The sequence below is a fragment of the Bradyrhizobium sp. 153 genome (assembly GCF_023073835.1).
Classification (GTDB): domain Bacteria; phylum Pseudomonadota; class Alphaproteobacteria; order Rhizobiales; family Xanthobacteraceae; genus Bradyrhizobium.
Window position 1 is genome coordinate 1 of record NZ_JADPKH010000019.1, and the last position, 54,454, is coordinate 54,454.

A 54,454-nucleotide genomic window follows, 5' to 3' on the forward strand; every position below is an offset into this window, starting at 1 on the left:
TTGCGCTCAATCGTCCGGTCATAGCTGTTGTCGCGCATCGGATCGTCCTCCGCTGGAGCGATCCAATCAGCGAATTAGTGAACATGCACAGCAATGACGACGTGTGGCGAGCAACATCGTGATGCTCGCGCCGCGGGCAAGAGCGTGCAAGGCTCCGCCTATTCGTCCTTGCCGCGCGTGATCGCGATGGACGCGTCCGACTTGGTGCGGCTGCATTCCATGTTGAGCCGCCGGTAGCGCATGCTGATCTTGTCGCCGCGCAACAGGCCCATCCGCTTCAGGCAGCGTGTCGCGCCCGTGGTGGTGTCGTCCTTCGTCACGGTGAAGACGATCGCCGCCATCGACCCCACCAGCGCATAGAACTCTGGCTTGGGCTTGCGATCGCCCTTGGCATAGAGCTCGATCGAATATTTGTCGCCGCGGCAGCCAACGGACAGGTCCTTGGCCGCCGGGTGCGTCAAATAGACGATGTTGGCGGCCCGGAAATTCACCTTAAGTCGATCGATCTGGTTCGCCAGCTCCTTGGCGCTGTCGTCGCAGCGGTCGGCGCGCGCGGGGAAGGTGAGAGCCACAAGGCCGGTGATGGCGGCGGCGACCAGGATCGCGCCGCGGAGGTTCAAGTTCAATGTCATGATGAAAAGCCCCTTGCGGCGTGCATTCAAGCGTCGGCGGGCGCGAAGCGCAAGGGTGGGCGCCGGCCTTTCCACGTGCTGTGCCAATGCCTTCCCGAGCCCCTAGCCACCCTCTCCCATGCGCCCCGGTCCCTTTCTTTTCCGTCCAAAATGGGCTTAGAACGCCTCTATGCCGAGGGCCTATGAGGCCACAAACCCCGAGATCCGCTATGAACGCTCCCACTGCCTTTCCCGACGAGTCAAAACCCGTGCCGCCCTACAAGCACACCCCGCTGTTCCCGCTGGGCAAGGACGAGACGCCCTACAAGAAGATCTCGTCCGAGGGTATCAGGGTTGAGAAGGTTCTGGGCAAGGACATGCTGGTGGTTTCGCGCGAGGCGCTGCGGGCGCTGTCGGAGGCCGCTTTCGGCGACATCAACCATTACCTGCGGCCGGGCCATCTGAAGCAGCTTCGCGCGATCCTGGAGGACGGCGAGGCGAGCCCGAACGACAAGTTCGTTGCCCTCGACTTTTTGAAAAACGCCAACATTGCCGCGGGCGGCGTGCTGCCGATGTGCCAGGACACCGGCACCGCGATCATTATGGGCAAGAAGGGCTGCAACGTCATCACCGACGGTGACGACGAGGCGGCGCTGTCGGAGGGCGCGCGCGATGCTTACTTGCGCCGCAATCTGCGCTACTCGCAGGTCGCCCCGCTCTCGATGTTTGAAGAGAAGAACACCGCCAACAACATGCCGGCGCAGTGCGAGATCTACGCCGAGGGTGACGACGCCTACAAGTTCATGTTCATGGCAAAGGGCGGCGGCTCCGCCAACAAAAGTTTTCTGTTCCAGGCCACGCCGTCCGTCCTGACCAAGGACCGGCTCCTCGCGTTTCTGAAGGAAAAGATCCTGACGCTCGGCACCGCGGCGTGCCCGCCCTATCACCTCGCCATCGTGATCGGCGGCACCTCGGCCGAGCTCTGCATGAAGACGGTGAAGCTCGCCTCCGCCCGCTATCTCGACGCGCTGCCGACCCACGGCTCGCCCGACGGAAATGCCTTCCGGGACGTCGAGATGGAGAAGGAAATCCACAAGATGACGCAAAGCTTGGGGGTGGGCGCGCAGTTCGGCGGAAAATATTTCTGCCACGACGTGCGCGTGATCCGGATGCCGCGTCATGGCGCTTCGCTGCCGATCGGGCTTGGCGTGTCCTGCTCGGCCGACCGCCAGGTGCTCGGCAAGATCACGAAGGATGGCGTTTATCTCGAGGAGCTCGAGCACAACCCGGCGCAATACCTGCCGCAGGTGGAGCAGTCGCTCGGCGGCGAGGTCGTCAAGATCGATCTCAACCAGCCCATGAAGGACATTCTGGCGACGTTCTCCAAGTACCCGATCAAGACGCGGGTCTCGATGACCGGCACCATGATCGTCGCGCGCGATTCCGCGCATGCCAAGCTGCGCGAGCGGCTGGAGAGGGGCGAGCCGCTGCCGGACTATTTCAAGAACCATCCGGTCTATTACGCCGGACCAGCCAAGACGCCCGAAGGCTATGCCTCCGGCGCGTTCGGCCCGACCACCGCAGGCCGCATGGATTCCTTCGTCGACCAATTCCAAGCTGCGGGCGGTTCGATGGTGATGGTGGCGAAAGGCAACCGTGCTCCGGCCGTGCGCGAGGCCTGCAAGAAATATGGTGGCTTCTATCTCGGCTCGATCGGCGGGGCCGCGGCGAACCTTGCCGAGCACTGCATCAAGAAGGTCGAGGTGCTCGAATATCCCGAGCTCGGCATGGAAGCGATCTGGCGCATCGAAGTCGTCGACTTCCCGGCGTTCATCATCATCGACGACAAGGGGAATGATTTCTTCAAGGAATTGAATTTGGGCTAGCGGCTTCACCCTGCTTGCGCGCTCGTGAGCGTGCATGTGCCCTTACGGAAGTCCGTGATGCCCGGGATTGCACGGATCTTTCTTGCTGCCGCGAGCACGTGAATGGCCGAGGCAGTCCCGGCCATGACGATGCGGAAAGCTTAGGCGCGCCCTGTCGCTGTCAGCGGACGGCAGACCGGCCTTAAGCGCGCGTGCCCGTAAACGGGAAGCTACCCATCGGGCCGATGCCCATCTCGCCACTGATGCTGTCGCCCGAGACGGTGCCGGTGAATTCGAGCGTGAGCGGCATCGGATTGGTGATCGAGACCTTCCAGGAGACGTTGTCGCCGCTGACGTTGCCGTCGAAAATCTCGGCGGTACTACCTTCCGCACCCTGCGTGCCCGTGAGCGTGCCGCCCGCGGCCTTCAGGCTGAGCGTCGCCTGGCGCTCGCCCATCGGCGTCGTCATGGTCAGATTCCAGTTGCCGTCCACGGCCATTCCCGTCTCCCGAACAAATCCCGGCGGGCCGCGACGATCCGCGGCCAGTCCTGTGGCGAGCCTATAACCCAACTCGCAGCTCCTGCCTAACGCTCCGATGGGGCAATTAGGCGCGGGCAGCGGCGCGCCGGCGGCTGGTGACGATGAGGCGCAGAACGACGTATTGCACGGCAAATGCCAGGATCTTGGCGCCGCCCGCGACGACGGTGAGATAGAACGCCCACAGCTTCAGATCGCCGGTCGAGGCGACGGCGATCACGCCGACGCCGATCGCGAACATCAGCACCGCCCAGGCATAGCCCGCAGCCGTCACATATTCCGGAACGGTCTCGACGACGATCGGCGGCATGTAGCGCAGCATCCAGCCGCGCTTGAGCATGATGAGTCCGATCGCGAAATGCGCGATCGCAGGCTTTGCCAGCATGAAGCGGGGATCATTGGTCAAGAGTGTGATCGCGCCCAGTCCAACAACGAGCGCGAGGCTCGCATAAGTCATGTAGTTGAGCTGCTGCCCCTTGACGCGGGCATAGATCACCTGCGCGATCGCGCCGGCGATCGCCACCGATGTCGCCAGGATGACGTTATCGGTGATGAGGTAGACGGCGAGGAAGACGATGGCGGAAAAGAGGTCGGAGGCGAGGCGAGCGAATACGTCCTTCATCGTCGATCCTGTTCAGCGGGCGCTGGGCAATGCGCGGGCGGGCGTACCGTACTTGATCTGGCGATACTCGGGATACCACTTTGTGAAGTAGATTGCGCTGTTGCGGGCGGCGAAGGCGACCGCAACACTCGACCAGAGCGGCAGCCCGGGGACGTAGAGCAGCACGAGATTGGCGCCGGCCATCAACAGCGCGGCTGCGGTCCAGGCGCCGGTTATGACGTAATTGGCGTAAAGGAAGCCAGGGATTGCCGCGGTTTCGGCCGGGACCGATTCAAGCGCATATTGCAGTGTGAAGGGACGGCGGGCCAGCATCGAGCCGAGTGAAATGACGAAGATGCCGATATCGACCGACAGCTTGACCCCGAGCGTGCCGAGCCCGGGATCGACCAGCGCGAGATAGAGGCCGATTGCGGCGAACACGGTCGCCGAGCCTGCAGCCAGGATCTTCACCGAGCGGCCGCGCGCGACATCGATTGCAACGGTGGCGAGGCAGATCGCGGAGGCCGCGAACACGCTGATCGTCGCCGAGGTCACCAGCATCAGCAACGCGAAGACGGCGTAGGGCGCGAGGATCAGGAAAATCGCCATATGCCACCTCGTCAGGCCGAATCTTTACAACGTCAAGATACGTAGCCGAACGCGAAAATTGGGTCAAGCGAAATCTTTACAGTGTCAAAATGACGAAGGCGGCCTCTAGAAGATGAATTGCTGCAGTGGCTTGTTCGGACGCCTCCTCGGCCAATTCCGCCCAGGGGAGGCGCGACAGGATCGGCGCCGCTGCGGCGCTCAAAAGAGCCGCGGCGAGCAAGATGCCGCCGTTGAAGATGGTATGGCTGCTTCGCTTCAGCCGGATCATCTCGAATGCGAGCGCGGCGCAGGAGAGAGCGAGAACGGCGAGGCAGGCTGCTGTGATCGAGGGCACGTGCATGTGGAACCTCTTGGTGATGCATCCGCGCCGTCATGCCGGCCTCGCCGAGTGCGCGCCCGGAATGACGAGGAGGGCGTTACGCCGCCCCAACCCAATTGCCGTGAAAGCCGTCGGGCACGCGGTGGCCGAGCTGGACAAGCGCGACGGGACCGGCCTCGACATCGGTGGCGTTGAACACGGCGAGGTCGCTGCGGTTCTCTCGCGCGCGCCAGACCAATGCGAGCAGCCAGCCGTCGCCCTCGGCCGCATCCTTCGATCGTTCGACGAACACCGGCTCGGAGATGGTGTCGCCGGCCGGCAGCAGATAATGGCCGAGCCGTCTACCGCTGCCGTCGACATGGACGATGCCTGAGAGCGCGTCGAACATCGGCAGCCGCGGATTGGCGCAGGCATACCAGCCGTGGCGGCTCTTCAGTCCGGCGCGGCGATCGTCGATGCGGGGGAATTCGCCGGTGAGATCGTCGAGATAAGTCTGCTGGAAGCGGTCGGTTTTTCCCGAAAGATCGAACGTCCAACGGCAGTGGCGGGCGCGCGACTTCTCCGGATCTGTCGGCCGACCGTCGGGACGCGGAAACAACGGCGGCTCCTCGAACTGCATGACGTCGGCGATGATGCGCTGATCGTCCTCCCACGCATTCATGACGTGGAAGACGTAGCAGGCCTCAGCTCGAAACCAGACGATATCCTTTGCCGTACCGTTGCGCTTCATCACGCCGACATAGGCGCCCTTGTCCGGCTCCCAGGCATAGGGCGGTCGTCCGCTCATCGCGCGTTCCATGCTGCCGGTGATGGGGAGGATCGGAAACAGCACATGGTTCGCGGTAACGATGAAGTCGTGCACCATGCTGGCATAGGGCGCCTCGAAACGCTCGAAGCGCGTCGCCCGTCCTGACGCATCGATCGCTCCGTAGGAGAGGGCAGGGGTCAGCGGTCCCGCCGCATTGTACCCGAAGAATACGAGTTCGCCGGTCACAGGATCGATCTTCGGATGCGCCGTGAAGCTGCCGGCGATGCGGCCTTGGTAGTTGTGATAGCCGCGCGTTGCCAGCGTACCCGGCTCGATCTCGGTCGGCAGGTGTGCTTCTTCCAGCGCCAGCAGCTTGCCGGCATGGAAGATGATGTTGGTGTTGGCGACGCCGCCGTCAGAGAGATCCGCCGGGGCATCCGGCAGCTTGCGGCCGAAGCCGCCGAACAAAGCGCGGCCGGCGTCGTGCTCGGCCAGCCATTTCGGCGTGCGGACCCAGCGGTTGCGGTAGCTCGCGCGTGCGTTCTCGAGGTGGAAGGCGTGCAGCATGCCGTCGCCCACAAACCAGTGCGCACCGGGCGACGAGAACTGCGGATTGGGGCCGTTGCGATAGAGCGTGCCGTTCAACTCGCGCGGCAATTCGCCGATGAGCTTGAGGTACGCCGCGTCGGCTTCGAAGGGAATTGGCGCGATATTGTTGCGCTGCTCGGTGACGACGTCCTGCTGCACGCGTATCCTTCCCTATCTTTACATCGTAAAGATCAGATAGTGCCGATTGCCGTTGCGGTCAAGGGAAATCTTTACACTGTCAATATGGCGCCTTATAGCTTGAGCATGGGCAAAAGCGAAACCAGGGCGGCGCGCGGCCTACGCCCCCCGAAGAAGACATCGTCGACCTCGCACGTCTTGCCGCGTCTCGCGCGGCGCCCGGCAGTTGCGAAGGCTGAGACACCCTATCATCACGGCGCTCTGCGGGAGGCGTTGCTCGAGGCCGCCGAACGGGTGCTGGAGCGCGACGGGCTTGCCGGCCTGACATTGCGCGCGGTGGCACGCGAGGCGGGCGTCTCGCACGCCGCTCCCACCCATCATTTCGGAGACCTCACGGGCCTGCTCAGCGAGCTCGCGGCGGTCGGCTTCCGCCAATTCAACGCGGCGATGGCAGCTTCATCCGATGCCGCGTCCACGCCGCTTGAACACGCACTGGCGCGGCCGAAAGCCTATGTTGCCTATGCGCAGGCGCATCCCGGCATGTACGGCATCATGTTTCGCACCGAGCGGCTCGATTATTCCAGGCCCTCGCTGCGCGAGGCGGCCGAAGCCTCCTTTGCCGGGCTCGCCAATGCCGTCGGCATGATGCGCCAGGAGCAGATCAGCGGCGATGCGCTGACCTTGAACCAGGGCGCGGCGATCGCGCGGGCCTGGTCGCTGGTGCACGGCTTCACCATGCTGCTGCTCGATGGCCGGCTCGAAGATATCCTGGAGAGGTTGCCCGAGGGAACGACGGCCGAACGGCTGCTCGAGGCGATGCTGACGTCGCCCGTGACCACGAAATTGCCGCCTGGCGGCTGTTTGCCCCCGGCGAAGACCTAGCGCATGGTCGCGAGCTCGACGGCGCGGCCTCTTGTGCCGATGATCTTGACCTCGTCCTTGCCGCACCTGAAGCCGCGGGCGAAATCGTCGGCGGCCTTGCGCGCGAGCTCATTGGCGGTGGGATTCGCGATCGCATCGACATAGGCGACGTGACAGACCGGACCCGGCGGCAGCCGGGTCACGACCAGCATGGCTTTGGTGTTCGGCCGCCCCTGCTTGTCGGGATCGCTGCTGTCGGCGATGTGCCAGCGCTGAATGATCGCAAATGGCTTGGCGCCCGCAGCTCGCCATTCGACAGTCGTGTCCGATGAATTGAAGGGAGCGAACCAAACTTTGGCCGCCGGCTCCTCGGCCGCTTCCTTGCGATTGCGGCCGACCGAGACGACCTCGCGAAGATCATCCTCGGCGATCAGCACTACGAGGCCGGACTTGCCCGGACAGACCCGCATGGTGCTGCCGTCGAGCGCGCTGGGCTTACCGATCTGGCGGCAATCTTTCGGCGCGGTCGAGGTGTAGATGCCGCCCACGGACTCGGCGCAGGCCCAATTGACGGCGGCGCATATCAGCAACACGGATAGGCATGTGGTGACGATGCGGATCATGATGACGCTTCGATGCAGCTGGAACTTCGTAGCATCAGACGTCTTGACTGTGGGCAAGGTTCAAAAGCGCCTCCAGGCACCTGACAGCGGCGCGGAATCGTTCTAGAAGAGCGGCTCGCCTGGGCCGCTCCGGCCCCGTTCGCGTCCTCGTTCTCTTGATCATGCCAGCCATATCCTCGAACAAACCTTATCGCGTCGGCCGTTCCAAGACAGGGCTCGGCCTCTTTGCCACCAAGCCGATCAAGAAGGGCACCCGGATCATCCGCTATTTCGGGCCGATCCTGGACTCGCGGATTCCGGCGCACGACGAGATCGAGAACAAATATCTGTTCGAGCTCAACGGGCGCTGGACCATCGACGGATCGGTGCGCAAGAATCTCGCCCGTTACATCAATCATTCCTGCCGGCCCAACGCCGAGTCCGACGTCCGCCCGCGCGAGCGCAAGGTCTTCATCCGCGCCATCAAGAACATCGAGCCGGGCGACGAGATCAACTACGACTACGGCACCGACTATTTCAAAGCCTATCTGAAGCCGATCGGCTGCAAGTGCGATTCCTGCGAGAAGAAGCGCAAGAAGCTGCGCGCCGAGGCGCGGGCCCAACGCACCAAGGCGAAGGCGCGGGCCGAGCGCAAGGCCGCGAAGGCGGGCGCCAAGAGTGCGAAAAAGAAGGCTCCCAAAAAGAACCAGCTCAACGGTCACGCCGTCGCCAAGACGAACGGCCGCGCGCGGGCGTAGGAATCCAAGATTCCGGGGCGGTGCGCAGCGAACTAGGGTGCGCCCTTGCGCACCTGAGAATCTCGAGATTCCGGGTCTCTGGTGCTGCCGCACCAGCCCCGAATGGCAGTGATCGGTAGGTCACGCCGCCACCGCACTCGCGCTCCTCCGCAACCCCACATATTGCAACTCCGCGAACACGCCGGTCGCGATGGCTTGCGCCACAACCATCAGCTCGCCCATGAGGTTCGGCGACACCGCGCCTGAAAGCAGCAGCGCGATGCTGCCGACCGTCCAGGCCGCGTTGCCGATCACGACCAGCAGCACGAGCGCCTTGGAAACAGATGCACGCGCGGCGAGCCAGCCGACCAGTACGGTGTAGGCAATCAGGAAGAGGCCGGTCTCACCCAGCAGCGCTTCGGGAAGGTTGAACAGCGAGGCGAACGTGCTCGCGCCGAAAGTGAAACCCAGCGCGGCGACGCCGCTGAAGACGGCATCGGCGAGCAGTGCACGGCGCAGGAAAGTGGACGCTTCGATCATCGTGGTTCTCCTTGGTTGAGGTCGAGGGACATCACCGCAATCCGCGCCACCAGGCGCGGACGAGGCGGGCGAGGCGGAACGGGCACAGGCTCCTGCCGACGCCGTGCTCGAAGGCGATGACCTGCGCGACGACATAGTCGCCGGTCGAATGCACGAGCGGCTCCGGGACGTTGAGGCTGCCCGCCAGCATCCGGGTTGCGAAGGCCATGGCCCAGGGCAAGACGTGGTCAGCGATGGTCCGGTAGAGCAGCAGCGCGATCATGGTCATCTCCTGTTGCGACCGACGATGCGCGCGTCCGCGCCTCAATTCGATTACCTCGCGGGTAATGGAAGGGCCGAAATTCGCATGCTAGGTTTTCGATCATGAACGCACATGCATCCACGGCACGTACTGAGCGCAGCCAACCGGTCCATATCGGCGACCATTTGCGAGAATGGCGGCAGCGCCGCCGCATGAGCCAGCTCGATCTCGCCGGCGAGGCCGAGATCTCCGCGCGCCATTTGAGCTTCGTCGAGACCGGCCGCGCCGCGCCCTCGCGCGACATGGTGCTCAGGCTCGCCGAGCGCCTCGACGTGCCCTTGCGCGAACGCAACGTGCTGCTGGTCGCGGCCGGCTATGCGCCGGCGTTCCCGCAGCGCCCGCTGGAGGATCCCGCCTTGACATCAGCCCGCCAGGCGATCGACATCGTCCTCAAGGCACATGAGCCCAATCCGGCACTGGCGGTGGACCGGCATTGGAACCTGGTCTCGTCCAACCGCATGGTGGCGCCGCTGCTCGACGGCATCCCGCAGCATCTGCTCGGCCAGCCCTTGAACGTGTTGCGACTTGCCTTTCATCCCGAGGCGCTGGGGCCGCGTACCGTCAATCTTGCGGAATGGTGCGGGCATCTGCTCGAGCGGCTGCACCGGCAATGCGAGGCGACCGCCGATCCTGAACTGATCAAGTTGTATAACGATCTAAAAAGCTACCCCATCCCGGCGCGTGCGGCGCCGCTGCCGAGCGACAATGTCGCGATCCCGTTCAAGCTGCGCCACCAGGGTGAGATCCTGAGCTTCTTTTCCACCACCATGGTGTTCGGCACGCCCGTCGACATCACTCTGTCGGAGCTGGCGCTGGAGACCTTCTTCCCGGCGGACGAGCGCACTGCCGAGCGGCTGAAGCAGATGGCGGCCACACTTTCTTAGCCGCGTTTACAGGGTGCACGAGGGCCCGCATAATCGGCGGATGGATACACGCTCGTCCCGGTCCTTGCGGCCGGCCAATCCGGTCGGCAATCTCCTGCGCGCCTGGCGCATGCGCCGTGCGTTTAGCCAGGCGGAGCTGGCGTTCGAGGCCGGCATCTCTGTCAAGCATCTCAGTCATGTCGAGACCGGCAAGGCGGCGGCCAGTCGGGACATCCTCCTCCAGCTCGCCTCCGCGCTCGATTTGTCGCTGCGCGACCGCAATGCGCTGCTCGAGGCCGGCGGCTTCGCGCGGCAATATGGCGAGCGCGACCTCGCCGCGCCCGAGCTTGCCGATGCGCGGCGTGCCATCGATCTTCTGCTCAGCCGTCACGAGCCATTTCCCGCGATCGTCACCGACCGGCGCTGGAACGTGAAACAGGCCAACCGCGCGGCCTCGCGTCTGATGACGATGCTGCTTGGCTCTGAACGTATGCAGCGTCCGCTCAACCATATGCGCATGTTCCTCGCGCCCGACGAGCTCAAGCCGTTCGTCGAGAACTGGCCAATTGTCGCGGCAGCGCTGTTGTCGCGGGCGCGTCATGAAGCGATGGCCGCCCCGCTCGACGATGCCCTGCAATCGACCTGGCGCGAATTGATGCGCTTGCCGGAGCTGCCGGCGCCTCAACTCGAGGACGAGGCCGTGCCGGGGCCGTTGTGCGAGGTGCGCCTGCGCAAAGGTGAGGTCGGCATCGGCCTGATCGGTGCGGTCCTGACGCTCGGCACACCGCAGGACGTCACGCTCCAGGAGCTTCGTGTCGAGATGTTCATGCCGACGGATGCAGGGTCCGAGACGACGCTGATCGCGCTTGCGTCTCAGGACGCCTGAGCCTGCACGGCCTCACGCCGCTCGAAGCTCAGGGCCTGCATCACCTCGGCAAACGGACCGTTGCGATCGCTCAGCGTCGCCGTGGTCAGGCCCGCGCCGTTGGCGCCGACGCCCGTCGCCGCGCGGATCAGGATCCATTCGCCCTCCGGCGGCCGGACGAAATAGAGGCTGATCTCGGGATTGATGAAGGTCCATTGGCGCATATCGACCATCTGCGCGACGCCGCTGGAGAAGTCAGCGGCCTGCACCGCCTGGAGCAGCGGCGTGTTCGGCTCGCCTTCGACCAGCGCGGCGTCGAGCCGCATCCAGGCGGCGGCCGGACCCGGCTTCTCCAGTGCGCCCTCGATCAGCCGCACCGACACATTCTGGAAATAGCGGCTCCATTTCTGCGCGAAGGCCGGCGGCGGCGTGCCTGCCTCGGGCGCCTGGTCGAGCGCTGCGGGCGCCGCGAAGGGATCGACCGGCGATTCTCCGCTCTGCGCCGTCAGCAGCGCCGTGCAGCGGCCGATCTCGGTCTCGCCGTCCATCAGCCGCACTTGCGCGGTCTTGGCCTTGCGCCCGTCGCGCAGCAGTTCAGTGGTGGTCCTGAAGGCGCGCAGGCCTGCCGGTCGCCAGAGATCGAAGGTCAGGCGCCGCACCGCAAAGCCCGATTCGGTTGCGAGCCGCTCGACCTCACGGGCCATCAGCGCGGTGGTAGCGCTTCCCTGCAACATGTCCGGCGACCACGGACCGCCGGCATGCTCCGTAGCCCGAAATTGATGACCTTCCGGCCTGAAAATGGCTGTCATTGCAGTCTCCCGCTGGTTCGATCGTGCAGCGAGTATCGGGGCGGGTTGCGTTTCCTACAATAACCGCAGAGGTGAAGTCGTGAGCCATGCGGGATGGGCGCCTTGCGCGGCCTCTGGTTCGGCTTATCTTCCGACGGACCCGTAGACTGCCCGAAGGAGGCGCCGCCATGAGCACGCTGAAACCGCTCCAGATCGACGTCGTCTCCGACGTGGTGTGCCCCTGGTGCTATATCGGCAAACACCGCATCGAGAGCGCGTTGGCGCTCGTGCCTGATGTTCCGGTCAAGCTCAATTTCCGGCCCTTCTTCCTCAATCCCTGGGTGCCGCGCGAGGGCATCAGCCGCGAGGACTATCTCACCCAGAAGTTCGGCTCGGTCGAGGCCTATAAGGGCATTGCCGGGCGCGTCGTCGCGGCCGCAAGCGAGGAGGGGCTCGTCTACCGGCCTGAGCTCGTGGCGCGTCAGCCCAACACGACCGATTGCCATCGCCTGATCCTCTGGGCCGAGGCGATCGGCAAGGCGCCCGAGATGAAGCAGCGCCTGATGGAGCTCTATTTCCGCGACGGCGGCGACCTCACCGAGGTCAACGTGCTGGTGCAGGCAGCCGCCGATGTTGGCCTCGATACCGACGACGTGCGCAAGCGCCTTGCCACCGACGAGGATGTCGCGCGCGTTTCGGCGGACGCACAGGAGGCCGCCGAGAAAGGCATCTCCGGCGTGCCGACCTATGTGTTCGCACAGAAGTACGCCGTCTCCGGCGCGCAGGATCCGAACCTGCTCGCGCGCGCCATCCGCCAGGTCTCGGCGGAGGTCAACGCGCAGGCGGCGGAGTAGCTTTCTCTTATTTGCGGAGCCGATGGACCACGCCTCGCGCGGCCTGGTGCGCGACGTTGAGGCCGGCCAGCGCGGCATGAATGAGCGCGACGACCGGATCATTCCGCCGCAGCGGGACCAGCACGTCGCCGATTGCGAAGCGCCCGCGCCAGATCGGGTTGATCATGGGGTGGTTGGCGCTGGCCATCGAATCCGCGCTGGCAATGGCCGGATCAGCGCAGAGATGGCGAGTGAGGTCGAGCGTGAGCTGCACGCCCGGCGAATATCTTGCAAAGCGCTCGTCGATGCCGAGCTTGAAGAAGAAGGCGCGGTCCTGATGGCGCAGCACGACGCCGGCGGCGACCGGTGTCGTGCCGGCGCGCAGCGTGATGATCTCGCATTGCGCGGTTTCCGCCAGCGCCGCGACGGCGCGGCGGATGAAGGTCGCATCGCCCGCATGCTGGATCAGCGCGGTGCCGCGCTTGCCCTTCCAGCCGCTGGCCTCGAGCTGCAGGAACGTTTCCAGCGCGGGCCCGATCTCGTCGCGCCCTCGCGCGACCTCGAACACGACCGCGCCGTTTTCTTCGAGCCGATGGCGCTGGCGCCGCAGCTCCTTGAGCTTCCTGGCGCCGAGCGCTTCGCGCAGCAGCGCATCGCCGTCTTGCGTCGCATCGAGGCTGGCACGGATGTAGGAGCTGAGCAGGCGCGGTCTCAGGCCGTCGCGATTGAGAACCTGATTGAGGGCGATCATCGCAGCGCCATCGAGCGCAATGTCATTCAGCACCAGCGCATGGGCTCCCGCCTCGCGCGCCTGCTGCAACAGACGCATAGCGGCCTCGATCGGGGCGTCGCGGTCGATCAGCGGGCTACACAGCGTGCCATAGGGATGCGCGCTCACCAGCGCGGGCAAGGGAATCTTCCAGGCGCGCCACAGCGAGATCACCGGCATCAGTCCGATCAGCCGCGCCGAAGATCCGTCGAATGCGGGCAGTGCCGAGGCCGAGCTGCGGCCGCGCGCGGTTGCGCTGACGGCAAGCTCCCAGCCGGGCAAGTAGTAGCCGTTCGGCTCGACCGCCCGCTGCGCGAGCGCGCGCCATTGACCGGGGTCAATGGAGGTGAGCGGAACGAGCGCGCGCGCGGCCACAGCATCCCTTGCCGATGGCGGCTTGACCGCTGCCTGCTGCGCGATGTCGACCACGTCCCGTCGTTCCCCGTTCACGCAGGCCAAGGCCGCGTTACGGCCATGCTTAGCGCAACGATTGGAAAGATACCGTTGGGATGCTGCGTCAATTCGAGCGGTCGTGTTAACGTCTCGTTGACATTCCGGCGGCACTGCGCCGGTTGTAGCGGATGGGCGAGGGGTGCTCGACCGGAGGGATCAGGATGATCGCCACACCTTTCACGCCGCTGGCCTCGCTTCTGGGCGGGGCGCTGATCGGAATGTCCGCGGTGCTTCTAATGTGGGCGACGGGACGAATCGCCGGGGTCAGCGGCATCGCGGCGCGGCTGTTCCCGCCTTATGAGGATAGCGAATTCCCCGGCCGGCTCGCCTTCGTCGCGGGTCTCATCCTCGCGCCCGTGCTGGTTCGACTCACCACCGGAGGCCTGCCGGAGCAGACTATACTGGCGGGAACGCCGGTGCTGATCGTTGCGGGATTACTGACGGGATTTGGCGCAGTGTGGGGCAGCGGTTGCACGTCCGGCCATGGCGTCTGCGGCCTGTCGCGGCTGTCGGCGCGCTCGCTGGTCGCGACCATCGTCTTCATGGCGGCAGGCATGGCGACCGTCTTCGTGATGCGGCACGGGAGCTGACGGCGATGGCAATTTTCGTTCAGTTCGCGATCGGCCTGATCTTCGGCGTCGGCCTCATCGTCTCCGGAATGTCGAATCCAGCAAAGGTCTTGAATTTCCTCGATGCCGCCGGCATCCCGGCAGGGACGTGGGATCCGAGCCTTGCGTTCGTGATGGCCGGCGCTGTGGCCGTGACTTTCGTCGGGTTCAATCGCGTCCTGAGGCTGGGACGTCCATTTTTCGCCGAGCGATTTTCTCTTCCCACGCGAGCAGACGTCGATCGGAGAATAGTGGTTGGTCCGGCGATCTTCGGCATTGGCTGGGGATTGGCGGGGTTCTGCCCGGGACCGGCGCTGACGGCGCTCGGATTTGGCTCGAGCTCCGCCCTCATTTTCGTCGCGGCGATGTTTGCCGGCATGTTGCTTGCGCGGTTCACCGCGCATTTGCCATCGAGGGCGCGCGTCACGACGCCGGCCGATCCGCACGAAACCTGATATGAAGGGACCGGGCGAGTCGTCTCGTCCGGTCCCGGCCATCAAGCGTTCATGGATTACCAGCGGTCGTCGACACCGACGCCGACGCTGACGCCAGGTGCGCGAATGCCGACGCCGGCGCGCGGTCCGTCATCCCAATCGCGATGATAGGTCCGACGCTCGTAATAGCGCTCGCGCGGCATGTAGTTATAGGAATCCCGCACGATCACGCGCGAACCGCCGCGCGTCCGATAGCAGCGGCCAGCGTCGTCACAGACAAGTCGTACCTGCTGGACGAGATCCGGATTGGTGTACTCGCTGCTCGTATAGATATCGGAAGCCTTCGCACCCGATGCGGCTGCCAAAGCACCGACACCCGCCAACAGCGCAATAGTCAACATCCTCATCATGTCCTCCTCGAAACTGCCCTCGGCGGTAACAAGAAGGGGAGGCGGTGATCGTTCCCGTCCGCGATGCTGGTTTTTCCCGGAACCGCAGCTTCGTTACAGCAATTTGTTCCTAGATCGGCTCGTAAGTCTCGGTCCCGCAGATGTCGTCGGCGTCCGCCCGCCGGCGGTCGACGACCTTTCCGCCGTTGATGGTCACGATGTAGGTCTGGGCGCCAAGCGGCGTGCCGGTCGCGGAGGTGAGCTGCGCGCGGACGCAGGCCGTCCAGCCCGGCCCTCGCACCTCGCGATGAGGCGGGGCGACGTGCACCTCGCGCGGATAGGAGGTGGCGAGGAAGACGACGTCGATCTGCTCGCGCACCAGGCGCTTGACGTCCGGGGGCGGCTCGGGCGGCGGCTGCTCGGCCTCGTTCATGCGCATGAACTCCGGCACCGGCGCGCGGCTGTCGGCAAAGCCACAGGCACCGAGCGCGAGCGCGCCGGCGAGCAGCGCGGCATGAGCAATGATCCGCAACATCCCTTGAAGGTCCCCTGCGGGCCAACAGATAGGCACGAATGCGATCCGGCGAAGTCCGCTCCGTTCAAAATTTGCTGAAGACGCGGAAACCGGGGCATTTGCGAATACGGGATTGCGGGCTAGTTTGTATCCCACATCAGGGGGATTGCACGGATGAGGATTTTGGTCATCGCGGCCGCGGTGCTGGCGCTGGCAGCTGGATCGGCGGAGGCGCAGGGCCGGCGCCAGCCCAGTGAGGGTGCAAAGCCGGCTGACACCAAACCCAAGGTCGACGAAAAGGCCTACAAGGCTGCGCTCGAGCGCATTCCCGAGCCAAAGGAAAAGTACGATCCGTGGGGCGGGGCCCGCCCTGGCGAGCCCACCAAGAAGCCGAAATAGAACGGGGCGGGGCGTTGCGGATCCACCTGCGCGCTGCGGTCGCATTCGTTACGCTCCTGTTGCTTGCCGTGCCGCCATGCTTCGCCTGGGAGAGCTGGGGCGGCGATCCCGGCGGCTCGCGCTTCTCGCCATTGCGGGAGATTTCGCCCGGCAATGTCGGCCAACTCGTCCGCGCCTTCGAATATCACACGGGCGATCTCACAGCGCGCGCACCCGAGCTGATGCGGCGAACCAAATTCCAGGCGACGCCGCTGTTCGTCGAAGACAGCCTGATCTTCTGCACGCCCTTCAACGAGGTCATCGCGCTCGATCCCGGCACCGGCGTGCAGAAATGGCGTTACGATCCGAAGATCGCGATCAACCAGCGGCCGGCCAATCGCTATGTCTGCCGCGGCGTCACCTATTGGGTCGACGACACGGCGCCGCCGGATGCTGCCTGCCGCGCGCGCATCTTCATGGGCACGAACGACGTCCGCCTAATCGCGCTCGATGCGAAGACAGGCGTTCCCTGTGCCGGTTTTGGCAATGGCGGGCAGATCAAGCTCGATACCGGAATGACCCTGGAATGGCCGGGCGAATTCCAGATCACCTCGCCGCCGGCGGTCGGCCGCGGTGTCGTCGTGGTCGGGTCTGCAATCGGTGACAACCGCCGCGTCGACGCGCCGAGCGGCCAGGTGCGTGCGTTCGATGCGCGAACCGGCCAGCCACGCTGGACCTTCGAGCCGCTCAAGCGCGATGGCATCGAAGCCGGTCACGCCAATGTCTGGGCGCCGATGTCGGTCGACGACAGGCGCGGATTCGTGTTCCTGCCGACGTCGTCGCCCTCGCCGGATTTCTGGGGCGGTAGGCGGCCGGGCAATAACGAGCACGCCAATTCGGTAGTCGCGCTGCAGATTGAGGCCGGCGACCTCGTATGGGCCTTTCAGACCGTGCATCACGACGTTTGGGACTACGATCTGCCGGCGCAACCGACGCTGGCGCGCCTCGACATTGGTGATGGCGAGCGCGACGTCGTGATCCAGCCGACCAAGCTGGGTTTCGTCTTCGTGCTCGATCGCGACACCGGCAAGCCGGTGTGGCCCGTCGAGGAGCGCGCCGTGCCGCAGGGCGGCGCGGAAGGTGAAGCGCTATCACCAACGCAGCCATTCCCGACGCATGTACCGCCACTAACGTCGCAGACGATCTCGACCGACGATGCGCTCTCGCTAATACCTGCACTGCGTCGCTCGTCCTGCGAGCGCCAATTCGCGGCGGCTCACAATGAGGGCCTGTTCACGCCGCCTTCCGTGCAGGGCACGCTGTTTTTTCCGTTCACCGGTGGCGGGGTGAACTGGGGCAGTGCGGCCTTCGATCCGGTCAGCCAGGTCCTCTACGCCAACACCAGCCGCGCCGTTCATCTCATCAAGCTGATTCCGCGCGCGGACGCCTTCGGGTTCAATCCGCCGCCCGGTCACGATTTCGGCCAGCAGCGTGGCACGCCGTTCGCGATGACGCGCGCCATGGTGACGTCGCCGCTCGGCCTGCTCTGCAACAAGCCGCCATGGGGCGAGATGGTCGCGGTTGATCTGAAGGCCGGAAAAATCCTCTGGCGCTCGACGGTCGGCACCACCGAGGATCTTGCGCCGCTCGGCGTGCCGCTGCCCTGGGGCGCGCCGCTCGTCAACGGGCTCGCGGTCACCGCAGGCGGGCTCGTCTTCACCGGAGCGATGGACGCCTATTTGCGCGCCTTCGATGCGCGGAGCGGCAGGGAGCTGTGGCAGGGCCGGTTGCCCGTCCCGGGCGTCGCCAACCCCATGACCTATCTCTGGCAGGGGGAGCAATATGTCGCGATCGGCGCCGGCGGCCACTCCGAGGCAGGCACGTCGATCGGCGACAGCGTCGTTGCGTTTCGTCTGGCGCGGCCGGGCGAGGGACCGTCATTGTGGTCACGCACCGTCGATCGTCCCGGTGGACGTTTCTTTGCGGCGTCCTCGGCGATCGCGCTCGCGGTCGTCGCGCTTGTGATCACGGGCCTGCGCTGGCGCCGCCGCCATCGTGTCACGCGATCATGATCGTGTTGTGGAGGCGATGCGAACGATCGTTCACATCGCGCGCGCTCACCCTGGCAGCATCGCGAACGCGCTCGACACGATCGCAACCGGCTTGTTGTCGAAGGCCGAGAGCAGCGTGACGCGGCCGAAGCTTATGGTGCGGCCGAGCCGCACCACGCGCGCGTCCGCCAGCACGTCCGACGAGGAGGCTGCGCGCATGAAATGCGTGGTTTGGTCGACCGTGGTCATCGGACGATAGCCGCGGTTGGCGGCGAGGATCGCGATCACCATCGCGGTGTCGGCGAGCGCCATCAGCGCCTGGCCGCAGACCACGCCGCCGTTCCGGCACAGCCGTTCCGAGAACGGCATGCGCAGGAGCGCGCCCGGCTGCCAGTCCGGCGCATTCGCTGGCTGTGCGTGCTCGATGCGCTCGACCGAGAGGTCGAGATCCTGGACCCAGGGTGCAAAGACCTCGCCGAGGATGCGTTTCGCATCGGTGATGCCGAACTCGGCGTCTGGCTGCGTTTGCATTGCTGTCGTTCCCTCCATTGTTGCCGGATGTTTCGTCTCATTCTGCGCGCATCGGCGCGGCAAAGTCACCGGGTCTGCTGCCGGCCGCGTCGGCTTGAAAATGCCCGACTTTGCCCGATATGATGGCCTTGCTTGGGTACGGGTGGATGATGTTGCGTCGATGTGTCCTGGTCTTTTGTCTGGCCGCGCTCGGCCTTGCGCTGAACGGCTGCACCAGATGCGGCCCGATCTGGGACGACTGGCTGCATGCGCCGAAATCGTGCAGATCGGACCGGATCTAGCGGCTATGCGGCCCTGAGCTTGCGGTCGGCCGCCACAAGGACGACAAGGCGCGGGCGATCCGCGCTTCGTGGATGATCAAGGAGTGAATGATGAAGCTTTTCCGTTTGGCCGCGGTGCTGGCCGTGCTGGCGGGACCGGCCTATGCGCAAATGCCCAATCTCAATTTGCTGCAGGATGGTCCGAGCAAGAGCCCCGAGGAGAAGGCCGCGGAAGCCGAACGTGAAAAGGCCTACAAGGAGACACTGAAGAAGATTCCGGACTCCAAGGCCTCCAACGATCCCTGGGGCGGCATGCGCTCCGATCCGCCGAAGCAGTCGGCGGCGCCGAAGGCCTCGGCCGCGACCAGTGCGCCGAAGAAGAAATCCGGCACGGCTGCCAATTGACCTTCCGCCGGTCGGAGGCGGTAGACGCCTCCGGCCGGGGACTCCTCTTTGCCCCACAGGCCTCCTACATCTCGCAAGAGCGTATTTGCGTAGAGGAGGGCGGCACATGGCCGATCGTCCGCGGGATCTCGCCGAACGGATGGCGCGCCGGCGCAAGATGGGCGGCAAGCCAGACCACGCGACCGGCGACGGCTATCTGCGCGAGACCTTCACGCTGCCGCGCGCAGCGGCACGGGCGAGGGCGGAGGCCTTCTTCGCCCGCTACCCCAAGGCGGGCTATATGAGCGCAGTCGAGAGCTGGCGCGAATTGCCCGGCGGCGACATCGAATTCACCATGCGGCGGCTGCCCAGCGCGGATTAGGGTCTCACCTTTTCGAGCGTTTCTGCGACGATGCGGATTCGGAATACGGGCTCCTTGGCCTCGTCCAGCAGCTCCATGTGCCATTCGGAATTTTCCTGGAGCTTGCGGGCGATCCCGGCGGCCATGTCGGCGCAGACGCTGGTCATCTCCTTCCAGGCCGAATCGCGATCGGCAAATTCGCTCGCCTGGTCCGCGCAGCCGGAATAACGGCCGTTCCGGATTCGAAAGAAGTAGAGCGGCATGGCTGGCACCGATCACGCGTGACGGCCCAACCCCCAAGGCCACGGGCGCGCAGTGCAATCCCAAACCCCGATCAGATCAATTCCGGGCGGCTACGGGATATGCCCCTCGCGAGGCGCCGCACCCGCCGCTGATCTCACTGGCGGTCTTGCTCAGGCCGTCTTGCGCTCGATCGCCTTCAGCTCGCGGTCGATGCGCGGCTGCACCCGGCGAATCGCCAACAGGTCGATCTTCGTCTCGGTTCGGCCGGTCTTGATCTGCTCGCCGATGCGGAATCGCCAGTGCCAGATTCCGGGAATTGCCGTCCTGGCGACGGTGAATTCGACACCCCTGTGATTCATGGTCACCTCCCACGATTCACTTTCCATGCCTGCAGCATGTTGGGCGCCATCATATTCCGGGGACAAGCAAAATCTGCCGGTAAACCCATCGTGGCCTCGCGCGCGGGAAGGGAACTCTGTTCATGGTCGGAGAACCACGGAGTCCACCGCGCCGGCGGCATGTGCCTTGCTTGGCCTCATGACGGCACGCAAACCATGGGCGCCTCATGCTCGGCATTCCCCGCCGCTACTCCCATTTCGTCTTCGGTATCATCCAGTCCGGATTGACCTCGCTGATCGCGGCCGGCATCGCGAGCCTTCCCGCGGGGAGCGCGATGGTCTTCCTCGGGCACTGGATGGTGTCGTGGCTGATCGCATGGGCCGCGATGCTGCCGATCGTGCTGCTGGCTGCGCCCGCGATCCGCGCCGTCTCGCTGCGGCTGACGCGCGAGGAGAAGGACCTGCGAACCGGCCGGCAGGCATGAAAAAACCCCGCCTGGGGAGAGCCAAGCGGGGAGGAAGTTATTGGAGGCTGAGGTGCTGGGCTGCAACACCATAGCCAAGCGACCCTAGCCGGTTCGGCTTACGACAGCCTGACAGGGCCAAATCGAGGCCGGTCGGTAATCGCCTTCGCCCATGGGCCGCAAACAGAAAACCCCGCTCGAGGGAGCGGGGTCGTCGGCCGGGTATGGAGGCCCAGTGTTGGTCCACCGAGCACGACGAGAATAGGCGATCAGGCTGACACGCGCCTGACGGGTGTCAGTGAAAGTCGCGGTCGCGAGGCCGCAGACTGGCCCCGCGCCTGTCCCAATTTCGACATCCGGCCGCACAACTGGCGACACACGGGTCGGCAAGATTCCACACCGTCCGGCGCGCCATGGGGGAACGTGGCACGGCGGCAACGGGGTGGCATCATGGATAACGTAGAGCGGTCATTCGCCGCCGCGACGGCGGCTGGCTTCGTCGTGCTGGTGATCAGCCTCGTGCTGCTGGCGGTGCTGTAAGGCAGCGCAAGCGCAGGTGCGGGGAGCGACCGGGGTCCGTATCGTCGCGGTTTGCCGATGATGAACCGGCGCTTTGTCCTTCAAAAATGGAAAAACAACCCCATGCACAGTAGGCCGTGGGATGATTTCGTCATTCCATCAATGACTTACATGAGGTATTTCGATACCTTAATCGAGCGAGAAGCGCATCCCGACGCGCGATGTTGGTCCCTTCGGGTTCACGGTAGCCGTGCGCAGCGGGCCCTGGCGAGCGCTAGTGGAGCTTGATCTCGTCCAGGGGCAGCCGCAGCTCGGCGGCGCGCTCGTCGCGGTCCTTCTTGCGGAACGCGTTCTCCTTGCGCTCGAACTTGATCATCTCCTCCTGCGCGGCCTTCAGGAGTGGATTGCGCCTGATGGCGTCGCGGTGTGTGTCTTCAGTATGGGCAGAGGCTCCGGAGGTGCAGTCTCGTCCCGAAGAAGACCACAGAAACCGCGAAAAGGTTCGGTGCCTCAGGATTAAGGATTTGTGACGGCCAGAGATCCTGGAAGGGCAGATTAGGACAGGAATACGAACGGTAGTTGCCCGGAATCCACTTGGCATTGTGATACCGGTACGGTGGCTCCCGCCGGGGCTGGCATTTCATCCCGAAACGAGATTGCAACCGGCAAAGGGGTCGCTGAAAGGCGGCCCCTTTTCGATTCAGGAGAGTGAATTAGGGACTCTTGCAAAGAACATATTGCGAACCTAGAACAAATGGGGTACATTGCTTTTATTGCCGGCCCGCCTCTCAATCGTTTGTCCCCCTAGCGAATCCTCGCCATAAGGAGCACGACCCAATGTCCGCCACTGCCCTGCGTATCGTCGAAGGATCTTCCATGGACAAGAGTAAAGCCCTGGCTGCCGCGCTCTCCCAGATCGAGCGCCAGTTCGGCAAGGGCTCGGTGATGAAGCTCGGCAAGAACGACCGGTCCATGGACATCGAGGCGGTGTCATCGGGCTCGCTCGGGCTCGATATCGCGCTCGGCATCGGCGGCCTGCCGAAGGGGCGCATCGTCGAGATCTACGGGCCGGAATCCTCGGGCAAAACCACGCTGGCGCTGCATACGGTGGCGGAAGCGCAGAAGAAGGGCGGCATCTGTGCCTTCATCGACGCCGAGCACGCGCTCGACCCGGTCTATGCCCGCAAGCTGGGCGTCAACATCGACGAGCTCCTGATCTCGCAGCCCGACACCGGCGAGCAGGCGCTGGAGATCTGCGACACTTTGGTGCGCTCCGGCGCGGTCGACGTGTTGGTGATCGATTCGGTCGCAGCGCTGGTGCCGAAGGCCGAGCTCGAGGGCGAAATGGGCGATGCGCTGCCGGGTTTGCAGGCCCGCCTGATGAGCCAAGCGCTGCGCAAGCTCACGGCCTCCATCAACAAGTCCAATACCATGGTGATCTTCATCAACCAGATCCGCATGAAGATCGGTGTGATGTACGGTTCGCCCGAGACCACGACCGGGGGCAACGCGCTGAAGTTCTACGCCTCCGTCCGCCTCGACATCCGCCGCATCGGCGCTATCAAGGAGCGCGACGAAGTCGTCGGCAATACCACCCGCGTCAAGGTGGTGAAGAACAAGCTGGCGCCGCCGTTCAAGCAGGTCGAGTTCGACATCATGTACGGCGAGGGCGTCTCCAAGATGGGCGAGATCCTCGATCTCGGCGTCAAGGCCGGCATCGTCGAAAAGTCCGGCGCCTGGTTCTCCTATGACAGCCAGCGCCTCGGCCAGGGCCGCGAGAACGCCAAGGCGTTCCTGAAGGCCAATCCCGACATCACCGCCAAGATCGAGACCTCGATCCGCCAGAACTCCGGCCTGATCGCCGAGCAGATTCTCGCCGGCACCCCCGAGCGCGACGCCGACGGCGAGGAGCCGACGGAGGAGTAAGACTTACCGCGAAGAATTTTCGCGAGGAGCGGGCGCTGAGGACGTTGAGTTGCCGACGTCGTCAGCGCCCGTTTCGTTTTGTGTTGTCGTGATCGGGTAGTGTGATGAAGCGTCTGATCCTGACCAGTTCGTCGGGCTTTGCTCTCGCCAGATCGAGGCTGGCCGAATTCGTCATAATGTTCTCGTTTCGCTTTCAGTGGGGACCCGTGCCTCCACCTGAAATGCGTGCGGCCTATTTTGCGGCACGTTCGGAGACTCTTGGGCCGGGTGATCACTGGTCGGACTGGGGCATCCATTGGCCTCGCGCCATGAGTCGTCGCAAAAATCTATCGCTTGTCGATTTCTGCGAACCTTACGATGTGATCGAACTCTGGTTCGATCCAAATCCCGAAGATCAGTTGCAACTTATTTGGTTGCTCGATCACCTCAGATCTCATTCCTGGCCGGCGCAAAAACTCAAAATGCGCCTTGTGGCGGACGATCTAATCGGGATGAGAGGCGATAACCTGGGAAAGTCTGCGTCGCATATTCCCGCCTTTAATGTCACTGCCAGGGAATTCGGGACTGCCGAGGCGGCGTGGCGGGCCTATTGCGAACCGGCACCGGAAAGCTGCGTCAATCTCCTCCGCAGCGACCTCAGTGCATTACCGATGCTGAGGCCGGCTTTGCTCAATGCCAGAATTGCCGTCACCCTCGACAGGGCTTGGTGCGACGGAGATGCGATTTCTGGAGCTTCTTTCCAGAGGGTTTGGGAACACGAATTCGTTGTTTCATCTGCGCTCGCATCGGCGCACGTTCGTGTTCGGAGAGACCGAGCTGGGTTGGTTGCTCGAGGGGCTGGCGCTCGGCCCCAATCCCGCAGTGGCCGGTTTGGGCGAGGAACTGCGCACAATCGACCTTAAGAATTTGAGGGCTCGGCATGAAGTCTATCTGCGCAGCCGCCTTTCGCTGACCGAATTCGGTAAAGCTGTCCTGGCACATCAGGATGATTTCAGCCGCCACAATCCGATCGATCGCTGGTGGGGCGGCACGCATCTGACCAACGACCGGCTGTGGCGGTACGGCCCTGGTTTGACGAGGCCCTGAGGCATGACGCGGCTCATTGTGACAACCGACTCGTCCACTGCCGGCGGGATACAACGCGCCGGTGTCGCCGATCTTGTCATTGCGATCGAGCATCGGCTGGTCTGGGGACCGCTGCCGTCGGATGCCGAACTCGAGGCGTTCTTTGCGCCACGCACAACGCAGCCGCATGGCCTCCATTGGCTGGACGACACACCATCCTGGCGTCTTGAAGAATCGGGGATGACGGGGCGTGGATTGATCGAGCTGATGGCCGAATGCGAATCGGTCGAATTATGGCCAGGACCTGAGCCGAATGCGCAATTGATTTTGCTGTGGCTGCTTGACCGTTGCGGCGGTGAGAGAGCGGCAGTCTCCAAGCTCGCGATACGTCACCTCGACATTGCCCTGGGGGGTATCGACCCGGAGCGGTTTGCGAAGCTAAACCCGCCGGCTGCTAGGCCCACGGCAGATCACCTCGCACTGGCTGGGCGTGCGTGGCAGGCCTATCGCGCCCTGACGCCGCAGGCCTGGTTCGATCTGCTCAAGGCCGATTTGAGCTTGCTGCCGCAGTTCGAGCCTTGCGCGGTTGACCTGCTCGAAGAGCTTCCGAACGTCACAACCGGTCTTGGAGCGACGGAAACACGAATTCTGGAATTGATCGCGCCCGGCGGCGTGCTGCCCTTTGACGTCTTTCCAGGCCATCAGAAGCCCAACGAGCGTCGCGTCTTCGACTACTGGGAAGTGGGCGCGCTGCTCGATGGACTGGCGCGATGTCCGGTGCCGGCTGTGTCCGGGCTGGACGAGGGGCCATTCTCGCTTGACATGCATGACGATGTTCTCCGTCACGCACGATACAAGCAATCCCGCTTGTCGCTTACAGATCTGGGAAAGGCGGTGCTGGCAGGCAAGGAGGATTTCTACCGCCATAATCCGGTTCCCCGCTGGTGGGGTGGAACGCTTCTCACCAGCGAACGGCTCTGGCGCTGGGATCGCGAAATCCGGTTGTTGATTGCGCCTGACTAACGCGTGCGTATCGCTCAGTGTGCTCCCGTATTGCGCATCAATTTTGAGAGGCGATCTTGTCTCATATGATCCTGACGACGAACGATGGAGCAGCCGCCGTGCTTGGCCGCTCTAACCTGGCGAACATCGCCCTCGGCTTTTCCCTTCGCTTCGTCTGGGGCCAATTGCCGTCCGAAGAGGAGCTCGCGGTGGGGCTGGAGGCACGTTCCGCGAAGCATTCCAGAAGAGGCGATCATTGGCTCGACGGGGTGGGACGAGATCGGCTGATGGGCTTCGGTTCGCCGGATATTGGTTTCTTCCAGCTCTGCGAGAAATTCGACTCCATTGAAATATGGGCCGACCCACGGCCGAACGATCAGCTCGTGCTCGTCTGGTTGCTCGACCTGCTTCGTCCCTACAAGGAAATCACGACCAAGCTGAGCCTCGTGCATACGGACGACATCATCGCGAACTATGCTCCGCCGTCGGTCGCAAAATGGAAGCTGCCGGCCTTCAAGGTGGCCGAGAACCATGTGACGACCGCGAGTCGCGCCTGGCAAGCCTATCGGGCTGACACGCCGCAACCCTGTTTCGATCTGCTGATGACGGACCTGATGATCCTGCCCAGACTTCGATCGGCACTGATAGCAATGCTTGAAGAGCTTCCGGACAGCGTCACGGGACTCGCTGCCAGCGAAACGGATTTGCTGGATTTTGTGAACGATGGCCACACCGACCCGAGGCTCGTCTGCGACGCGAGGTGGCTTCGCGATGTGCTCGAAGAACACGAAGCGCGCGATGCCTTGATCGAACTGGCGGAACATTCGACGCCCCCGGTCCTGCTGGGCGATCCGTCGTTCGACAATGAGGCCCGCTACCGCGGCGAGAGCGAGTGGAAGGTCACGCTGACAGAGCTCGGGCGTTCACTTGTAGCCCGCGAAGACGATTTGTGGCGCCACAACCCGCTCACACGTTGGTGGGGCGGTACCGAGCTGACCAACGAACGGCTCTGGCGTTGGGACGCCGAGACCCGTTCGTTGATCGCGCCGTAAGCCGCTACTCCGCGGCTTGCGCGTAATCGCTCGCCGGCGGGCAGGAGCACACCAGGTTGCGGTCGCCATAGACGTTGTCGACGCGCCCCACCGGACTCCAGTATTTGTCGCTGCGCGAGGTGCCCGCGGGGAAGCAGCCCTCGCTGCGGGTGTAGGCGCGATTCCATGCATCATCGGCGATGTCGTGCACGGTGTGCGGGGCGTGGCGCAGCGGCGAGGCCTCGATCTTGAAGCGGCCGGCTTCGACCTCGGCGATCTCCTTCCGGATCGCAATCATGGCGTCGCAGAAGCGGTCCAGCTCCGCCTTCGATTCCGACTCGGTCGGCTCGATCATCAGTGTGCCCGGCACCGGGAAGCTCATGGTCGGCGCGTGGAAGCCGTAATCGATCAGGCGTTTTGCGATGTCGTCGACGGTGACGCCTGAGGTCGTCTTCAGCGGCCGGGGATCGACGATGCACTCATGCGCGACACGGCCCTTGGCGTTCTTGTAGAGCACCGGGAAGTGCGGATCGAGCCTTGCCGCGATGTAATTGGCGTTGAGGATCGCAATCTCGGTCGCGCGCTTCAACCCTTCGCCGCCCATCATCAAGATATAGATGTAGGAGATCGTGAGGATCGAGGCCGAGCCGAACGGCGCGGCCGACACCGGGCCGACGGGTGCATCCGCCTTGGTCGCGGGATGACCGGGGAGGAACGGGGCGAGATGAGCTCTTACGCCGATCGGGCCCATGCCGGGGCCGCCGCCGCCATGCGGGATGCAGAAGGTCTTGTGCAGGTTGAGGTGGCTGACATCGGCGCCGTAATCGCCGGGCCGGGACAGCCCGACCTGCGCGTTGAGGTTGGCGCCGTCAAGATACACCTGGCCGCCATGGCCATGGACGATGTCGCAAATCTCGCGGATGTGCTCTTCGAACACGCCATGCGTCGAGGGATAGGTGATCATCACAGCGGCGAGGTCATTCGAATGTTTCTCGGCCTTGGCGCGGAGATCACCAACGTCGACGTCGCCGTTCTTGTCGCAGGCGACCACCACCACGTCCATGCCGACCATCGCGGCCGAGGCCGGGTTGGTGCCATGGGCGGAGGAGGGGATCAGGCAGATCTTGCGGTGGCTCTGTCCGCGCGCGGCATGATAGCCGCGGATCGCGAGCAGCCCGGCATATTCGCCTTGCGCGCCGGAATTCGGCTGCAGTGAGATCGCATCATAGCCGGTGATGTCGCACAGCCACTTTTCAAGCCGCGCGAACAGCGCGTGATAGCCGGCGGCCTGCTCGCGCGGGGCGAACGGGTGCAGCGTCGCAAACTCCGGCCAGGTCAGCGGCATCATCTCGGTGGTCGCGTTCAGCTTCATGGTGCAGGATCCCAGCGGAATCATCGCGCGGTCGAGCGCGAGGTCGCGATCACTGAGCTTGCGCATGTAGCGCAGCATCTCGGTCTCCGAGCGATGCGCATGGAACACCGGATGGGTGAGGAAAGCGGTCGTGCGCTTCAAGTCGTCCGGCAGCGCCTCGCGCGTCTCGGCGTCGATCTCGGCATAGGCAAGTGTGCCGCCGAAGGCGCGCCAAACCGCTTCCACCGTTGCAGGCGTCGTGGTCTCGTCGAGCGCAATGCGAAGCGCGGTTTCACTGATGCCGAGATTGATTGTCTCGGCGGTCGCGCGCGCAATGATCTCGGCACGCTTGGCGCCAGCATCGACGCTGAGCGTGTCGAAGAAGGTCTCCGATTGGAGCGCAAAGCCGAGCTTGCGCAGGCCGGTGGCGAGCACGGTCGCGCGGCGATGCACATTTTGCGCGATCTGCGTCAGGCCCTCGGGGCCGTGATAGACCGCGTACATCGAGGCGATCACGGCGAGGAGCACCTGCGCGGTGCAGATGTTGGAGGTCGCCTTCTCGCGGCGGATGTGCTGCTCGCGGGTCTGGAGGGCGAGGCGATAGGCCGGCATCCCGCGCGAATCCACGGAGAGGCCGACGATGCGGCCCGGCAGCGAGCGCTTCAGCGCGTCGCGCACCGCCATATAGGCCGCATGCGGTCCGCCATAGCCCATCGGCACGCCAAAGCGCTGCGCCGAGCCGATCGCGATGTCGGCCCCTAGCTCGCCGGGCGAGGCGAGCAGCGTCAGTGCCAGCAGATCGGCGGCGACGATCGCGAGCGCGCCCTTGGCGCGCAGTGTCGCGATCGCGGGACGCAGGTCCCGCACCGCGCCCGACGAGCCCGGATATTGCAGCAGCGCACCTAGCACGTCACTCTTAGCGAGATCGGTGAGGGGATCGCCGACGATCAGGCTCCAGCCGAGCGGCTCGGCGCGGGTGCGCATCACCGCGAGCGTCTGCGGATGCACGTCCTTGTCGACGAAGAAGGCTTTTGCCTTCACCTGTGAGTGCCGCTCGGCGAGCGCCATGGCTTCGGCCGCCGCGGTCGCCTCGTCGAGCAGCGAGGCGTTGGCAACGTCGAGCCCGGTGAGGTCGCAGATCATGGTCTGGAAATTGAGCAGCGCCTCGAGCCGGCCCTGGCTGATTTCGGGCTGGTAGGGCGTATACGCCGTGTACCAGGCCGGATTCTCCAGGATGTTGCGCTGGATCACCGCGGGCAGGATCGTGCCGGAATAGCCCTGACCGATCAGCGAGGTGAAGACCTGGTTCTGCCGCGCGAGCTCGCCCATATGCGCGATCGCCTCGGTTTCGCTCAAGGCTTTGCCGAGATCGAGCGGGGCGGCCTGCCGGATCGAGGCCGGCAGCGTCTCCCCCATCAGCGCATCGACGCTCTTGGCGCTGACGGCCTCGAGCATTGCGGTGACGTCGCGCGTCGAGGGGCCAATGTGGCGGCGAACGAAGCTGGCGGCGGTGTCGCCGTTGGATTTGCGGTGCGCGGTCATCATAGGGTCCTCGCTAGGAGTTGCTGTCATCGTCCGCCTTGTGCGCACTTGCGCACAGGGGCGGACGATCCAATACGCCGTGGCCCCTCGGCTCTAGCCGAAGCGGCTGCGTCGACTGGATGCCCCGCCTTCGCGAGGCATGACAGTGAGTGTGAGGCGGCTACTTGCTTCATCTCACGCCGTATGCGCTTTGTACGCAGCCTCATCCATGAGGCCGCCGAGCTCGTTTCTGTCGGCAATCTTGATCTTGAAGAACCAGGCCGCGCCCTGCGCATCCGTGTTCACCAGCGCGGGCTCGGCCGCGAGTGCGGGATTGGTCTCGAGCACCTCGCCCGTAACGGGCGCGTAGACGTCAGAGGCGGCCTTGACGGATTCCACGACCGCGGCGGCTTCTGCCTTCTTCAGCACGCGGCCGATCTTGGGCAGCTCGACGAACACGACGTCGCCGAGCTGCTGCTGCGCGTAATCGGTGATCCCGACGGTGGCGATGTCGCCCTCGATGGCGAGCCATTCGTGGTCGGAGGTGTACAGCGTCGTGGTCATGGGCGAATCCTCAGCGTTTGTAGGTGTTTTTCACGAAGGGCATGGCGGCGACCTCGACGGCTAGGCGCTGGCCGCGCACCTCGGCGAACAGCTTGGTGCCGAGCGCGCTCTGGCTCGTGGGCACATAGCCCATCGCCACCGGCGCATTCAGGCTCGGGCCGAAGCCGCCCGATGTAACCTTGCCGATCGGCTCGCCCGCCGTCGCATCCGCAAACAGCAGCGCGCCCTCCCGCACCGGCGCGCGTCCCTCAGTGCGCAGGCCGACGCGGCGGCGGGATGCACCCTGGTCGAAATGGGCGAGAATCTTCTCGGCGCCGGGGAAGCCGCCGGCGCGCGTCCCACCGCTGCGGCGGCTCTTCTGCACCGACCATTCCAGCGCGGCTTCGACCGGCGTGGTCGTGGTGTCGATGTCGTGGCCGTAGAGACAGAGCCCGGCCTCCAGCCGCAGGCTGTCGCGGGCCCCGAGCCCGATCGGCAGCACGTCCGGGTTTTCGAGCAGCGTCTTGGCGAGGCGCTCGGCATCGCCAGCGGGCACGGAAATCTCGAACCCGTCCTCGCCGGTATAGCCCGAGCGCGAGACGAAACAGGGGAGGCCGGCGACCTCGCGCGGGCCGGCATCCATGAATTTCATGGACGGCGCCTCTGCACACCATTTCGCCAGCGCCGTTTCCGCCTTCGGGCCCTGGAGCGCGATCAGCGCGCGGCCGTCCAGGGGATCGATGACGCAGTCGTCGGAGAGATGCACGCGCAGATGCGCCTCGTCGGCGTCCTTGCAGGCGGCATTGACGACCAGGAACAGGTGATCGCCGAAATTGGCGACCATCAAATCGTCAAGGATGCCGCCATCCGCATTGGTGAACTGGGCGTAGCGCTGCCGTCCCGGTGCAATCGCAATGATATCCTGCGGCACCAGCCGCTCCAGCGCACGGGCGGCGTCCTCGACCTTGCCGGATTTCGGCCGTAGCGCGATCTGCCCCATGTGGGAGACGTCGAACAGGCCGGCGGAGGCGCGGGTGTGGAGATGCTCCTTCAGCACGCCCGCAGGGTACTGCACGGGCATGTCATAGCCCGCGAACGGCACCATCTTGCCGCTCTGGGACACATGCAGGGCGTGGAGCGGGGTACGTCGGAGGAGGGAATCGTGGTCGTCGGGTGCAGGCATTACAGGGGCCCTCGGCGGTTCCCCGGGGACGATTCCCCGGCAGCAACCCATCGAAGCCCCATCTGTCGCTGTGCCTGAGAGTATTATCCCGTCGGCGGACGCTGTCCGGGTCTTAACCCCCGTCGGCGCCTCTTTCCAGATGTTGTCAAAGCCACGCGGTCCTTTTGCCTGAGAGTTTCCGGGGCGGTTGCTCCTTCGGCGCCGGCTGCCTAAAGCCGGTCTCTCCCGACGTGGCCGTACGATACAGATAGGTAAAGACCACAGCCTGGCCAAGCCTGTCAACGCGGCCGGCATCGGCTTTCAACCGGGATTGCGCGACTGCGGCAACCTACTGATCTGCTTGCACATCTCCTTGCACAGTTTCTGGACAGCGAAGCTGGCCTTGTCTAAAAGCGCTTTGGCCCGCAGATATCAGCCTTTAGCGTCTGTTTTGGATGGCGAGAAGCGGGCCCAAGCATACCCGATTGGATGAACATGAGCGGCGTCAACGAGATCAGGTCGACCTTTTTGAACTTCTTTGCCGAGAACGGCCACGAGATCGTGCCGTCCTCGCCACTCGTGCCGCGCAACGATCCGACCTTGATGTTCACCAATGCCGGCATGGTGCAGTTCAAGAACGTCTTCACCGGCGTCGAGAAGCGGCCCTATCAGCGCGCCACCACCTCGCAGAAATGCGTGCGCGCCGGCGGCAAGCACAACGACCTCGACAATGTCGGCTACACCGCGCGCCATCTCACCTTCTTCGAGATGCTCGGCAACTTCTCGTTCGGCGACTATTTCAAGGAGCGCGCGATCGAGCTCGCCTGGAAACTGATCACCAGCGAGTTCGGGCTGAAGAAGAACAAGCTGCTCGTCACGGTCTACCACACCGACGACGAGGCGGCGGGCCTGTGGAAGAAGATCGCCGGCTTCTCCGACGACCGCATCATCCGGATTCCGACTTCGGACAATTTCTGGGCGATGGGCGACACCGGCCCGTGCGGCCCGTGCTCGGAGATCTTCATCGACCGCGGCGAGCACATCTGGGGCGGGCCTCCGGGCTCGCCCGAGGAGGACGGCGACCGCTTCCTCGAATTCTGGAATCTCGTCTTCATGCAGTACGAGCAGGTGACGAAGGAGGAGCGCGTGGGCTTGCCGCGTCCCTCGATCGACACCGGCATGGGCCTGGAGCGCATGGCCTGCATTCTCCAGGGCGTCGAGAGCGTGTTCGAGACCGACCTGTTCCGCAATTTGATCGACGCGGCGGCGTCCGCACTCGGCAGCGGGCCGAACGAGCAGACCGTCGCCTCGTTCCGGGTCATCGCCGACCATCTGCGCTCCTCGGCCTTCCTCATCTCCGACGGCGTGCTGCCCTCGAACGAGGGCCGCGGCTATGTGCTGCGCCGGATCATGCGCCGCGCGATGCGCCATGCGCAGCTTTTGGGCGCGAAAGAACCGCTGATGCATCGCCTGGTCTGGGCGCTGGTGCGCGAGATGGGCCAGGCCCTTCCGGAACTGGTCCGCGCAGAGAAGCTGATCGAGGAGACGCTGCGGCTGGAAGAGACCCGCTTCCGCAAGACGCTGTCGCGCGGACTTGCCATCCTCGATGAGAAGAGCGCGTCCTTGAAGAAGGGCGACATGTTCGACGGCGACGTCGCCTTCACGCTCTACGATACCTACGGCTTCCCGCTGGACCTGACGCAGGACGCGCTGAAGTCGCGCGGCATCGGCGTCGACCAGGCGGCGTTCTCTGATGCGATGGAGCGTCAGAAGGCCAAGGCGCGCGAGTCCTGGAAGGGTTCTGGCGAGGCGGCTTCCGAAGCGATCTGGTTCCCGCTGCGTGAGAAGCTGGGTGCGACCGAATTCCTCGGCTACGAGACCGAGAGCGCCGAAGGCGTGGTTTCCGCGCTGGTCAAGGACGGCAAGGAGGCGGACAGCCTCAAGGCCGGCGAGACCGGCGCGATCGTGCTGAACCAGACACCATTCTATGCGGAATCCGGCGGCCAGGTCGGCGACACCGGCGTGCTGCTCGGCGAGGGCGGCATCAAGGTCCGCATCACCGACACGCAGAAGAAGCTCGGCGATCTCTTCGTCCATATCGGCACGGTCGAGAGCGGCGAAGTGAAGCTCGGCACCGCGCTCCAGCTCGAGGTGGATCATTCGCGTCGTGCGTCGATCCGCGCCCACCACTCGGCGACGCACCTCATCCACGAGGCGCTGCGCCAGGTGCTCGGCGACCACATCGCTCAGCGCGGCTCGATGGTCGCGCCCGACCGGCTGCGCTTCGACTTCGTGCATCCGAAGCCGATCACGGCCGAGGAGCTCGCCCGCGTCGAGGACATCGCCAACGACGTGGTGCTGGAGAACGACGAGGTCACCACGCGTATCATGGGCGTCGATGAAGCCCGTGAGGCGGGGGCGCGCGCCCTGTTCGGCGAGAAATATGGCGACGAGGTCCGCGTCGTCTCGATGGGCAGGACCGCACGCGAGCGCGGCGCCAACACGCTCGGCTGGTCGGTCGAGCTCTGCGGCGGCACGCATGTGAAGCGGACCGGCGACATCGGTCTGATCACGCTCACGAGCGAGAGCGCGGTCGCCTCAGGCGTGCGCCGCATCGAGGCGCTGACCGGCAATTATGCGCGCAAGCACGCCAATGACACCATGGCGCTGGCGAAGATTGCGGCGAACGAGCTGCGCACCTCCATCGACGACGTGCCGGCGCGCATCGCCGCGCTGATGGAGGAACGCAAGAAGCTCGAGCGCGAGCTCTCCGACGCGCGCAAGAAGCTCGCGATGGGCGGCGGCGCGTCATCGAGCAACGGCGCGGCGGCGGGCGTGCGCGAGGTCGGCGACGTCAAGCTGATGGCGCGCGCGGTCGAGGGCATCGAGATGAAGGATCTCAAGAGCCTTGCCGACGACGGCAAGAAGCAGATCGGCTCCGGCGTCGTCGCTATCGTCGGCGTCACCGAGGACGGCAAGGCCGGTGTCGTGGTCGGCGTGACACAGGATCTGACCGCGCGCTTCAACGCCGTGAACTTGGTGCGCATCGCGTCCGAAGCGCTCGGCGGCAAGGGCGGCGGCGGCCGGCCCGACATGGCGCAGGCCGGCGGCCCTGACGGCGCCAATGCGGCCGCGGCGCTCTCGGCGATCGAAAAGGCGATGGCAGGCGCTTAAAACCCCGTATCCCCCGTTCGGCGAGGACGGGGTCGGCATGATGCTTCCTCGGACACAAGTGTCGTCGTTGCGAGGAGCTCGCGACAAAATTGCAGAGCTATTTTGCGCTGATGCGATGGAGCAATCCAGTGTCCGCCGTGGAGGCAGTCTGGATTGCTTCGCTTCGCTCGCAATGACGGTTGAGGCGAGACGCCAGCTTACGCTGCCAGCGCCTTCGTGAGGTTCTCGGCGACCTTGTCGAGAAAGCCGGTGGTCGAGAGCCAGCGCTGGTCGGCGCCGACCAAGAGTGCGAGATCCTTGGTCATGTAGCCGGCTTCGACGGTGTCGACGCAGACCTTCTCCAGCGTGTTCGCGAACTTGGCGAGCTCGGCATTGTTGTCGAGCTTGGCGCGATGCGACAGGCCGCGCGTCCAGGCGAAGATCGAGGCGATGGAATTGGTTGAGGTCTCCTTGCCCTTCTGGTGCTCGCGGTAGTGGCGGGTCACCGTGCCGTGGGCGGCTTCGGCTTCCACCGTCTTGCCGTCGGGGGTGAGCAGCACCGAGGTCATCAGGCCGAGCGAGCCGTAGCCCTGCGCAACCGTGTCGGACTGCACGTCGCCATCGTAATTCTTACAGGCCCAGACGTAGCCGCCGGACCATTTCAGCGCCGAGGCCACCATGTCGTCGATCAGGCGGTGCTCATAGGTCAGGCCCTTGGCGTCGAATTCCTTCTTGAACTCGCGGTCGAAGATATCCTGGAAGATGTCCTTGAAGCGGCCGTCATAGACCTTCAGAATCGTGTTCTTGGTCGACAGATAGACCGGGTAGCCGCGCAGCAGGCCGTAGTTGAAGGAGGCGCGGGCGAAGTCGATGATGGAGTCATCGAGATTGTACATCTCCATGGCGACGCCGGCGCCCGGCGCCTTGAACACTTCCTTCTCGATCACGGTGCCGTCCTCGCCGACGAACTTCAGCGAGAGGGTGCCCTTGCCCGGGAACTTGATATCCGTGGCGCGGTACTGGTCGCCATAGGCGTGGCGGCCAATGATGATCGGCTTGGTCCAGCCGGGAACGAGACGCGGCACGTTCTTGCAGATGATCGGCTCGCGGAAGATCACGCCGCCGAGGATGTTGCGGATGGTGCCGTTCGGCGACTTCCACATCTGTTTGAGATTGAACTCCTTCACCCGGGCTTCATCAGGGGTGATGGTGGCGCACTTGACGCCGACGCCGACCTTCTTGATCGCCTCGGCGGCGTCGATGGTGACCTGATCGTTGGTGTGGTCGCGGTATTCCATCCCCAGGTCGAAATAGAGCAGCTCGACGTCAAGGAACGGGTTGATCAGCTTGTCCTTGATGTACTGCCAGATGATCCGGGTCATCTCGTCGCCATCGAGTTCGACGACGGGATTGGATACCTTGATTTTTGCCATGATCGGGGAAGCCTCTTGGGAACGGCGCTTTGGGCGCGCCACGGGAATATCCGGCGCCTCTTAGCACCGCCGCGCGGCGGGCGAAAGCCAAGGGATTATGCACTTTTAGCCCATCCAGCTTGCGCAGACGGGAAGCGGCAGCCGGCTCCCCGGCCGGGCCGGGCTGACGTTCCAGGCGAGATTCAAAAGTCGAATCCAAGCCGTTATTTCCCTTGAGAATTCTGTCAGGACAGGCAAACGACAAGCGGCGATGCGGCCGGTCCGGTGGGCCGGCTTGAATCAACTCCTGAAGCGGCCTCTGCAAGGCCTTGAGAGACAGCGTGAAAGCGAAGTGAGATGTCGGGGACTGACAAGAGCAAAGCGGGGCTTTCCCTCGACGGTCCCATCGTGATCCTGGTCGAGCCGCAGCTCGGGGAAAACATCGGCATGGCCGCGCGCGCCATGGGCAATTTTGCGCTTGCCGCCTTGCGCATCGTCAATCCCCGCGACGGCTGGCCCAACATCGCCGCGCAGCGCGCCGCGGCCGGCGCCGACCACATTCTGGAAAAGGCCGAACTGTTCGAGACGGTGGAAGAGGCCGTCGCCGATCTCGATCTGTTGTTCGCCACCACGGCGCGGGCCCACGACCAGGCCAAGCCGGTGGTCGGGCCGGAGGCGGCAGCGGCCGAGATCTCGGGTCACATCGCCACAGGGGGCAAGGCCGGTATCCTGTTCGGCCGGGAGCGCTGGGGCCTGACCAACGAGGAGGTCGGGCTCGCCAACCGTATCATCACCTTCCCGGTCAATCCTGGCTTTGCCTCGCTCAACCTCGCCCAGGCCGTGCTGCTGGTCGGCTATGAATGGTTCAAGCGCGCCACGTCAGGCGAGCTGCCGCACGGCATGCCCGAGCGCTCCGAACGCGCCTCGCAGCACCAGATGCAGGCCTTCTTCGACAACCTCGTGCGCGAGCTCGACAAGGTGGAATTTTTGCGCCCGGCCGAGAAGCGGGACACCATGCTGGTCAACCTGCGCAACATCTTCACCCGGATGGAGCCGACCAAGCAGGACATGCACACGCTGCACGGCGTGGTGATGGCGATCGCGGAAGGCCGCAAGGGCCCGGCCAAGGGCGGCGTGCTCGACGGCGAGCAGGCGACGCGCCTGCGCGCGCTCTTGGCCGAGCACGGGCAGGGCGGCAGCGTGCCTGACAGCGGCTCGACTGTGCGCGGGCTCGCGCGCCTGCTCCGCCGCAACCCGACCGACGCCGAGCGCCTGCTGTGGCAGGCGCTGACCCGCGACCGCCGCTTCGCCGGCCAGTTCAAGCGCCAGACCCCAGTGGGGCGGCACATTCCCGACTTCGTCTCCTTCCCGCACCGGATCGCGATCGAGCTGGTCAACGCGGGCGAAGGGGAAGCCATTGCGGCAGATCGCGCGTCGCGGCAGGCTTGGCTGGAGGCGCGGGATTATCGCGTGCTGGAGATCCGGGCGGCGGACGTGGAGCGCGATCTGGAGGCGGAGCTGGTGCGGCTGCAGGGGCTGATGTCGGAAGGATCGAGCGCTTCGTAGCAGGTAGCCTCAGACAGGGTGCCACCATCGAACAAAGACTATTGGCTGCTTCGTCGAGCAACGTCTTCGATAACGTTGCTCTTATCGCAGTCGCTGGAGAACGCGCGGAGAGGACATCATCGACGAGCGGGCGGTCAGGCGGATTCACGGACTTGCCGTCACGAGAGGCGCCGCCATGAAGCGCTAGCCTCATTTATTGGCACGCTTCGTGCCTCCCAAAGCGGCAGGCCCGGCACAATGCCGAACCAAGAGGAGACCCTGACATGAAACGCGAAGACCTCACCGAAAAGCTGCTCGACATCAAGCGCGAGAAGGGCTGGAGTTGGAAATACATCTGCGAGAAGATCGGCGGCTATTCCGAAGTGCTGATAACGGGCGCGATCCTCGGCCAGATGAAATTGACAAAACCGCAGGCCGCCAACGCCGGCGAGCTGTTCGGCCTGTCGAAGGCGGAAGTTGCGATGCTCAACGAGGTGCCGATGCGCGGCACCGGCACGCCGATGCCGCCGACCGATCCCCTGATCTATCGCTTCTACGAAATGGTGATGGTGAACGGCCCGGCCTGGAAGGCGCTGATCGAGGAAGAGTTCGGCGACGGCATCATGTCGGCGATCGACTTCGACATGGGAATCGAGCGCGTCGCCAACCCGAAGGGCGACCGCGTCAAGATCACCATGAGCGGCAAGTTCCTGCCGTACAAATATTACGGCGCCAGCGGTAACGTGCCGGAATACGGCTTCAAGGAGGGGTGATTCAGCTCTGTCATTCCAGACGCCGCGCCAGCGGCGATCCGGAATTCCGAGATTCTCAGGTGCGCACTTGCGCACCTGAGTTCGGACCTGCGGACCGCCCCGGAACGATGGTGTGTGTGGATGCGCCTCGCGTCTACTTTCCCGCCTTCACCTCGGCGGCCGCCACTGCGAGCAATTCGCTCATCTTGGCGCGAATCGCCTGCTCGGTGACGGCAACGTTCTTGGCGGCGAAATCGGCCATGATCTTGCGCAGGACGTCGGCATCGCCGGCCTCCTCGAAATCCGCCGCGACCACCTCCTTGGCATAGGCAGTGGCGGCATCGCCGGTGATGCCGAGCTTTTCCGCCGCCCACAGGCCGAGCAGCCGGTTGCGGCGGGCCTCTGCCTTGAATTTCTGCTCCTCGTCGAGGGCGAACTTCTTCTCGAAACCTTCCTGCCGCTTGTCGAACTCGCTCATGCCTTGTTCCAAATCCCTCTGAATGGAGCGGAGCCTTCCGTTGCGGCGCCCCGACTGCATGCCTACATAGATAGCAGATATCGGCAAAACAACGGGCCGTTAAGCCGCAGTCAAGGCGGTATAAGTCGGCGTCGGATGGACCGGATCGATTGTGCTGGGACAGCCAATCGGATAGGTTGCCTGAAGGTTTGGTTCCTGTTCTGTTTCCAGAGGTTCCAGGCCGTTCACGGCAGCTCCGCTGTGGGTCGTAATCCTAGTCAACCGGAGCACACCAGATTCATGGATTTCAACAAAACACGGTACATCCCAATGAGCCGTCGGCGTCGCATTTATGAAGGCAAGGCAAAGGTTCTCTATGAAGGCCCGGAGCCCGGTACCCTGATCCAGCACTTCAAGGATGACGCCACCGCGTTCAATGCGAAAAAGCATCAGGTGATCGAGGGCAAGGGTGTCCTCAACAACCGGATCTCGGAGTACCTGTTTCAGCACCTCAACGACATCGGGGTGCCGACCCATTTCATCCGCCGGCTCAACATGCGCGAGCAGTTGATTCGCGAGGTCGAGATCGTGCCGCTGGAAGTGGTGGTGCGGAACGTTGCCGCCGGCTCGCTGTCGCAGCGCCTCGGCATCGAGGAGGGCACCCAACTGCCCCGTTCGATCATCGAGTTCTACTACAAGAATGACCAGCTCAACGACCCCATGGTGTCGGAAGAGCACATCACTGCGTTCGGCTGGGCGACGCCGCAGGAGATCGACGACATCATGGCGCTCGCCATCCGCGTCAACGATTTCCTCACCGGCCTCTTCCTCGGCATCGGCATCCGCCTCGTCGACTTCAAGATGGAGTGCGGCCGCCTGTTCGAGAACGAGATGATGCGGATTATCGTCGCCGACGAGATCTCGCCGGACTCCTGCCGTCTATGGGACATCAAGTCGAACGAGAAGCTCGACAAGGACCGCTTCCGCAGAGACCTTGGCGGCCTGCTCGAGGCCTATACCGAAGTCGCAAAGCGCCTCGGCATCCTCATGGAGAACGAGCGTCCGCAGGGCTCCGGCCCAGTGCTGGTGAAAAGCTGAAAGAGGATCTTTGACGTGAAGGCACGTGTTACCGTTACCTTGAAAACGGGTATCCTCGATCCGCAAGGCAAGGCCATCGAAGGCGCGCTGAAGTCGCTCGGCGTCGACGGCATCGCCAGCGTCCGGCAAGGCAAGGTGTTCGACATCGAGCTCGCCGGCGCCGACAAGGCCAAGGCGGAAGCCGCGCTGAAGGAAGCCGCCGACAAGCTGCTGGCGAACACCGTGATCGAGAATTATCGGGTCGAGATCGTCTAATGCGCGTGCCGCTCACAGCCATCCCACGCTGCGAAAACGCCAGTACAGCGCGCCGCATGCCGTCAGCATCACGCCGAGCAGCATGTAATAGCCGTATTCCCATTCCAGCTCCGGCATGTGCTTGAAGTTCATGCCGTAGATGCCGGCGAGGGCAGTCGGGATGGCGATGATCGCGAGCCAGGAGGCGAGCTTCTTGGACACCGCCGTCTCCTGCGCCTGGCCGACCAGCAGGCTCGCCTCGAAGGCGAAGGCCAGCACCTCGCGCATGGAATCGATGCGCTCCTGGATGTTGCGGACGTGGTCCGTGACGTCGCGGAACAGCGGCTGCATGGCTTGGCGCACCATGGCGAGTTCGTCGTGCTCCAGCCGGCGGCAAACCTCCACCAGCGGGCCGATCGCGGTCCTGAGCCGCAACAGGTCGCGGCGCAGCATGTAAAGCCGCTCGATCTGCGCCTTGCTGATCGGCTTGGAGAGCACGTCGTCCTCGATGGCCTCGACTTCATCGTGAATGCTTTCGAGCACGGGCGAGTAATTGTCGACGATGAAATCGAGGATGGCGTAGAGGATGTAATCCTCGCCGCGCGCCAGCGCCCGCGGGCAGCTTTCGCAGCGTTCGCGTACCGGCGTGTAGGAGGTCGAAGCGCCGTGGCGCACCGACACCAGATAGCCTTCGCCGACGAAGATGTGCGTCTCGCCGAAGGCGATGCGGCCCTCGATCAATTGCGCGGTGCGCGCGACGATGAACAGAGCCTCGCCATATTGCTCGATCTTGGGCCGCTGATGGGCGTGGTTGGCGTCCTCGATGGCGAGCTCGTGCAAATCGAACTGCTTCTGCACGGCGCCGAGGAGCGCCATGTCGGGTTCGTGCAGGCCGATCCAGACCACGTGTCCGGGCTTGGCCCGCCAGCTCGAGGCCTCGCTGATGGCGATATTGGCAACGCGGCGGCCGTCGACATAGGCGCCGGCCGCGACGACGCCCTCGGCGGACACCGGTTCGGCAGGAGATGCGGACAGCGACGGGACGTTCATGGCTTCAATCCCGGGCAATTCGAGCGGCCAAACCGCATGCGGCCATGGCCTGTGTACAAGGCCCTTTGCCGAGGCTAGCACTGGTAAAATCCCCGTCAAATCGTTATGTCTCTTGGCGAATTGGCCCTCCCTGCCATCTCGATTCCAGCCACCGTCGGAACATTACGCCATGAAAGCCGCCATCCTCGTCTTTCCCGGAATCAACCGCGAGCGCGACATGGCGCGTGCCTTGAGGCTGATCTCCGGCCGCGAGCCCGTGATGGTGTGGCACGCCGAGACTTCACTGCCTGCGGGCACCGACCTCGTGGTGGTGCCGGGCGGCTTCTCCTATGGCGACTATTTGCGCTGCGGCGCGATCGCGGCGCGCGCGCCCGTAATGGACGCGGTGCGCGACTATGCAGCCAAGGGCGGCCTCGTGCTCGGCGTCTGCAACGGTTTCCAGATCCTCTGCGAATCCGGCCTGTTGCCGGGCGTCTTGATGCGCAATGCGCGGCTGAAATTCATCTGCCACGACGTGCATCTGCGGGTCGAGCGTTCCGACACGCCGTTCACCCGCGGCTACAATGCCGGGCAGGTGATCCGCGTGCCCGTCGCGCATGGCGAGGGCAATTACGAGGCGGACGAAGAGACTATCAAGCGGCTCGAAGGCGAGGGGCGGGTGCTCTATCGCTACTGCTCCCCTGAGGGCGTGGTTGATGAGACCCATAACATCAACGGCGCGGCGCATTCCATCGCCGGCATCGTCAACGACAAGGGCAACGTGCTCGGCATGATGCCGCATCCGGAAAACCACGTCGAAGACATCATGGGCTGCACTGACGGCCGCGGCCTGTTCGCCGGCCTCGTCCAGCATTTGGAAAAAGCCGCGTGATCTGGTTCGTGCTGAAGCGCTCGCTCGCCGCGCTCGCGGCGCTGTCGTTCGCGACCGTTGCGTTCGCGCAGGATTATCCCAAGCGTCCAATCACCATGATCGTGCCGTTCGCGGCCGGCGGCACCTCGGACGTGATCGCGCGGACCGTGGCCGAGCAGATGGGCATCGCGCTCGGCCAGACCATGGTGATCGAGAACGTCGCCGGCGCCGGCGGCTCGACGGCGCTGGCACGCGCCTCCCGCGCCGAGCCCGACGGCTACACCATCGCGATCGGCAATGCCGGCACCAACGCGGCGACCTACACGATCTATCCAAAGCTGCCGTTCACGCCGGAATCGTTCGTGCCGATCGCCATGGTGGCGAAGACGTTCGGCGTCGTCGCCGTGCGCAAGGATTTTCCGGCCAAGGACCTGAAAGAGTTCATCGCCTACGCCAAGGCCAATCCAGGCAAGATCAATCTCGGCCATGCCGGCGTCGGCTCCTCGAACTATCTGATCTGCAAGAGCTTCGTCACCGCCGCCGGGATCGACGCGACGCTGGTCGGCTATCGCGGTGCCGCGCCCGCGCTGACCGATGCGATCGGCGGCCAGATCGACGGCGTCTGCGATGCGGCCGCCTCCGTCTCGCAAGCAATCAACGACAAGCTGGTAAAGGGCCTCGTGGTCGGCTCGACCGTGCGGCTGGCCTCTTTGCCCGATCTGCCGACATCAGCCGAAGCCGGCCTAGCCGAATTCGAGGCGCAGGGCTGGAACGGCCTGTTCGCGCCCAAGGGCACCCCGCCGGCCGTGATCGCCAAGCTGAATGCCGCCGCGCGCACGGCTGTGGAATCCGACGCGGTGAAGAAGCGCTTCGCTGACCTCTCGACCGTTGCGCCCGATCCCGACGAGCACACGCCGGAAGTGCTGCAAAAGCTCGTGACGCGCGACGTGGAAAAATACCGGAAAATGCTCGCGGACGAGGCCAAGTAGCGGCCAGCCTTCGATCGACAATCATTCATTTGTTTCAGGCGGCGCAGCTATGGTTGCGCATCACTAGCGCCTGACCGAAAGTCAGCTCAATCAGGAGGGGTCGGGCTCGTCACAAAAATGGAGCGGAAGAAGGGGGCGCATCTTCCTCGTGGCGGCCGCTACGCCCCATCTCATCCCGCTCTAGCGCAGCTTCAGCCGTTCGGTCGGCACCGTCATTGCCGCAACACCGGCCATGACCAGCAGCAGACCCAGCGCGAGGTTCGACGGCACGCTCTCGCCGAGCAGCAGCACGGAGAGGCCGACGCCGATCGGGATGCGCAAATAGCCTTGGGCGTTCGTCGTGAGCGTGCCGAGCCGCCCGAGGCAGACATAGAACAGCATCAAGCCCAATGCGCTCGACACGATGCCCATGACGATGGTGGCGGTGATCGCGGTCGGCGTCGGGTGCAGCGTCCAGGGCTGGTCGATGAGAAGCGAGGGCGGCAGCAGGATGATGCCGCCGAACAGCAGCGAACCGGCCGCCACCACCATCGGGTCGTAATCGGACAGGCGCAGGCCGAAGATCGTGGCGCAGGCAAACGAGATGGTGGCGAAGAGGATCGCGACCTCCGCGATGATCTCGCGACTGAGCCCGCGCAGCGCATCGAGGCCGACGATGAGAATCGTGCCGGCAAGCCCGAGGATCGCGCCCGCGAGCTTGAGCAGCGTCGCCGGCTCGTGCCGCGTGATCAGCGATGTGATCAGGAAGGCGAAGATCGGCGTCGTCGAAGCCAGCACCACCGTGTTCGACGCCGGCACATATTGCTGCGACCAGGTGATGATCAGGAACGGAAAGGTCGAGTTGATCAATTGCTGGGTCGCGAACAGCTTCCAGGCTTTCGCGTCGGTCGGGATCGTGACGCCGCGCATCCACAGGATCGCGAACAGGAAGGCGGCCGCGATCAGCGAGCGCGCCGCGATGAAGGTGATGGGTGGGATCGTGTCCAGCGCCAGCTTGGCCAGCGGATAGGTCGAGCTCCAGCAGCAGGCCAGCGCCAGCAGCAGCGCGAAGTCGCGCCAGCTGCGTGCCCCGGTGGTGGCGATTGACGGCAACGGCGTTGATGCGGACGCCGTCGTGCGACCCGCCTCCGATGTGCTCTGCGGCACCTTGTTCTTGCTCCCCGGCGCACAAGCGCTTGACCAACTCTGGGCGAGGGAGCGTGAAAAGGGAAGGCGTCGAGCTATGCGTTTGGCTGGGGCTGCGGCTTCCGCTTCACCCGCTTGATCGTCCCGGAAAAAGTGAACAGCGGCCGTCCGTCGGAGGCCAGCTTGCCACGCAGGAAGATCAGCGAGCCGCCGGCGCGAGACACTTCGCCCACGCATTCGATCAACTCGCCCTCGCGTGCTGCATCGAGGAAGTCGCAGGCGAAATTGGTGGTCACGGCAGGCCCATCCAGCTCATGGGTGGCGATTGCAAACAGGCAATAATCGGCGAATGCCATGAAGCAGCCGCCATGGACGTTGCCGGAGCCGTTGAGGTGCTTCCTCTCCACCCGGAAGGCGCAGCGGACGCTGCGGTCCGCCTCGATCCGGTGCCAGAAGGGGCCGACATGGGATTCAAAACTGTCGCGAATCCAGGTCCGCCAGCCCTTGAATTCGCCGTCTGTGGCGACGTGGAGGTCGGGGCGGCGGGGCGGAGGGGCTTTGGTCAATTCGTGCAAGGACGTGGGCCTTCAATTGCGGGTCTTTAGCCCTTAAATCCGATCCGTCCGCGCCGTGCAATTCCTGTTCCCGCAGGTCGCCTGCCGCAAAACGTGGGACAGCGGGAAAATGCGCCACAAAGGGCTTTTCGTGAGCCCCCGATGTTCCTAAGAACGGCCAAACGCTGCCGAAAGCCCCCAATCCATGAAGAATGAACCCAAGATCACCCCAGAACTGGTTGCCGCCCACGGGCTCAAGCCCGACGAGTATGAGCGCATCCTCAAGCTGATCGGGCGGGAGCCGACCTTCACGGAACTCGGCATCTTCTCGGCGATGTGGAACGAGCATTGCTCGTACAAGTCCTCACGCATCCATTTGCGTGGTCTGCCGACCAAGGCGCCCTGGGTGATCCAGGGGCCCGGCGAGAATGCCGGCGTGATCGATATCGGGGATGGGCAGGCTGTGGTCTTCAAGATGGAGAGCCACAACCACCCGAGCTACATCGAGCCGTACCAGGGCGCGACCACCGGCGTCGGCGGCATTTTGCGCGACGTCTTCACCATGGGCGCGCGTCCGGTCGCTTGCCTCAATGCGCTGAGCTTCGGCGCGCCGGAACATCCCAAGACGCGGCATCTCGTCTCGGGCGTGGTGGCTGGCGTCGGCGGCTATGGCAATTCCTTCGGCGTGCCGACGGTCGGCGGGCAGGTGCGCTTCCACACCCGCTATGACGGCAACATCCTCGTCAACGCGATGGCCGTGGGCCTCGCCGATGCCGACAAGATCTTCTATGCGGCTGCCTCCGGCGTGAACATGCCGATCGTCTATTTGGGCTCCAAGACCGGGCGCGACGGCATTCATGGCGCCTCGATGGCGTCGGCCGAGTTCGACGACAAATCCGAGGAGAAGCGCCCGACCGTGCAGGTCGGCGATCCCTTCGCCGAGAAGCTGCTGCTCGAGGCCTGCCTCGAGATCATGGAGAAGGGCTGCGTCATCGCGATCCAGGACATGGGCGCGGCGGGCCTGACCTGCTCGGCGGTCGAGATGGGCGCCAAGGGCGACCTCGGCGTCGATCTCGATCTCGATGCGGTGCCGACGCGCGAGACCGGCATGAGCGCCTACGAGATGATGCTCTCGGAGAGCCAGGAGCGCATGCTCATGGTGCTCAAGCCCGAGAAGGAGAAAGAGGCCGAGGCGATCTTCAGGAAGTGGGGGCTCGACTTCGCTGTCGTCGGCTACACCACGCCGAGCAAGCGTTTCGTGGTCAAGCATGGCGGCGACGTCATGGCTGATCTGCCGATCAAGGAGCTCGGCGACGAGGCGCCGGTCTATGACCGCCCGCATGTCCCCTCCGCCGCGCTGCCGATCGTGCACGCCCGCGACGTGCCGGCGCCGATGGGCCTCGGTGCGGCCTTGGAGAAGCTGATCGGCACGCCGGACATGTGCAGCAAGCGCTGGATCTGGGAGCAGTACGACCACGTCATTCTCGGCAACACCATGCAGCGTCCCGGCGGCGATGCCGCCGTGGTGCGCGTGCAGGACGGGCCGAAGGGCCTGGCGCTCACTGTCGATGTCACGCCGCGCTATTGCGAGGCCGATCCGTTCGAGGGTGGCAAGCAGGCGGTGGCGGAAGCCTGGCGTAACATCACCGCGGTCGGCGGCAAGCCGCTGGCGATCACCGACAACCTCAATTTCGGCAATCCTGAACGGCCCGAGATCATGGGCCAGTTCGTCGGCTGCCTGCAGGGCATCTCGGAAGCCTGCCGTACGCTCGACTTCCCGGTCGTCTCCGGCAATGTCTCGCTCTACAACGAGACCAACGGCCGGGCGATCCTGCCGACACCCTCGATCGGCGGCGTCGGTCTGCTCGACGATTTCACCAAGTCTGCCTCCCTGGCCTTCAAAGCCGAGGGCGAAGCGATCCTGCTGATCGGCGAGACCCATGGCTGGCTCGGCCAGTCGGTGTACCTGCGCGACATCTGCGGTCGCGAGGAGGGCGCCCCGCCGCCGGTCGATCTTAGCGCCGAAAAGCGCAACGGCGATTGCGTGCGCGGCATGATCCATGCGGGCACCGCGACGGCCGTGCACGACCTCTCCGATGGCGGTCTGCTGGTCGCGCTCGCCGAAATGGCGATGGCGAGCGGCATCGGCGCAAGACTGCTCGCAGCACCGACCGCGCTCGTTCCGCAGGCCTATTGGTTCGGCGAGGACCAGGCGCGCTATCTCGTCACCGTGCCGGAAACGGAGGCCGGCCGCGTGCTCGCCAAGATGCGCGGCTGCGAGGTGCCCTGCGTGCGCATCGGCACCACTGGTGGCGATGCGGTTGCGATCTCAGGTGAAGCGGCGGTGGCGATCGACGTGTTGCGTCAGTCGTTCGAGCGCTGGCTGCCGGAGTATATGGGCGGGAAGGTGGCCTGAGCGGCTTCCGCATACTCAGACCCGGATTACGCCCTCACAACACGTGCGACGCGCCCGGAATCTTCCGCAACGCCGCAGTCAGGCCCCAGCTCAGGATCACCGTGAGCACGAAGCCGATCGCCGCCTTCGCGATCGCAGGCCACGCATAGTCGAACAGGGCGTACTGGATCCACAGCGCGATCGGATAATGCACCAGGAACATGCCGTAGGCATCCGCCTGCATGCGGTCGAGCAGGGTCGACCCCGGCGCCTTCGAATGCAGGAAGAAGGCGAGAATCGCGAGCAGGATCGAGGCCGAGAACAGCACGACGAAGGTGCCGTAGAACACATGATACCAGTGCGGCAGCCGATCCGGATTCCCGAGGATCTCACGCTTGATATAGATCATGCCCCACATCAGGCAGTAGGGGATCAGCGTGACGACCACCCACAGCCAGCGGGTTTTCGGCAACTGGCCCTCGGCGCTGAGCACACCGCGGTCGAAGTTCGCCGCACCGACGCTGACGCCTATGAAGAAATACGCGAAATAGAGCAGGATGCGGCTCGCCTGCACCGAGAACGGCCCGAACTCGAACCACTTGTTGGCCCCGAAATAGACCAGCGCCGGCACGTAGACGATGACACTGATGGCCGCGAGCAGCAGCCAGAATAGGGCCGGCTGCTCGAAACCGCGCACCGAGATGCGGTTGACCGGATCGACCAGATGCGCCGAGACCCGGTAGAGCAGGCTCGCCGTCAGGTCGAACGCCAGCAGCACCCAGACGAACCAGATCGGGCCGCTCGGCCACGGGCCCGCCGTCACCGTCTTCCACCAGAACGAAGCGAAGGTCAGCTCCGGCTCCTGCCGCAGCGCGATCGCGTAATAAGCGAGCGGAATGACGGTGAAGGCCGCGATCACGAACGGCAGCCCGAGGCGCAACAGGCGGTCGCGGAGAAAGACTGACGGCGCCTTGCGCGCGATGCCCGGCCAGGTGAACAGTCCCGACAGGAAGAAGAACATCGCCATGAAGAAGCTGTCAGTGGCGAGCACGATCACGTCGAAGCCGGCCCAGGAGGCCGGATCGGTGTGACCGAAATGCGTGTAGGGGATCACCGCGTGATGCAGCAGCACGACCAGCGTCAGGAAGGTGCGGGCGCGATCGAGCGACAAATTGCGCGCCTTGCTCTTGGGCGCAGCATGCGCCTCCGCGCCGATCGTCGCTGAATGTGACATCGTGATCATCGTTGCCCCGCGCTCCCGCTCCCGGTGCGGACTGTGCCGCCGGGAACCAGTTTCATCAAGGGCCCTTTGGGCCGCCCCCAGTCATAGGAACCAGTTCCGCGCAGCGAAGTTAGCGTTCGCGAAAAAGGTGTGAGGGCCGCGAGGGGGCGGCACCAATTCGGAGGCGGCGATGACGATCCTGAAGTGGGCGCTGATCTTCTTACTTGTCTCGATCGTGGCCGGTGTGCTCGGCTTCACCGGCATTTCGGCCGCCTCCGCCGATATCGCCCGCTTCCTGTTCTACGTCTTCGTCGTGATCTTCCTGGTGCTGCTAATATTGGGGCTCACGATCTTCAGGGCGTAGCCCCGCGGCATCCATGCTTACACTCGTCATGGCCGGCGACGAGCCCGGCCGTGACGGCGGCGTCTAGCCAGGGCTAGCCCACTTCCTCGATCTTCACCTTGTCCGGATAGAAGGCGAGATGGCCGGAAATCTCCGTCATCGCGGGGAAGGGCGTCTCGTAGGTCCAGATCGCATTGTCCAGCGTCTTGCCATCGGCCTTGATGCTGTAATAGCTCGCGTCGCCCTTGTACGGGCAGTGGGTGACGCGGTCGGTGCGCTCGAGCAGCGCCATATTGGCGTCCTCCCGCGGTACATACTGCACCGCCGGATATTTGGCCTCCTTTAGAGTCAGCGCCTTGCTGGTCTCGGCAATCACGATGTCGCCGGCCGTGACGCGGACGCGCCGGGGATTTTGGGTGATGGTGATGGGGTGGTCGGGCCCTGGAAGCTTCATGATGTCACGCCTTTTCGATCAACCTGCCGCGCGCGGCACTTTGTCGTGCCTTCCTGTTGCGATCAGGGATATAGTGCCGGACGGCGTGACGGTGAAGGCCGTCCACGCTAAGTTTGGCCGTGCCGGTGAGGGGACCCCGGCAAGCGATTCGAGACCAGAAGGAGCAAGACCCGAAATGCCCATGGACGCCCACGATATCGAGGCGATGATCAAGGCAGCGATCCCCGATGCCGAGGTGACCATCCGAGACCTCGCCGGCGACGGCGATCACTATGCCGCGACCGTGATCTCTGAATCCTTCCGCGGCAAGTCCCGCGTCCAGCAGCACCAGATCGTGTATCAGTCCCTGCGCGGGCAGATGGGCGGCGTCCTGCACGCCCTGGCGCTGCAAACCGGGGTACCTGGCGGACCCGGGGCGCCGGGCACCTGATCTGAACGGCACCTGATCTCGGCGCGACGGGGGACGATGATGGCTGCGGACAACCCGCGCGGCGCAATGTTTCGCGTCATCGGTCCGAACCAGCACGGCCGCGTCACCAATGCCGAGCTGTTCTTCGACCTCGTCTTCGTCTTTGCCGTCACGCAAATCTCCCACACGCTGCTGCACCATTTCACGCCGCTCGGCGCGGTCCATGTCGCGGTGCTGTTTCTGGCGGTGTGGTGGGTGTGGGTCTACACCGCCTGGGTCACCAACTGGCTAAATCCCGAGCTGACGCCGGTCCGCATCCTGCTGTTTGCGATGATGCTGGGCGGCCTCGTGCTGTCGACGACCATCCCAACCGCCTTCGAGGGCCGGGGCCTGTGGTTTGCGATTGCCTATGCGGCCATGCAGGTCGGACGCACGGCGTTCTGGCTGTTCGCGACCCCGCATCATCGCACCGCGGTGCGGCACAACGCTATTCGCATCCTGACCTGGCTCTCGCTCTCCGCTGTGTTGTGGATCGCAGGCGGCTTGTCCGAGGGAGACACCCGGCTATGGCTGTGGATCGCAGCAGTGACCTGGGAGTACATCTCGCCGGCCGCACGCTTCTGGGTCCCGAAGCTGGGCTTCTCGTCGGTCGAGGCCTGGGCCGTCGAAGGCGCGCACATGGCCGAGCGCTGCTCTTTGTTCGTCATCATCGCGCTTGGCGAAGCCGTCGTCGTCAACGGCGCCACTTTTGCTGAGCTGACCTGGACCGCGGGCAACATCCTCGCCTTCGTCTCGGCCCTGGTCGGCGCCATCGCGATGTGGTGGGTCTATTTCCACAAGGGCGCGGAGGCCGGCTCCGAGCGCATCTCCAAGTCCACCGAATCCGGGCGGCTGGCGCGGCTCGCCTACACCTATCTGCACATGCCGATCGTCGCCGGCATCATCCTGACCGCGGTCTCGGACGAGCTGGTGCTGAAGCATCCCACTGGTCATTCCGACCTGCGGATCATCCTGAGCACGATCGGCGGGCCGCTGGTATTCCTGGTCGGCACCATCCTGTTCAAGCACGCCATTCGCGGCTTCCTTCAGCTCTCCCACGGCATCGGCATCATCCTGCTGCTGGTGCTGTGGTGGTTCGCCGCCGACCTCTCGCCGCTCTGGCTGTCGGTCGCGACGTCCGTGATCATGATTGTCGTTGCGGTGTGGGAATCGGTGTCGCTCGGGTCGGCAACCGAGGCCTAAGCGCGGAAGGCCTAGTCGGCGACCTCCAGCGCGTGCACCGAGAACATCTTGGCCGCATCGGTCCAGCTGTCGCGCACGCGCCAGCCTGCGTCTTGCGCCAACGCAGCAAAGCGCTCGAGGCTGTATTTGTAGCTGTTCTCGGTGTGGATGCTCTCACCGGCGCGGAACGAGAAGCTGGTGCCGAGCAGGCGCACGGTCTGGCTCTTCTTGCTGATCAGGTGCATCTCGATCCGATGACGCTCGCGATTGTAGATCGCGCGATGGGTGAACGCGGAGAGATCGAAATTGCCGCCGAGCTCGCGATTGATGCGGACCAGCACATTGAGGTTGAAGCGCGCGGTGACGCCGGCGGCATCGTTATAGGCATCAAAGAGCACCCGCTCGTCCTTCTCGAGATCGGCGCCGATGATCATCTGCGCGCCGCGGCCGAGGATCTTGCGTGCGCTCTTCAGGAAGCCCTCGGCTTCCTGCGGCTCGAAATTGCCGATGGTCGAGCCAGGGAAGAAGCCGACCTTGGACATGGACGCGACCGCCCTGGGCAGCTCGAACGGCGTGGTGAAGTCGGCCGCCACCGGGTGGATGCCGAGCGCGGGAAAATCCCGCTTCAAGCCGTTCGCCTGCGCCTTCAGGAAATCGCCGGAGATGTCGACCGGCACATAGGCTGCAAACTTGCAGTGGTTCAACAGCAGCCGGACCTTCGTGGTCGCGCCGGCGCCGAACTCGACCAGGGCCGCATGCTCTGGGATGATCTTCGCGATCTCGCTGCCGCGCTCTTTCAGGATCGATAGCTCGGTGCGCGTCGGATAATATTCCGGCAGGCGCGTGATCGCCTCGAACAATTCCGATCCGGTCGCATCGTAGAAATATTTCGGCGACAGTTTTTTCGGCTGCTGCGAGAGATTCTCGATCGCCTCGCGGGCGAAGGCAGTCGTCTGCTCGTCGGGGAGATGGGCTTCGGCCAAAGCGCTGGCGTGCACATTCATGATACTCTCCTGAACGCGCTGTCCGGCGCGCATTTGTCGTCGGAAGTTTTTTTACTCGTAGCCGGCAAGCCGCAGCCCCGTGAACTGCCAGCGGTGGTGCGGATAGAAGAAGTTGCGATAGGTGATACGGCTGTGGCCTTCGGGAGTTGCAAGCGAGGAGCCGCGCAGCACCAACTGGTTGACCATGAATTTTCCGTTGTATTCGCCGAGCGCGCCTTCGACGGCGCGGTAGCCGGGGTAGGGCGCGTATGAAGAGCGGGTCCATTGCCAGACAATGCCGAAAGCATCGTTGAGCTGGCCCGTGCGGGCCGCGACCTCCCATTCTATCTCGGTCGGCAGGTGCTTTCCGGCCCAGCGCGCGAACGCATCCGCCTCGTAATAGCTGACGTGGCAGACCGGCGCGTTCGGATCGATCGGCTTGAGGCCGGCCAGCGTCATCACGTGCCAGGCGCCATCGACCTCGCGCCAATGGCCCGGAGCGTCCCAGCCCTCGTTGCTCACGGTGGCAAAACCGTCCATCAGCCACAGCGTTGCGGTCCGGTAGCCGCCGGCGCGCATGAAGGCGAGCCATTCGCCGTTGGTGACGAGATGGCGGGCGATCTTGACCGGGCCGACGAGGGCGCGATGCGGCGGCTTCTCATTGTCGAAATGGAAGCTGTCGTCGACGTGGCCGACGGTGTGGATGCCCTCGTTCAGCGTCAGCCAGTCCTCGCCGCCCCGGGTCGCGGCCGGGAAACGCCAGTTCGCATCGTAGGCCGGCGAGACCGGGTTTTGCGCGAAGGCGTGCAGGATGTCGGTGAACATCAATTCCTGATGCTGCTGCTCGTGATTGAGCCCGACCTCGACCAGCGGTGCGATCTCGCGCAGCTTGTCCCAGCCGGCCTCGCGGAAGAATTTGACGACGGCCGCATCGACATAGTTGCGATAGGCGCCGACCTGGTCGGCGCTGGGACGGGTGATATCGCCGCGGCGATGCCGGGCATGACGCGGGCCGGCGCTGACGTAATAGGAATTGAACAGGAACGCGAAATCGGGGTGGAAGGGCCGGTAATCAGGACAGTGCTCGCCGAGCAGGAATTGCTCCCAAAACCAGGTGGTATGCGCGCGGTGCCATTTCGTCGGGCTCGCATCGGGCATGGACTGGATCTGTTGGTCCTCCGGCGACAGGGGGGCGGCGCGGCGCTCGGTCTCGTCGCGGACGGTCAGAAACGCGTCTTGAAGCCGCTGGGCGAACTTGCCCGGATCGGAGGACAGCGACGAAAGCTGGGGGGCGGCCGTAGCGGAGGCTGGTTTCGTCACGGTTTTCTCCAGACAGGACAAGAGAACGTTGTTCGCGTTTCCCGGTTCCATGACCAGGGTTCGTCCTAGATAGGGGCTCCGTTACGGTATGAAAGTCCTCCCCGGCGATGATATTGTTGTCATCAGCCTATGGACCGGCGCGGTTCAGACCGGCCGCCGCCGACCGTTCGCCGCCATTTTACTTTGGATGCACAACGGTTTGGGCTACATATATGACAGATATCGGGTTAGATCGGCTGAGCCGGCCCGACGTGAAAGAAGGGCTCCGCCCCAGAAGGACACGGATATGAGCATCGAGGAATTCATCGCCAACGAAGTGAAGTCGAACGACGTGGTTCTGTTCATGAAGGGCACGCCGCAATTTCCGCAGTGCGGGTTCTCCGGCCAGGTCGTCCAGATCCTCGACCACATCGGCGTCGGCTATAAAGGCCTCAACGTCCTCGAATCCGCCGAGCTGCGCAACGGCATCAAGGAATACTCGAACTGGCCGACCATCCCGCAGCTCTATGTGAAGGGCGAGTTCGTCGGCGGATGCGATATCGTCCGCGAGATGTTCCAGGCCGGCGAATTGCAGCAGCTCCTCTCCGAGAAGGGCGTCGTCGTCGCGGCTTGATACATGGCCCGGCTGACGCGCCGGATCGGCGGCGCCGAGCTCGAGGTCATCGTTGCCGACATCACCACGCTCGGCGTTGACGCCATCGTCAACGCCGCAAATTCGTCTCTCCTTGGTGGAGGCGGTGTCGACGGGGCGATCCACGACGCTGCCGGTCCCGAGCTTCTCGCCGAATGCCGGACGCTCGGAGGATGCCCGACCGGCGATGCCAAGATCACCAAGGGCTATCTTCTGCCTGCGCGCCATGTGATCCATGCGGTCGGCCCCGTCTGGCACGGCGGGGGCCGCGGCGAGGCGGAGGCGCTGCGCTCGTGCTATCGGCGCGCGCTTGAGCTCTGTCAGGCCAACGGGCTGACTTCGCTGGCCTTCTCCGCGATCTCCACCGGCGTGTATCGTTTCCCGGCTGACCAGGCCGCGACGATTGCAGTTCATACGACCATCGACACGCTGCCGGCCACGCCCTCGGTCACCCGCGTCATATTCTGTTGTTTCTCGGAGAGAAGCGCCGCTCTTCACACGGCCGTTCTGGCGCGATACGGCAGCCCTTGTGCCTGACAACGCGGTCGGTACACTCCGCGGGCCATGTTCCGGGGAGGGGATATGATTTCACGATCAGGATTGCGTGCGCTGGTCTGCGGCGCGCTGATGTCGCTTGGCCCCGTGTCGCTGGCGCGGGCGGAGGGCATTTACGAGATTCCAGCCGGCGCGCATTTCAACCAGGACAAGCTCGCGAGGATCAGCGAGTTCTTCAAGAACGAAGTCGCTACCGGCAAGATCGCCGGCGCGACCGTGCTGATCAAGCAGCACGGTAAGCCGGTCTTTCACGAAGCGTTCGGCGTTCAGGACGTGGTCAGCAAGGCCCCGATCACCGATAAGACGATCTTCCGCCTGTTCTCGATGACCAAAGCGATTACCTCGGTGGTCGCGATGCAATTGGTCGAGGAGGGCAAGATCAAGCTCGACGATCCCGTCGCGAAATACATCCCGTCCTTCGCCAATGTGAAGGTCGGCGTCGAGAAGAAGGCCGAAGACGGCAGCAGGTCGCTCGAACTGGTGTCGCCCAACCGGCCGATGACCGTGCTCGACCTGATGCGCCACACCTCGGGCATCACCTATGGCTTCTACGGCGACAGCCTGGTGCGAAAAGCCTATCGGGAGGCGAATATCTATGCCGGCGATTTCGACCTTGCCGAGTTCGCCGAGCGGATCGCAAAACTGCCGCTGCACAACCAGCCGGGTGCACTCTGGCAATATGGCCATTCCACCGACGTGCTGGCGCGCGTGATGGAGATCGCGGCCGGCAAGCCGCTGATCGATATCATGCGGGAAAAGCTGCTCGATCCGCTCGGCATGGTCGATACCGGGTTCTTCGTCACCGACCCGGAGAAGCAGAAGCTGCTGGCGAAGCCGGTGCCGAACGACGGCGATTTCCGGGTCGGCCGGATCAACGATCCAACAGTCGTCAAGAAGATCCAATTCGCCAGCGGCGGCATGGTCACGACCATGGCCGACTATGAGCGCTTTGCGCAGATGCTACTCAACGGCGGCAGCCTCCACGGCAAGACCATTCT

At 64.3% G+C, this 54,454-nt stretch carries 59 protein-coding genes and 1 riboswitch (1 of these 60 cut by a window edge); of the genes, 31 read left to right on the forward strand and 28 right to left on the reverse strand.

Going from position 1 to position 54,454, the window contains the following annotated elements; all coding sequences use genetic code 11:
- Positions 1-158 precede the first annotated feature (158 nt).
- Positions 159-632 (reverse strand): hypothetical protein, encoded by a 474-nt coding sequence (locus tag IVA91_RS04750; RefSeq protein ID WP_247418724.1) that lies wholly within the window; start codon positions 630-632, stop codon positions 159-161.
- Between the two features lie 209 nt (positions 633-841).
- On the opposite strand from IVA91_RS04750, the gene IVA91_RS04755 reads away from it, so the two are divergent.
- Positions 842-2,497 (forward strand): fumarate hydratase, encoded by a 1,656-nt coding sequence (locus tag IVA91_RS04755; protein WP_247280642.1) that lies wholly within the window; start codon positions 842-844, stop codon positions 2,495-2,497.
- A gap of 181 nt (positions 2,498-2,678) precedes the next feature.
- Here IVA91_RS04755 and IVA91_RS04760 read toward each other — a convergent pair whose 3' ends face one another.
- The 5 genes from IVA91_RS04760 to IVA91_RS04780 form a co-directional block, all read right to left on the reverse strand.
- Positions 2,679-2,975, reverse strand: a complete 297-nt coding sequence (locus tag IVA91_RS04760; RefSeq protein WP_247280643.1) for a hypothetical protein — start codon at positions 2,973-2,975, stop codon at positions 2,679-2,681.
- A gap of 106 nt (positions 2,976-3,081) precedes the next feature.
- The gene (locus tag IVA91_RS04765) at positions 3,082-3,636 is read right to left on the reverse strand and encodes a septation protein IspZ (RefSeq protein ID WP_247280644.1); all 555 of its coding nucleotides are present in this window, start codon (positions 3,634-3,636) and stop codon (positions 3,082-3,084) included.
- Positions 3,637-3,648: 12 nt separating this feature from the next.
- The gene (locus IVA91_RS04770) at positions 3,649-4,224 is read right to left on the reverse strand and encodes a hypothetical protein (RefSeq protein WP_247280645.1); all 576 of its coding nucleotides are present in this window, start codon (positions 4,222-4,224) and stop codon (positions 3,649-3,651) included.
- A 76-nt stretch (positions 4,225-4,300) separates the two neighbouring features.
- Positions 4,301-4,564, reverse strand: coding sequence for a hypothetical protein (locus IVA91_RS04775; RefSeq protein ID WP_247280646.1), 264 nt, complete (start codon positions 4,562-4,564; stop codon positions 4,301-4,303).
- 76 nt (positions 4,565-4,640) lie between these two features.
- Entirely contained in the window at positions 4,641-6,038 is a 1,398-nt protein-coding gene (locus tag IVA91_RS04780) for a carotenoid oxygenase family protein (RefSeq protein ID WP_247418728.1), read from the reverse strand.
- A 105-nt stretch (positions 6,039-6,143) separates the two neighbouring features.
- On the opposite strand from IVA91_RS04780, the gene IVA91_RS04785 reads away from it, so the two are divergent.
- On the forward strand, positions 6,144-6,899 hold the full coding sequence (locus tag IVA91_RS04785) for a TetR-like C-terminal domain-containing protein (protein ID WP_247280761.1): 756 nt from the start codon (positions 6,144-6,146) through the stop codon (positions 6,897-6,899).
- Here the strand turns inward: IVA91_RS04785 and IVA91_RS04790 are convergent.
- Complete coding sequence (locus tag IVA91_RS04790; protein WP_247280648.1) at positions 6,896-7,501, reverse strand: hypothetical protein; 606 nt, start codon at positions 7,499-7,501, stop codon at positions 6,896-6,898. The two genes, IVA91_RS04785 and IVA91_RS04790, sit on opposite strands and share 4 nt — an antisense overlap.
- Before the next feature lie 161 nt (positions 7,502-7,662).
- On the opposite strand from IVA91_RS04790, the gene IVA91_RS04795 reads away from it, so the two are divergent.
- A complete protein-coding gene (locus IVA91_RS04795; protein ID WP_247280649.1) occupies positions 7,663-8,238 on the forward strand; it encodes an SET domain-containing protein in 576 nt (191 codons plus the stop codon).
- Between the two features lie 120 nt (positions 8,239-8,358).
- Here IVA91_RS04795 and IVA91_RS04800 read toward each other — a convergent pair whose 3' ends face one another.
- Both IVA91_RS04800 and IVA91_RS04805 read right to left on the reverse strand, forming a co-directional pair.
- A complete protein-coding gene (locus IVA91_RS04800) occupies positions 8,359-8,757 on the reverse strand; it encodes a hypothetical protein (RefSeq protein WP_247280650.1) in 399 nt (132 codons plus the stop codon).
- A 31-nt stretch (positions 8,758-8,788) separates the two neighbouring features.
- Positions 8,789-9,019: a hypothetical protein gene (locus IVA91_RS04805; RefSeq protein WP_247418730.1), complete on the reverse strand. Its 231-nt coding sequence runs from the start codon at positions 9,017-9,019 to the stop codon at positions 8,789-8,791.
- Between the two features lie 101 nt (positions 9,020-9,120).
- Between IVA91_RS04805 and IVA91_RS04810 the strand changes: the two genes are divergently transcribed.
- Together IVA91_RS04810 and IVA91_RS04815 are read left to right on the forward strand one after the other, a co-directional pair.
- The gene (locus tag IVA91_RS04810; protein WP_247418731.1) at positions 9,121-9,942 is read left to right on the forward strand and encodes a helix-turn-helix transcriptional regulator; all 822 of its coding nucleotides are present in this window, start codon (positions 9,121-9,123) and stop codon (positions 9,940-9,942) included.
- 40 nt (positions 9,943-9,982) lie between these two features.
- Positions 9,983-10,807: a helix-turn-helix transcriptional regulator gene (locus IVA91_RS04815; RefSeq protein WP_247418733.1), complete on the forward strand. Its 825-nt coding sequence runs from the start codon at positions 9,983-9,985 to the stop codon at positions 10,805-10,807.
- On the opposite strand, the gene IVA91_RS04820 is transcribed toward IVA91_RS04815, so the two are convergent.
- The gene (locus IVA91_RS04820) at positions 10,795-11,595 is read right to left on the reverse strand and encodes a thioesterase family protein (RefSeq protein WP_247418744.1); all 801 of its coding nucleotides are present in this window, start codon (positions 11,593-11,595) and stop codon (positions 10,795-10,797) included. The two genes, IVA91_RS04815 and IVA91_RS04820, sit on opposite strands and share 13 nt — an antisense overlap.
- Positions 11,596-11,762: 167 nt before the next feature.
- On the opposite strand from IVA91_RS04820, the gene IVA91_RS04825 reads away from it, so the two are divergent.
- Positions 11,763-12,428: a DsbA family oxidoreductase gene (locus tag IVA91_RS04825; RefSeq protein ID WP_247418746.1), complete on the forward strand. Its 666-nt coding sequence runs from the start codon at positions 11,763-11,765 to the stop codon at positions 12,426-12,428.
- A gap of 7 nt (positions 12,429-12,435) precedes the next feature.
- On the opposite strand, the gene IVA91_RS04830 is transcribed toward IVA91_RS04825, so the two are convergent.
- Positions 12,436-13,605 (reverse strand): GNAT family N-acetyltransferase, encoded by a 1,170-nt coding sequence (locus tag IVA91_RS04830; RefSeq protein ID WP_247280656.1) that lies wholly within the window; start codon positions 13,603-13,605, stop codon positions 12,436-12,438.
- A gap of 185 nt (positions 13,606-13,790) precedes the next feature.
- Between IVA91_RS04830 and IVA91_RS04835 the strand changes: the two genes are divergently transcribed.
- Together IVA91_RS04835 and IVA91_RS04840 are read left to right on the forward strand one after the other, a co-directional pair.
- A complete protein-coding gene (locus IVA91_RS04835; protein ID WP_247418748.1) occupies positions 13,791-14,219 on the forward strand; it encodes a YeeE/YedE family protein in 429 nt (142 codons plus the stop codon).
- A gap of 5 nt (positions 14,220-14,224) precedes the next feature.
- Complete coding sequence (locus tag IVA91_RS04840; RefSeq protein WP_247451530.1) at positions 14,225-14,692, forward strand: YeeE/YedE family protein; 468 nt, start codon at positions 14,225-14,227, stop codon at positions 14,690-14,692.
- 56 nt (positions 14,693-14,748) lie between these two features.
- On the opposite strand, the gene IVA91_RS04845 is transcribed toward IVA91_RS04840, so the two are convergent.
- Both IVA91_RS04845 and IVA91_RS04850 read right to left on the reverse strand, forming a co-directional pair.
- Entirely contained in the window at positions 14,749-15,081 is a 333-nt protein-coding gene (locus IVA91_RS04845; protein WP_247280659.1) for a hypothetical protein, read from the reverse strand.
- 109 nt (positions 15,082-15,190) lie between these two features.
- Positions 15,191-15,595 (reverse strand): hypothetical protein, encoded by a 405-nt coding sequence (locus IVA91_RS04850; RefSeq protein WP_247418750.1) that lies wholly within the window; start codon positions 15,593-15,595, stop codon positions 15,191-15,193.
- Between the two features lie 153 nt (positions 15,596-15,748).
- Between IVA91_RS04850 and IVA91_RS04855 the strand changes: the two genes are divergently transcribed.
- On the forward strand, positions 15,749-15,973 hold the full coding sequence (locus IVA91_RS04855; RefSeq protein WP_247280661.1) for a hypothetical protein: 225 nt from the start codon (positions 15,749-15,751) through the stop codon (positions 15,971-15,973).
- A gap of 56 nt (positions 15,974-16,029) precedes the next feature.
- Complete coding sequence (locus tag IVA91_RS04860; RefSeq protein WP_247418802.1) at positions 16,030-18,024, forward strand: pyrroloquinoline quinone-dependent dehydrogenase; 1,995 nt, start codon at positions 16,030-16,032, stop codon at positions 18,022-18,024.
- Positions 18,025-18,069: 45 nt separating this feature from the next.
- Here IVA91_RS04860 and IVA91_RS04865 read toward each other — a convergent pair whose 3' ends face one another.
- Complete coding sequence (locus tag IVA91_RS04865) at positions 18,070-18,534, reverse strand: PaaI family thioesterase (RefSeq protein ID WP_247418753.1); 465 nt, start codon at positions 18,532-18,534, stop codon at positions 18,070-18,072.
- A gap of 371 nt (positions 18,535-18,905) precedes the next feature.
- Here IVA91_RS04865 and IVA91_RS04870 point away from each other — a divergent pair, with 371 nt between their 5' ends.
- Both IVA91_RS04870 and IVA91_RS04875 read left to right on the forward strand, forming a co-directional pair.
- The gene (locus tag IVA91_RS04870) at positions 18,906-19,199 is read left to right on the forward strand and encodes a hypothetical protein (RefSeq protein ID WP_247280763.1); all 294 of its coding nucleotides are present in this window, start codon (positions 18,906-18,908) and stop codon (positions 19,197-19,199) included.
- A 106-nt stretch (positions 19,200-19,305) separates the two neighbouring features.
- Positions 19,306-19,560 (forward strand): hypothetical protein, encoded by a 255-nt coding sequence (locus tag IVA91_RS04875; RefSeq protein ID WP_247280663.1) that lies wholly within the window; start codon positions 19,306-19,308, stop codon positions 19,558-19,560.
- On the opposite strand, the gene IVA91_RS04880 is transcribed toward IVA91_RS04875, so the two are convergent.
- On the reverse strand, positions 19,557-19,802 hold the full coding sequence (locus IVA91_RS04880; protein ID WP_247280664.1) for a hypothetical protein: 246 nt from the start codon (positions 19,800-19,802) through the stop codon (positions 19,557-19,559). The genes IVA91_RS04875 and IVA91_RS04880 overlap by 4 nt on opposite strands.
- Before the next feature lie 150 nt (positions 19,803-19,952).
- The gene (locus IVA91_RS04885; RefSeq protein ID WP_247418755.1) at positions 19,953-20,141 is read right to left on the reverse strand and encodes a hypothetical protein; all 189 of its coding nucleotides are present in this window, start codon (positions 20,139-20,141) and stop codon (positions 19,953-19,955) included.
- A gap of 206 nt (positions 20,142-20,347) precedes the next feature.
- Here IVA91_RS04885 and IVA91_RS04890 point away from each other — a divergent pair, with 206 nt between their 5' ends.
- The 5 genes from IVA91_RS04890 (at position 20,348) to IVA91_RS04910 (ending at position 26,148) form a co-directional block, all read left to right on the forward strand.
- Positions 20,348-20,605, forward strand: coding sequence for a DUF2798 domain-containing protein (locus tag IVA91_RS04890; RefSeq protein ID WP_247418756.1), 258 nt, complete (start codon positions 20,348-20,350; stop codon positions 20,603-20,605).
- A 1,335-nt stretch (positions 20,606-21,940) separates the two neighbouring features.
- Complete coding sequence (gene recA, locus IVA91_RS04895) at positions 21,941-23,029, forward strand: recombinase RecA (RefSeq protein ID WP_247280668.1); 1,089 nt, start codon at positions 21,941-21,943, stop codon at positions 23,027-23,029.
- Positions 23,030-23,746: 717 nt separating this feature from the next.
- Entirely contained in the window at positions 23,747-24,115 is a 369-nt protein-coding gene (locus tag IVA91_RS04900; RefSeq protein ID WP_247418758.1) for a hypothetical protein, read from the forward strand.
- Positions 24,116-24,118: 3 nt separating this feature from the next.
- The gene (locus IVA91_RS04905; protein WP_247451532.1) at positions 24,119-25,117 is read left to right on the forward strand and encodes a hypothetical protein; all 999 of its coding nucleotides are present in this window, start codon (positions 24,119-24,121) and stop codon (positions 25,115-25,117) included.
- Between the two features lie 65 nt (positions 25,118-25,182).
- Positions 25,183-26,148, forward strand: coding sequence for a hypothetical protein (locus IVA91_RS04910; protein ID WP_247418764.1), 966 nt, complete (start codon positions 25,183-25,185; stop codon positions 26,146-26,148).
- A gap of 4 nt (positions 26,149-26,152) precedes the next feature.
- On the opposite strand, the gene gcvP is transcribed toward IVA91_RS04910, so the two are convergent.
- From gcvP to gcvT, 3 genes are all read right to left on the reverse strand, one after another.
- Positions 26,153-29,020 (reverse strand): aminomethyl-transferring glycine dehydrogenase, encoded by a 2,868-nt coding sequence (gene gcvP / locus IVA91_RS04915; RefSeq protein WP_247418803.1) that lies wholly within the window; start codon positions 29,018-29,020, stop codon positions 26,153-26,155.
- A gap of 174 nt (positions 29,021-29,194) precedes the next feature.
- Positions 29,195-29,563, reverse strand: coding sequence for a glycine cleavage system protein GcvH (gcvH, locus tag IVA91_RS04920; protein WP_247280671.1), 369 nt, complete (start codon positions 29,561-29,563; stop codon positions 29,195-29,197).
- A 10-nt stretch (positions 29,564-29,573) separates the two neighbouring features.
- Positions 29,574-30,725: a glycine cleavage system aminomethyltransferase GcvT gene (gene gcvT / locus IVA91_RS04925; RefSeq protein WP_247418766.1), complete on the reverse strand. Its 1,152-nt coding sequence runs from the start codon at positions 30,723-30,725 to the stop codon at positions 29,574-29,576.
- Positions 30,726-30,872: 147 nt separating this feature from the next.
- A riboswitch (glycine riboswitch) is annotated at positions 30,873-30,963 on the reverse strand.
- 236 nt (positions 30,964-31,199) lie between these two features.
- Here gcvT and alaS point away from each other — a divergent pair.
- Positions 31,200-33,878, forward strand: a complete 2,679-nt coding sequence (gene alaS / locus IVA91_RS04930) for an alanine--tRNA ligase (protein WP_247418768.1) — start codon at positions 31,200-31,202, stop codon at positions 33,876-33,878.
- Positions 33,879-34,075: 197 nt separating this feature from the next.
- Here alaS and IVA91_RS04935 read toward each other — a convergent pair whose 3' ends face one another.
- Positions 34,076-35,290 (reverse strand): NADP-dependent isocitrate dehydrogenase, encoded by a 1,215-nt coding sequence (locus IVA91_RS04935; RefSeq protein WP_247280674.1) that lies wholly within the window; start codon positions 35,288-35,290, stop codon positions 34,076-34,078.
- Between the two features lie 336 nt (positions 35,291-35,626).
- Between IVA91_RS04935 and IVA91_RS04940 the strand changes: the two genes are divergently transcribed.
- The gene (locus IVA91_RS04940) at positions 35,627-36,835 is read left to right on the forward strand and encodes a TrmJ/YjtD family RNA methyltransferase (protein WP_247418770.1); all 1,209 of its coding nucleotides are present in this window, start codon (positions 35,627-35,629) and stop codon (positions 36,833-36,835) included.
- A gap of 263 nt (positions 36,836-37,098) precedes the next feature.
- A complete protein-coding gene (gene cynS, locus IVA91_RS04945; RefSeq protein ID WP_247280676.1) occupies positions 37,099-37,587 on the forward strand; it encodes a cyanase in 489 nt (162 codons plus the stop codon).
- A 133-nt stretch (positions 37,588-37,720) separates the two neighbouring features.
- On the opposite strand, the gene IVA91_RS04950 is transcribed toward cynS, so the two are convergent.
- Positions 37,721-38,044 carry a DUF1476 domain-containing protein gene (locus IVA91_RS04950; protein WP_247280677.1) on the reverse strand — a complete coding sequence of 108 codons (324 nt, stop codon included), beginning with the start codon at positions 38,042-38,044 and terminating at the stop codon, positions 37,721-37,723.
- 309 nt (positions 38,045-38,353) lie between these two features.
- Between IVA91_RS04950 and purC the strand changes: the two genes are divergently transcribed.
- On the forward strand, positions 38,354-39,121 hold the full coding sequence (gene purC, locus IVA91_RS04955) for a phosphoribosylaminoimidazolesuccinocarboxamide synthase (protein ID WP_173015815.1): 768 nt from the start codon (positions 38,354-38,356) through the stop codon (positions 39,119-39,121).
- Between the two features lie 15 nt (positions 39,122-39,136).
- Positions 39,137-39,376, forward strand: a complete 240-nt coding sequence (gene purS / locus IVA91_RS04960; RefSeq protein WP_247280678.1) for a phosphoribosylformylglycinamidine synthase subunit PurS — start codon at positions 39,137-39,139, stop codon at positions 39,374-39,376.
- A 12-nt stretch (positions 39,377-39,388) separates the two neighbouring features.
- Here purS and IVA91_RS04965 read toward each other — a convergent pair whose 3' ends face one another.
- A complete protein-coding gene (locus tag IVA91_RS04965; protein ID WP_247280679.1) occupies positions 39,389-40,405 on the reverse strand; it encodes a magnesium and cobalt transport protein CorA in 1,017 nt (338 codons plus the stop codon).
- 169 nt (positions 40,406-40,574) lie between these two features.
- Here IVA91_RS04965 and purQ point away from each other — a divergent pair, with 169 nt between their 5' ends.
- Positions 40,575-41,276, forward strand: coding sequence for a phosphoribosylformylglycinamidine synthase subunit PurQ (gene purQ / locus IVA91_RS04970; RefSeq protein WP_247280680.1), 702 nt, complete (start codon positions 40,575-40,577; stop codon positions 41,274-41,276).
- Positions 41,273-42,244 carry a tripartite tricarboxylate transporter substrate binding protein BugD gene (locus IVA91_RS04975; RefSeq protein WP_247280681.1) on the forward strand — a complete coding sequence of 324 codons (972 nt, stop codon included), beginning with the start codon at positions 41,273-41,275 and terminating at the stop codon, positions 42,242-42,244. The genes purQ and IVA91_RS04975 overlap by 4 nt, the downstream gene beginning before the upstream one ends.
- 180 nt (positions 42,245-42,424) lie before the next feature.
- On the opposite strand, the gene IVA91_RS04980 is transcribed toward IVA91_RS04975, so the two are convergent.
- Positions 42,425-43,390, reverse strand: a complete 966-nt coding sequence (locus IVA91_RS04980) for a DMT family transporter (RefSeq protein WP_247280682.1) — start codon at positions 43,388-43,390, stop codon at positions 42,425-42,427.
- A gap of 74 nt (positions 43,391-43,464) precedes the next feature.
- The gene (locus IVA91_RS04985) at positions 43,465-43,944 is read right to left on the reverse strand and encodes a PaaI family thioesterase (RefSeq protein WP_247458401.1); all 480 of its coding nucleotides are present in this window, start codon (positions 43,942-43,944) and stop codon (positions 43,465-43,467) included.
- Between the two features lie 184 nt (positions 43,945-44,128).
- Between IVA91_RS04985 and purL the strand changes: the two genes are divergently transcribed.
- Positions 44,129-46,339 (forward strand): phosphoribosylformylglycinamidine synthase subunit PurL, encoded by a 2,211-nt coding sequence (purL, locus tag IVA91_RS04990; protein WP_247280684.1) that lies wholly within the window; start codon positions 44,129-44,131, stop codon positions 46,337-46,339.
- A gap of 34 nt (positions 46,340-46,373) precedes the next feature.
- Here purL and IVA91_RS04995 read toward each other — a convergent pair whose 3' ends face one another.
- Positions 46,374-47,561, reverse strand: a complete 1,188-nt coding sequence (locus tag IVA91_RS04995) for an acyltransferase (protein ID WP_247280685.1) — start codon at positions 47,559-47,561, stop codon at positions 46,374-46,376.
- Positions 47,562-47,730: 169 nt separating this feature from the next.
- Between IVA91_RS04995 and IVA91_RS05000 the strand changes: the two genes are divergently transcribed.
- The gene (locus tag IVA91_RS05000; protein WP_007612121.1) at positions 47,731-47,904 is read left to right on the forward strand and encodes a DUF1328 domain-containing protein; all 174 of its coding nucleotides are present in this window, start codon (positions 47,731-47,733) and stop codon (positions 47,902-47,904) included.
- Positions 47,905-47,977: 73 nt separating this feature from the next.
- Here the strand turns inward: IVA91_RS05000 and IVA91_RS05005 are convergent, their stop codons facing one another.
- On the reverse strand, positions 47,978-48,337 hold the full coding sequence (locus tag IVA91_RS05005; protein ID WP_247280686.1) for a DUF427 domain-containing protein: 360 nt from the start codon (positions 48,335-48,337) through the stop codon (positions 47,978-47,980).
- A gap of 175 nt (positions 48,338-48,512) precedes the next feature.
- Between IVA91_RS05005 and IVA91_RS05010 the strand changes: the two genes are divergently transcribed.
- Entirely contained in the window at positions 48,513-48,767 is a 255-nt protein-coding gene (locus IVA91_RS05010) for a BolA family transcriptional regulator (protein ID WP_028137365.1), read from the forward strand.
- A 39-nt stretch (positions 48,768-48,806) separates the two neighbouring features.
- The gene (locus IVA91_RS05015; protein ID WP_247280766.1) at positions 48,807-49,988 is read left to right on the forward strand and encodes a low temperature requirement protein A; all 1,182 of its coding nucleotides are present in this window, start codon (positions 48,807-48,809) and stop codon (positions 49,986-49,988) included.
- Positions 49,989-49,999: 11 nt separating this feature from the next.
- Here IVA91_RS05015 and egtD read toward each other — a convergent pair whose 3' ends face one another.
- The gene (gene egtD, locus IVA91_RS05020) at positions 50,000-50,971 is read right to left on the reverse strand and encodes an L-histidine N(alpha)-methyltransferase (RefSeq protein WP_247280687.1); all 972 of its coding nucleotides are present in this window, start codon (positions 50,969-50,971) and stop codon (positions 50,000-50,002) included.
- A gap of 51 nt (positions 50,972-51,022) precedes the next feature.
- Positions 51,023-52,321: an ergothioneine biosynthesis protein EgtB gene (gene egtB / locus IVA91_RS05025; RefSeq protein WP_247280688.1), complete on the reverse strand. Its 1,299-nt coding sequence runs from the start codon at positions 52,319-52,321 to the stop codon at positions 51,023-51,025.
- A 235-nt stretch (positions 52,322-52,556) separates the two neighbouring features.
- Between egtB and grxD the strand changes: the two genes are divergently transcribed.
- The 3 genes in view from grxD to IVA91_RS05040 are tightly spaced (at most 45 nt apart) and all read left to right on the forward strand, a layout consistent with a single transcriptional unit that may run on beyond the window.
- Complete coding sequence (gene grxD, locus IVA91_RS05030; protein ID WP_247280689.1) at positions 52,557-52,883, forward strand: Grx4 family monothiol glutaredoxin; 327 nt, start codon at positions 52,557-52,559, stop codon at positions 52,881-52,883.
- Positions 52,884-52,886: 3 nt separating this feature from the next.
- Positions 52,887-53,438 carry an O-acetyl-ADP-ribose deacetylase gene (locus IVA91_RS05035; RefSeq protein ID WP_247280690.1) on the forward strand — a complete coding sequence of 184 codons (552 nt, stop codon included), beginning with the start codon at positions 52,887-52,889 and terminating at the stop codon, positions 53,436-53,438.
- 45 nt (positions 53,439-53,483) lie between these two features.
- Positions 53,484-54,454 carry the 5' portion of a serine hydrolase domain-containing protein gene (locus IVA91_RS05040; protein WP_247280691.1) on the forward strand. The gene runs 316 nt beyond the window's last position, so only the first 971 of its 1,287 coding nucleotides appear in the window; it begins with the start codon at positions 53,484-53,486; the stop codon falls past the right edge of the window.

Bases quoted from the DNA above. Each gene is read 5' to 3' on its own strand.
- IVA91_RS04885 (WP_247418755.1), bottom strand. From the start codon at position 20,141: ATGAATCACAGGGGTGTCGAATTCACCGTCGCCAGGACGGCAATTCCC.
- IVA91_RS04775 (WP_247280646.1), bottom strand. From the start codon at position 4,564: ATGCACGTGCCCTCGATCACAGCAGCCTGCCTCGCCGTTCTCGCTCTC.
- IVA91_RS04825 (WP_247418746.1), top strand. From the start codon at position 11,763: ATGAGCACGCTGAAACCGCTCCAGATCGACGTCGTCTCCGACGTGGTG.
- IVA91_RS04770 (WP_247280645.1), bottom strand. From the start codon at position 4,224: ATGGCGATTTTCCTGATCCTCGCGCCCTACGCCGTCTTCGCGTTGCTG.
- IVA91_RS04890 (WP_247418756.1), top strand. From the start codon at position 20,348: ATGCTCGGCATTCCCCGCCGCTACTCCCATTTCGTCTTCGGTATCATC.
- cynS (WP_247280676.1), top strand. From the start codon at position 37,099: ATGAAACGCGAAGACCTCACCGAAAAGCTGCTCGACATCAAGCGCGAG.
- IVA91_RS04800 (WP_247280650.1), bottom strand. From the start codon at position 8,757: ATGATCGAAGCGTCCACTTTCCTGCGCCGTGCACTGCTCGCCGATGCC.
- gcvT (WP_247418766.1), bottom strand. From the start codon at position 30,725: ATGCCTGCACCCGACGACCACGATTCCCTCCTCCGACGTACCCCGCTC.
- IVA91_RS04940 (WP_247418770.1), top strand. From the start codon at position 35,627: ATGTCGGGGACTGACAAGAGCAAAGCGGGGCTTTCCCTCGACGGTCCC.
- grxD (WP_247280689.1), top strand. From the start codon at position 52,557: ATGAGCATCGAGGAATTCATCGCCAACGAAGTGAAGTCGAACGACGTG.
- IVA91_RS05000 (WP_007612121.1), top strand. From the start codon at position 47,731: ATGACGATCCTGAAGTGGGCGCTGATCTTCTTACTTGTCTCGATCGTG.
- IVA91_RS04750 (WP_247418724.1), bottom strand. From the start codon at position 632: ATGACATTGAACTTGAACCTCCGCGGCGCGATCCTGGTCGCCGCCGCC.
- gcvP (WP_247418803.1), bottom strand. From the start codon at position 29,020: ATGACCGCGCACCGCAAATCCAACGGCGACACCGCCGCCAGCTTCGTT.
- alaS (WP_247418768.1), top strand. From the start codon at position 31,200: ATGAGCGGCGTCAACGAGATCAGGTCGACCTTTTTGAACTTCTTTGCC.
- IVA91_RS04870 (WP_247280763.1), top strand. From the start codon at position 18,906: ATGAAGCTTTTCCGTTTGGCCGCGGTGCTGGCCGTGCTGGCGGGACCG.
- IVA91_RS04935 (WP_247280674.1), bottom strand. From the start codon at position 35,290: ATGGCAAAAATCAAGGTATCCAATCCCGTCGTCGAACTCGATGGCGAC.
- IVA91_RS04910 (WP_247418764.1), top strand. From the start codon at position 25,183: ATGATCCTGACGACGAACGATGGAGCAGCCGCCGTGCTTGGCCGCTCT.
- IVA91_RS04840 (WP_247451530.1), top strand. From the start codon at position 14,225: ATGGCAATTTTCGTTCAGTTCGCGATCGGCCTGATCTTCGGCGTCGGC.
- IVA91_RS04875 (WP_247280663.1), top strand. From the start codon at position 19,306: ATGGCCGATCGTCCGCGGGATCTCGCCGAACGGATGGCGCGCCGGCGC.
- IVA91_RS04755 (WP_247280642.1), top strand. From the start codon at position 842: ATGAACGCTCCCACTGCCTTTCCCGACGAGTCAAAACCCGTGCCGCCC.
- IVA91_RS04795 (WP_247280649.1), top strand. From the start codon at position 7,663: ATGCCAGCCATATCCTCGAACAAACCTTATCGCGTCGGCCGTTCCAAG.
- IVA91_RS04855 (WP_247280661.1), top strand. From the start codon at position 15,749: ATGAGGATTTTGGTCATCGCGGCCGCGGTGCTGGCGCTGGCAGCTGGA.
- IVA91_RS04865 (WP_247418753.1), bottom strand. From the start codon at position 18,534: ATGCAAACGCAGCCAGACGCCGAGTTCGGCATCACCGATGCGAAACGC.
- IVA91_RS04900 (WP_247418758.1), top strand. From the start codon at position 23,747: ATGCGATTTCTGGAGCTTCTTTCCAGAGGGTTTGGGAACACGAATTCG.
- IVA91_RS04950 (WP_247280677.1), bottom strand. From the start codon at position 38,044: ATGAGCGAGTTCGACAAGCGGCAGGAAGGTTTCGAGAAGAAGTTCGCC.
- IVA91_RS05010 (WP_028137365.1), top strand. From the start codon at position 48,513: ATGCCCATGGACGCCCACGATATCGAGGCGATGATCAAGGCAGCGATC.
- IVA91_RS04835 (WP_247418748.1), top strand. From the start codon at position 13,791: ATGATCGCCACACCTTTCACGCCGCTGGCCTCGCTTCTGGGCGGGGCG.
- IVA91_RS04790 (WP_247280648.1), bottom strand. From the start codon at position 7,501: ATGATCCGCATCGTCACCACATGCCTATCCGTGTTGCTGATATGCGCC.
- IVA91_RS04905 (WP_247451532.1), top strand. From the start codon at position 24,119: ATGACGCGGCTCATTGTGACAACCGACTCGTCCACTGCCGGCGGGATA.
- egtB (WP_247280688.1), bottom strand. From the start codon at position 52,321: ATGGAACCGGGAAACGCGAACAACGTTCTCTTGTCCTGTCTGGAGAAA.
- gcvH (WP_247280671.1), bottom strand. From the start codon at position 29,563: ATGACCACGACGCTGTACACCTCCGACCACGAATGGCTCGCCATCGAG.
- IVA91_RS04850 (WP_247418750.1), bottom strand. From the start codon at position 15,595: ATGTTGCGGATCATTGCTCATGCCGCGCTGCTCGCCGGCGCGCTCGCG.
- IVA91_RS04995 (WP_247280685.1), bottom strand. From the start codon at position 47,561: ATGATCACGATGTCACATTCAGCGACGATCGGCGCGGAGGCGCATGCT.
- IVA91_RS04785 (WP_247280761.1), top strand. From the start codon at position 6,144: ATGGGCAAAAGCGAAACCAGGGCGGCGCGCGGCCTACGCCCCCCGAAG.
- IVA91_RS04760 (WP_247280643.1), bottom strand. From the start codon at position 2,975: ATGGCCGTGGACGGCAACTGGAATCTGACCATGACGACGCCGATGGGC.
- IVA91_RS04810 (WP_247418731.1), top strand. From the start codon at position 9,121: ATGAACGCACATGCATCCACGGCACGTACTGAGCGCAGCCAACCGGTC.
- IVA91_RS04845 (WP_247280659.1), bottom strand. From the start codon at position 15,081: ATGATGAGGATGTTGACTATTGCGCTGTTGGCGGGTGTCGGTGCTTTG.
- egtD (WP_247280687.1), bottom strand. From the start codon at position 50,971: ATGAATGTGCACGCCAGCGCTTTGGCCGAAGCCCATCTCCCCGACGAG.
- purC (WP_173015815.1), top strand. From the start codon at position 38,354: ATGAGCCGTCGGCGTCGCATTTATGAAGGCAAGGCAAAGGTTCTCTAT.
- IVA91_RS05015 (WP_247280766.1), top strand. From the start codon at position 48,807: ATGGCTGCGGACAACCCGCGCGGCGCAATGTTTCGCGTCATCGGTCCG.
- IVA91_RS04805 (WP_247418730.1), bottom strand. From the start codon at position 9,019: ATGATCGCGCTGCTGCTCTACCGGACCATCGCTGACCACGTCTTGCCC.
- purQ (WP_247280680.1), top strand. From the start codon at position 40,575: ATGAAAGCCGCCATCCTCGTCTTTCCCGGAATCAACCGCGAGCGCGAC.
- IVA91_RS04880 (WP_247280664.1), bottom strand. From the start codon at position 19,802: ATGCCGCTCTACTTCTTTCGAATCCGGAACGGCCGTTATTCCGGCTGC.
- IVA91_RS04765 (WP_247280644.1), bottom strand. From the start codon at position 3,636: ATGAAGGACGTATTCGCTCGCCTCGCCTCCGACCTCTTTTCCGCCATC.
- recA (WP_247280668.1), top strand. From the start codon at position 21,941: ATGTCCGCCACTGCCCTGCGTATCGTCGAAGGATCTTCCATGGACAAG.
- IVA91_RS04965 (WP_247280679.1), bottom strand. From the start codon at position 40,405: ATGAACGTCCCGTCGCTGTCCGCATCTCCTGCCGAACCGGTGTCCGCC.
- purL (WP_247280684.1), top strand. From the start codon at position 44,129: ATGAAGAATGAACCCAAGATCACCCCAGAACTGGTTGCCGCCCACGGG.
- IVA91_RS05035 (WP_247280690.1), top strand. From the start codon at position 52,887: ATGGCCCGGCTGACGCGCCGGATCGGCGGCGCCGAGCTCGAGGTCATC.
- IVA91_RS04820 (WP_247418744.1), bottom strand. From the start codon at position 11,595: ATGACAGCCATTTTCAGGCCGGAAGGTCATCAATTTCGGGCTACGGAG.
- IVA91_RS05005 (WP_247280686.1), bottom strand. From the start codon at position 48,337: ATGAAGCTTCCAGGGCCCGACCACCCCATCACCATCACCCAAAATCCC.
- IVA91_RS04815 (WP_247418733.1), top strand. From the start codon at position 9,983: ATGGATACACGCTCGTCCCGGTCCTTGCGGCCGGCCAATCCGGTCGGC.